Source organism: uncultured Clostridium sp. (assembly GCF_900547735.1).
Taxonomy (GTDB): domain Bacteria; phylum Bacillota; class Clostridia; order Lachnospirales; family Lachnospiraceae; genus Otoolea.
Genome location: NZ_URHZ01000051.1, coordinates 1 through 40613 on the forward strand (window position 1 = coordinate 1; position 40613 = coordinate 40613).

Genomic DNA, 40613 nt, shown 5'->3' on the forward strand with positions numbered 1-40613 from the left:
CTCCCAGGTTCCCTCCGGAATCTTTTTCTCCCTCCTTCCCCACAGGCAGGTTATGACCCGGGACTGAAGACGCCGAGGTTGCCGCATACCATTCCGGCCCGGCCTGCGGCGGCTGATTTGTTCTACTTCTTCAAATGGGAGGGGGATCGTCGCGGCCACTACATTTCCCTGATGCCGGGAATGTCCTCTTTTTGAGGCTTAGTGAGCTTCGTCTAAGACTGATGTGGGATATAGTATTGGACACTCCCCGGCATTTGCCGAAAGAAACAAACAGCCCCTGATGATGACGGACAGCGACTGAGCCTTTCGCGGTTTTCAGTCCTGTCTGCCATTTTTCAGAGGCATTTTTCTTCTTACCGTGTGTCTTCCGCAATAGGAAGGCGTACGGTAAATGTACTTCCTTTTCCGATTTCCGATTCCACCCGGACCGTGCCGTGGTAGAAATTTACGACGTGTTTGACAATGGCAAGTCCCAGGCCGGTGCCGCCCTGTTTTCTGCTGCGTCCTTTATCTACACGGTAGAAACGTTCGAATATCCGGTTCAGGCTTTCGCTGGGGATTCCTACGCCGCTGTCTTTTACGATCAGTACCATATCCGTATTTTCACGGCGCACTTCGACCCAGACTTCGCCGCCCGGATTGTTGTATTTCACCGCGTTGCCTATCAGGTTCATGCAAAGTTCCGTCATCTGTCTCAGATCCGCCCTGATGGTGAAGGAATTGAGGCGCTTGTGGATGAAAACATTCCGCTCCGCCGCCTGGGTGGTCAGCGAGGCGATTGTTTCTTCCAGAAGCTCCGCCGCCTGTATCTTTATAATGTCTGTTTTGGCTCCCCGCGACTCCAGCCTCGATATCATCAGGATGTCATCCACGAGGCTGGCCATTCTCATGGCCTCTTTCTTAATGCGTTTCATGAAATCCTGGGTAGTCTCCTCGTTCAGGGACATACCGCTCTCCAGAAGTTCCACATAGCCCCGGATCGATGTAATCGGCGTCTTTAGTTCATGGGAGGCATTGCTGAAAAATTCCTGGCGTATCTGTTTTTCCTGCTCCAGACGTTCCAGGTATTCCTTTACATTCCGTGACATTTTTGTCGTCGTGTCCGCAATCACATTGATCTCCTGATACGGGCATCTTTCAAAATGGAAGTCCGCATAGTCGCCGTCCACCTTGAGCATCTCTTTTGAGATATCCTTCAGCGGCTTGGTGATAGACTGGGAAAACCGTTCCGCCTCCATGGACGAGACGATAAAGGCAATGGCAAAGCTGAGCAGAACGGCAGGCAGGAGCATCAGCAGGTATTCCTGCATTCCGGAATAGGGAGAGGCCAGGCGCAGTATGTATTCGCCGTCCGCCGACATCCTGGCCACATAGAGCATCTGGGCTCCGAGTGTTTCCGATTTTCTGATGGAATGACCGCTTCCGTACCGGAGCGCCTCCTTTACTTCCTCGCGTTCCATGTGGTTTTCCATAGCCGCGGCATTGCTGATTTCGGTGTCCACCTCAACGCTGCCGTCCCGCTTTACAACGGTGAAACGGCTCCGGTTGGCATCGGCCACCGTTTTGAGCTTTTCCGTCTGCTGTGTCAGATCTTCGGAATAGTCAAAGAGATTATCCACCGTCTCCAGGGCGAACATCATATTGGAGCGCGTCTTTTTCAGGAGCACGCTGCTGGTTACCACATAAAAAATGAATGTGTTTAAAGCAAGAGCCACAAATAATAACTGGATGAATTTTATAAATATGGCTTTACGCATAATCCCTTTTCCTTCCTGTTCCGGCTGCCGTTACCCCAAACACGGTAACACGTTTCGCGGAATACGTCCCTGTATGCAGTAACCTGTCCCGGCCTATTCTTTCTCTTTCAGAAAACGGTATCCCACGCCCCTCACGGTCTTAATCTGCTGGCCGGCGGCCTTTAATTTCTGTCTCAGTGTTTTAATATGCATATCGAGCGTTCTCGTTTCACCGTCGTAATCATAGCCCCAGATATTGTCGAGAAGTTCATCCCGGGTCACTACGCGGTTCATATATTCCATCAGGTAGCTGAGCAGTTCAAATTCCTTTAATGTAAGTTCGGCCTTCTCTCCGCAGGCGACAACTTCCCTTGTCTCCTTATCGATCTTCACATCACCGGCCGCCATGCAGGCGCTCTCTTCCCGGAGAGAACCGGTACGTTTGAGCAGATTCCTGACACGGGCGGACAGTTCCAGGATTCCGAACGGTTTTGTCATGTAATCATCGGCCCCGTTATCAAGCCCTGTTACAATGTCCGTCTCCCGGTCCTTTGCGGTCAGCATCAGAATCTGTGTGCCCCTAAGCGGCTCCATCTCCCTCACCTTTTTAATTGCCGCCATTCCGTCCATTCCCGGCAGCATCCAGTCGAAAACAAACATGGACGGCAGTTCCCGGTATGCTTCTTTCCCGCGCTTTATGATACCGCCCAGACGGTCCAGAGCTTCCTCCGCCGTCTCAAATCCCTCCGGACGGTATCCGAAGTTCTTTAATGCCACACAAATCAAGTTCCTGATATTTTCATCATCTTCCACTACATAGATTAAATGCATCATTGTATCTCTTCCTTTACATATCCTGCTACGTTCATCGCGTGATCGGCAATTCTTTCATAGTTGGCAATGGCATCAAGGAAAATGACGCCGCTCTCCACCGTACATTCGCTGTTTGACAGACGATCCATATGGTTTTCGCGCAGCTCCTCCTCCAGGTTATCCACCGTCTCCTCCCACCTGGCGGTCTGGCGGATCTTCACCATCTCCTTCTCCTCCTTCGCTTCGATGGAGAACTCCACGGCCTTTATGGCCGCATCCGAGATTTCCCTTAACTCGTTCAGCCCCGTCTCCGTAAAGACGCAGTTGGTGTCCATTCTCTTTCTGGCCAGCTCGGCCAGGTTTTCCGAATGATCCCCGATCCGTTCCAGGTTTCCGATCGTGTAATACATATTTTTGACCAGCAGGTGCTGATCGTCGTTCAGGGAGAGATTGTTAATCTTCAGCAGATATTCCGTCAGGATTTTCTCCATCCGGTCAATTGTCTCCTCATTTTCAAAGACTTCCTTACAGAACGCCTCGTTCTTTTCCAGCAGGGCCGCCGTCGCTATTTTTACATTGGCTAATGCAATCCTGGCCATGTTGATAATCTCGTGGCCGGCATTTTCAATGGCAAAAGACGGGGATTCCAGGATTCTTTCGTCCAGATGGCGGAGCATATCCGTCTCCACCGTGGAGGCTGCCTTTTCCGTGCCCTTATCCCGCACCAGAATGTCGGATGCCTTAACAAGCAGTCCGGCGAACGGGAAGAGGATAATCGTATTGGAAACATTGAAAATCGTATGGAATACGGAGATGCCGACACTGTCCGCCGGGGCCGCCGCAAATACCGGGTTGGCAATAAATATAAAGAACAGGAGGAAACCGAAAATAATGGTTCCGAATACGTTGAACAGCAGATGAATCACAGCCGCCCTTTTTGCCGTACGGCTGGTGCCGATACAGGATAAAAGCGCAGTTACACACGTTCCGATATTCTGGCCGAGCGTGATGAAAATGGCCGACTGCCAGTTGACCATGCCGTTGATGGCAAGGGTCTGCAGAATTCCCACGGACGCCGAGCTGCTCTGGATAATGGCGGTAACGGCAAGACCGGTCAGAATGCCGAGAATCGGATTTCTGCCAAGTACCCTGAATGCCTCCGCAAAAATCGGAGCATCCTTGTACGGTTTGATGGAGCCGGACATGAAGGAAAGTCCGATAAAAAGAAGTGCAAAACCGATCAGGATTTCCGCTCCCTCTTTTTTCTTATGGCTTTTGGCAAAGAGTGTGATAAATGCGCCCACTCCAAAAAGAACCGGAGCGAAAAATTCCGGTTTTAACACCTCTCCCCATTCGCTCATCGAAACAATCCAGCTCGTTACCGTCGTACCGATATTAGCTCCCATAATGATTCCGGTCGCCTGGATCAGGTTGATTATTCCGGCATTGACGAAACCGACTACCATAACGGTGGTTGCGGAACTGCTCTGAATGATCGCGGTTACCCCGGCGCCCACCAGGACGCCGAGAAGCCGGTTCGTTGTAAGAATTCCAAGCAGTTTCTGCAGCCTGTTTCCGGCAAATTTCTGAAGTCCGTCGGCCATGGCCCCCATACCGTAGAGGAACATGCCAAGACCCCCGACAAACTGAAAAATCATTCCTAAATCTGTGATTGACATACTATTTTCTCCCATCATATCATCTTTTATCTTAATTAGTATGTCATCACTATATCAAATCTATGTAAAGTCAAAACCATGTGAATGTAAAATCAAAGTAAAATATTTATTTTCCCCATACATCACGGTAAAATCGGAGTACATTCCGGTAAAAAATCTTCTCCACCTCTTCCTGTGTAAAGCCTTCGCGGTAAAGCGCTTCCTCCAGCAGATGAAGCGCCGCCGGTGAATCGATTTCCAGCGTTCCGCCGATTCCGTCAAAATCGGAGCCCAGGCCGATGCACTCAATTCCGCCTACATTTCTGATGTATTTAATATGGCGTACCATGTCGCTTACGCGGCTCGTTCCCCCATCCTCATTGTCGTTTAAAAAGACCGGACAGTAATTGATGCCGAGCACGCCGCCCCGTTCCGCCATGGTCCGGATCATCTCATCGGTCAGGTTTCTCGTATGGCCTGCCACGGCTCTGGCATTGGAGTGGCTGGCGGCAAACGGCTTTTTCGTCATTTTGGCCACATCCCAGAAGCCCGCGTCACCGAGATGGGATACGTCAACCGCCATTCCCAGTTCTTCCATCAGTTCCACAAATTCTATTCCTTTTTTCTTAAGCCCGTGTTCCGTCTCCGGCACCGCCATACCCGTCTTCATATCGACTCTGTTCGGATACGCCAGGTCATTTTCAAAATTCCAGGTCAGCGTCATCATCCTGACGCCCTCACGGTAGAAATCGCGAAGCACGTCCGTGCTGCCGTTACAGATTCCGCCTTCTTCAATCGTCAGGACACCGGACATCCTCCCCTCACGGTCGTTCTGAAGAATCTCTTCCACCGTGGATGCCTGCCTGATTAAATCTTCATTCGCCGCCATCTCCTGCTTGAACAGGCTGCAGGCTCCCCTTGCGAAACCGTATGGATCCGGCTCCTCTTTCAGGATAGTAAAAAGGGCGAAATTCTGCGCAAGGCAGTCGCCCTTCTTAAGCCTGTCCAGATCAACGTGGCAGTTGTTTTCTCTTAATTTTTTCTCGTCCCCGCTCATTTTGTCAAGATAAATGGATGAGATTGTGTCACAGTGCATATCAATAAATTTCATAGCGTAACTCCTCCAACTTTTGTTTATAGGGTGATTTTAGCACGAAGGGAAGGGGTTGGCAAGAGGGGGAAAAATCAGGACGCGGGAGGGGATGAGATGGCGGTCGGGGAAAGGGAGGGAGCGGTGGGTCTTCAGTCCCGATTATAGGTGGCCGCAGGTGGGGAATCCGGGCCGAAAGCATTCCTCCGGAAACGGATCGGCGGGACTGAAGACAGGGCAGGTTTTGGCCCGACCGCCATCGTGGCTGCGGCTGTTTGTCGCTGATTTTTTCGGAAGGAAGGTATTGGTGCGGCGGCCGCCGGGACAGGCGGCGCAAAGCGGCGTTTTTTGCCGTTTCTGTGCGTTGCTGTTAAAAACAACTGCTTTCTGTGGTAGAATGCAGCTATATGGTTCGTTTCCATCCGATAAAAATAAAGGGGGAAATAGAAATGATTGATAATAACAGACATATCGTGATATCCGGTAAAGAATACCGTTTCTGTAACAAGCTGAATGATGAACCGGAACTTTTTGCTGATTTTAACCGGTTGGCCGAGGAAACCTTTGGCATCCGGTTTGACAAAGTCGGCGGGGAATATGAGCCGCATGTGCTGGCATCGGGAAATACCGTGTGCGCAAATGTTTCGGTAAACCGGATTCCATTTCTGGTTCACGGAAAAAGGAGATTCTTTATCCAGTTAGGTACCGTGATGACGAAAAAGGAGTACCGCGGACTTGGGCTGAGCCGCTTTCTTCTGGAGGCGGTTATTACGGAGTGGCGGGATCAGTGTGACGCCCTCTATCTGTTTGCCAATGACTCAGTATTGGATTTTTACCCTAAATTCGGCTTCAAAATCCATACCGAATTTGAATATCTTTATGAAAAGCCGGGACAAGCCGCCTTTTGCGGAAAGAAGCTGTTTTTGGCAAACCCGGAGGATGCAGAAGTAATTTTAGCAAAATACAGGGAAGGAAATCCGTTCTCAGATTTCACAATGATCGAAAATCAGGCAGTCTTTGATTTTTACGCAGGCGGAGTCTTCCGGGATAATATCTTCTTCTCTGAAAATGACGGCGTTATCATCTTCGCCTCCTCGGAACCGGGCCGGGTGTACTGTTACGATATCTTCGGAAAAACAGATACTCCGCTTGAAGAAATACTCAAGTCCCTCCGTAACCAGAAAACCGATACCGTCACCCTCGGCTTCACCCCGAAAGATAAAGAACCGTTCGTACGGATGGAGCACAAGGAAGATGACACTACTCTCTTCCTCCTTCACTCCGCAATGAATGACGGCTCTGTAGAAGCAGAAGAAATATCGGAAACCGATATGTTCCCGGAACTCTCCCACGCGTAACCGCCGGAAGACGCGGCCAAAAGTAAATGGCACACAGCGGTAATACAAAGCGGCCGCATCTATCACATAGCGGCCGCTGTTATCTATTTCCTCTATTCACTCCTCAACGCCTCAATCGGATTCAGCCGGGCCGCGCGGGCCGCGGGCATATAGCCAAACAGCAGTCCGATTCCCACCGACACGCTGAAAGAAATGAGAATCGACCCGGCCGTCGGTACCGCCGTCATCCCCATCAGTTTCCCGATGGCTCCCGTCAGCACGCAGCCCAGGATGATTCCTATAATTCCGCCGATGGAACTCGTCACGGCGGCCTCTATCACAAACTGCTGCATAATCGTTCTTCTTTTCGCTCCCAGGGATTTCCGGATTCCGATTTCCCTCGTTCTCTCCGTCACGGATACCAGCATGATATTCATTACGCCCACACCGGCCACCAGCAGGGAAATCCCCGCAATTCCGCCTAGCACCATGGACATCATTGCGATCATGGAGTTCAGGGAATCTAAAAGCTCACTCATGGCTGTGACCGTGTACAGATCCTCATTCTTGAAAATCGGGTAGAGAAATGCATCGAAAAGCGCTTTCACCGTCTCGGTATCTCCAACATCCTTTGTGGTAAAAATATAATTGTTGATCGTCCCGTTCCTGGACAATTTCATCGCGGCTGTATAGGGAATATAGATGAAATCATCGCTTCCTCCCTCGTCCACCGCGTCGCTCTCGCTGGTCTGGCGTTCCACGCTGCCCACGATCTCGTACGCCTCGCCGTTGACCTTAAGCGTCTGTCCGATGGCCTTGTCGGCCCCTCCATAGAGCTCCGTGGCGAGATAATATCCGATGACGCAGACCTTTTGCCTGGATAAAATATCGGAGTACTGGATAAATCGGCCCTGCTGAAGCTCCTGGCTTTTTAAATCCAGATATTCTTCGCTGACGCCGGTGATCGACGTGCTGGTCAGGGATTCATTTCCCGATTTTACCGTTCCGCTGACGCTGACATTCGGTGACATCTGGTCAAAATAGGACTCGTTTTCCTCATAGAATTCATACATCTGGTCGACGGACACCGAGCGGGTGCTCAGATTCACCAGATTGACCGAAATCTGGTTGGTGCCCATGCTGGAAAAGCTTTCCGTCATATACGACATCTGTCCATTGACAAGGCCAACCAGGATAATAACGGCCGCAACGCCGATGATGATTCCAAGCATCGTCAGGAACGAACGCATTTTATTGCTCCATATGCTTTTCAGGGCTAAACTAAATGACTGCCGCATACTCTTCCACATCCCCGTCGAAATTAATTTTACCGTCATGTATCCGGACGACTCTCCGGGCCTCCATTGCAATGGAGCTGTCATGGGTAATCATGACAATGGTATTGCCCTCCCGGTTGAGTTCCTTCATAAAATCCAGCACATCGCGGCTGGTTCTGGAATCCAGGGCTCCCGTAGGCTCGTCGGCGAGGATCAGGGACGGGCTTCCGGCCAGCGCCCTGGCAATGGAAACCCTCTGCTGTTGTCCGCCGGAAAGCTGTTTTGGTTTGCTGGCCCATTTATCCGCCAGCCCAACCTTTTCAAGTGATTTCATCGCCTTTTCCCTGCGTTCCGATTTGGAAAGCCCTGCATAGAGAAGGGGAAGTTCCACATTTTCCAGGAGATTATCTCTGGGCAGCAGGTTATACTGCTGAAAGATAAATCCAATCATCTTATTGCGTATCTCGGCCAACTGGTTGTCGCTCATATGGCTGACATCCTCCCCGCCCAGGTAATATTCCCCGTCGGTGGGCACATCCAGGGCGCCTATGATATTCATCAGCGTGGATTTCCCGCTGCCCGATTTACCGACAATCGCTACAAACTCGCCCCGCTCGATGCTCAGGTTAATCCCGTCGTTGGCCCTCACTTCCTCGGAACCCATCTGGTATGTCTTATGTATATCTTTCAACTCAATTAACGGCCTGTTTTCATCCATCTTTCCTCACTCCCTCTTACGGCCGGCCGCCGTTGTGGCTGCCGCCTCCCTGGCTGCCGCGGTTTCCGCTTCCCTGGTTTCCGCCTCCCTGGCCGCCTCCCGGCATATCCATCTGCATCGGCATCATCATCGCAGCGCCTTCGGAGCCTGCGCTCGATTCGGCCACATATACCACATCGCCCTCCTCCAAATCACCGGAGGTGATTTCTACATAATCGGAACTGATAAGTCCCGTCTCCACTTGCACTTCCCGGAAACCGGCCGGTACGCGTCCCTGTGCCTCCGTGACGGAATCATCCTTTACATAAACCTTATTGCCCCTCTGAAGCGCGTCCGCAGGCACCGCCAGGGCGTTTTCAGCGGAATCCACGATAATCGTTCCGTCCACATTCATACCCGGAAGCAGGCCTCCCACTTCGTCCAGAGTCACGGTAACCGGATAATAGGTCACGCCGTTGGAACTGGTTCCCTCCAGGCTGATGCCGGTTACCTTGCCGGTAAACTCCTGATTTTCAAACGCATCCGCCGATATCTGAACCGTCTGGCCGACTTTTACGCTGCTGATATCCAGCTCATCGATATTCATCTGGAAGGTGACGGAGGACATGTCGTAGATAACGGCCAGGGCCGAGGCGCTGGAACCGTTCTGGACCTTATCTCCCACCTTGTAGCTCTTCTTAATTACGGTTCCCGATATCGGAGCCGTAATCGTATAATCGTCGTATGTATCCTGGGTCGAATCGAGACTCGACTGGGCCTGTTCCAGACTCGACTGGGCGGAATCCATGGAATCCTTGTATGTCTTAATCAGTTTTTCCGCAGTGCTCGCCTTCATCCTGAAAATCGGACTGCCTGCATTTACAAAATCTCCCTCATTGACCAGGAGCTCTTCCACCTCTACATTGGTGGAGAGATCGGCCGCCATCACGGTATCCACGGTCGCCGTAAACGTCCCGTCCCCGCTTGAGACAAACTCTCCCACGGCTGCGGTGGCAGCCATATCTGCGGTGAGCCCTCCCGGATTCGCCACCTGGATGGTGACGTAACGCACCAGCCGCCCTCCCGTCATCGTCTCATCCATCGTGCTGACACTTGTCACAACACCCGTGAGCTGCTCCAGCGTATCGCTGAGGGTGAGTGTCGCGGCGCTGCCGGGAAGAATAGCCGCCGCCTCCATATTTAAAAATGGCACTTTGATTTTCATAATCTGGTCATTGTAAATATCGGCAATCTGGGTATTGGAGCTCACCTTGTCCCCGGCCTCTATATGAAGCTGCTTGATATAGCCCGATTTGGTGGACTTGTAGGTATTGCCGCTGTATTTGCCGACCGCTTCATTGTAATCACTGACCGCGGTACTGTAATTGCTCTCGGCCCTGCTCACGGAATTATTGGCGGAACTGAGCTTTGATTCCATCGAGGACGCGTCGATCCGGTAAAGGCTTTGTCCCACTTCCACCTGATCACCCTCTTCAAAGTCGGCCTCTATCACCTCGCCCTCCGCCATGGAGGTAATGCTGTATGTATCCTTGGGGGATATAGTGCCCGAGGAAGAAAGCGTGGATGTAATATCCTGCCTTACCACGGATGCCGTATTCACCTTCTGTCCCTGCGCGGCGGCCTCGCTGCTTTTCTTCTGTCTGTTTATAAAAAAAACGGCGGCCGCACACAGGATGATTATAATCACAACAAGGATGATTTTTTTCTTTTTACCGCCCTTTTGCGTTTTCTTTATGCCTTTTTCCCGCATCCGGCTGAACAGGCTGATCACTTTTTCATTCATTTCGTTCTTCTCCCCGACTACTCAATATAATCTATCAACTGATATTCCGGACTGTCGTTGTCGTCATCCGCAGATGCCGACTTGTCTTCCCAGATAACGATGATATCATCACCAATCTTCAGATCGCCGTAAACCGAAAAGGCAAACTGCATGTCGGAGGTGGTCAGTTCATACTCCGTGCCGCTGACGACGATGGAGGTGGGTATCATGACATCCGAAGATTTGTAGTAAATTGCGTCGAGTGTGCCTTCCGTGGCGCCGCGGCCGCCGTTTCCGCTCTCCGAATAGCCGTAAACCGCCCTTGAGGTCGTGTTGTAGTAGATAACGATTGCCTCGTCCTCCACTTCATCCGCCGTTGCCGACTCACCGTCCAGATAAAACGAGGCCTTGGATACGGAAAATGGAAGAATGCTGCTCATGCTCCTGTCTTTTACCGCAATCGGTCCCTTCAGCTTGCTTTCCAACGCCTCCAGCGGATTGATCTCCCCGTCGGATGTCAGCGTGAAATCGAGAACCGAGGCGTAAACGGTGGAGCTGGTGGCTTTCTTTCCCTCATTTTCCTTTGTATTGGTCTTCATCAGGTTGTAAAAAAGATTGACGCAGTCGAAACGGCTCAGAACCTCTGTGCCGGATTTGCCGATCTCATCATCCAGTTCCAGATAGGCCGCTTTCGCCAGCCTGTTCGCCGCCTGGTTATTTCCAAAATCCTCATTCGTATATCCCAGAAGGGTTAAAACTGCTTTTACCGCCTCCTGCATGGTTATATTCTCATCCGGTTTGAACTTGCCGCCGAGGTAGCCCGTCATCCATCCCTGCTCGACGGCAGTTCTTATGTAGGAGGCGTACTCATTATTCCGGTCTACATCCGCAAATATGGAAACATTGTTTTCAGCGCTGATGCTGCTGCGGTAGGTGGAGGCATTTACAAGCATTTTCGCAAACTGTGCTCTCGTCACCAGACTGCTGTCGTCGGACTGCGCCGTCATAATTCCCGCTGCCGTAATCACTTTCTTTCTCATGCTGTAGCTGGAAGAAGCCTCGGCCGTCATCGGAGCCGCCGCCGTGATTGCCATAACGGCTGCCAAAGAGGCTGCCAAGCGTTGTCTGTTCATAAAAAACTCCTCTCAATATTGCTCATATTTTCCATCGAATTACTTTGTTGCCACTATATCAATAAATTGTGTGCATTCTGTGTTCTAATTGTGAAAATACCGCGTATTTGTATGACGGCACACCCTTTTTCCCTGTAGCGGCAAAGGATCCCGGCGAGTGCGACAATGCGTTTTCACCCGTCTCGGAACATAAAAAAAGAAGGCGCGCCCGCCTGTTTCCGCCTGCAGACGCCGCCTTCTTTTTACTGTATCTTATTGTCTTCCCCGGGAGTAATCCCGAGATAATCCGTCAAAGCCGTCAGGCGGCTCTCCGCAATTCTGTTACCCTCCTCATAAAGTTCTTCCAGCTTTCTTACATCCTGCTCAAATCTTGAAACCCGGACCGGGAATTCGGGCCGGATGACGAAGATGCGCCCCTCCTTCTCCAGGTTTTCAATCGCCTCCTGCATCGTGTTATACCGTTCCGGCACCTCGTAGAGTGCGTTTAACAGATTGGGCAGGGGTGCAAAATAGCGCTCATACGCCCTTTTAGTAAGTCTGCCGACCGGTTTTTTCCGGTAACCGCTGTGGCGGGTTAAAACAAGGACCACCTTTTCATACCCCAGCTCAAAGGCCCTCTCATAGGCGATGGGGAGAGACACTCCGCCATCCAGGTAATTCTTATGATCCACCTTTACCATCCGTGAAAGCATCGGGATGCTGCTGGAGGCCCTGACCGCCTGCATCATCTCAGGACACGACGACTTATCGAAAAATTCCGGTTTTCCCGTTTTGCACCTCGTGGCCACCACCTCAAACTTCTGCGGCGAACTGTAGAAAGAATCGTAGTCAAAGGGAACCAGCTCATTGCTCAGTTCCCCGAATACGAAATCGAAGTTGAATATCAGCCTGCTTTTCACAAGACTTCCCAGTCCCATGTAGCGCTTATCGTGCAGATATTCTTTATTAATGCGGAGCATACGCCCCTTTTGCCCGCTGATGTAATTCATCCCCGCCATCGTTCCGGCGGAAACTCCGTTTACGTAGGAAAGCTGTATCCCATGTTCCAGCAGTGTATCCAGGACACCCGCCGTAAATACGCTGCGCAGGGAGCCGCCTTCCAGTACAAGTGCTCCTTCAGTCAATTTAAATCCGCCTCTCCTTTCTTCCCGGACAGGCCCGCTGCCTTCGCTCTGCAAAAGCCGGTTACAAAAAGCCCATCATCAGGTTTGCCTGGTGCATCCAAACCTCCATATTGCTGTATGCCAGCAGGAGGAAGGTGACCGAGGCAAAGATAACCGCCGGTTTTATGGCATTCCCCCGCTTCCAGGTACAGTAGAAAAGCCGGGAGAACGAGACAAACAGTACCGCCATAAACCAACTGGTAAATACCCTCTTAAAGGTAAAACCATATACACTAATATAAAGGCACATTTTGGAAAATGCAAGTATAATAAATCCCAGAGTCTCCACACTCAGCAGGGAAAGTATCCTTTTAACCATCCTGTTTTCACCGTCGGAAAACACCTTGATAAAGTAAAAAAGCATAAAATTGATAACCGCGATAAAGCACAGCTCAAAGAATCCCTGTCTGGCGTATTCACTGTATACAAAACTCTGTTGGTGAGAAAATGCCTTCGTAAGGATATCGGAGAATTTGACCAGGAAAAACAGGACATAGACTCCGCAGACAGCCGCCGAAAAGGACATCATAACCGTGAAAGGAATCCTTACCGCCGCACCGGCCCCACCCGTTAATTTCTTTGTTTTTGTCACTTTTGCATGAAAAGCGCCGTAAAAAAGGCCAAAGAAATAAAAGGTACCTAAAAATACCAGCAAATTTAACAAAAAGTCGCCAAATAACAGTGCCTCAAAAAACTTCTGCGTCAGGCTCAGGCAGAATTCCGAAATTCCCCCTGTAAAAGCCGAAAAACTCTCGTCGGCCGCCGCCAGCATCGGCAGGACAATGATGAGGACGGGAATACTCATGACGATTCCAAATAAAATCTGCCCCGCTTTATCCTTCTGCCTCTTCTTCGTCTCCTGATCGCCGCTCCTTAATTTTCTCACTCCGTGAACCGCCACCAGAAAGGCCTCATCAAAGTGGGAAAACGGAATAACAAAAAAACCTCTCAGCAAATCCCTGATACAGCTTTCATCCAGACTCCCTCTCAGTCTTGCCCCTCCTATCGTGAGCAGCCAGTAAACTCCCGCTCCGTGCAGAAACAGTGCAACATAGGGCATAATATCCTGCCGCTCCCAGTCCTGCTGCCCCGGAAGATATTTGACAAGAAACCATACTGCCGCTGCCGCCATGAAAACAAAGTAGAGTTTCCCCTCCCCATCCATCTTCCTGCCGGAGGATGTCAGATAAAAAATCCCGGCAAATGCAAACAGCGCCGTAAACAGCGGAAGCCAGGCGTCGGGGAATATTCCCGCCCCCCTCACATAGGCCCAGGAAGCAAACGCCGCGGTAAGAGCAAGGATGTAATCATTCCATCCATATTCCCTGCGCCGTGTCACGGTTTTATCCGCCGGAACACTTATGTCCACCGGAGCGCCTACGTCCACCGGTTCACCTGCGTCTACCGCAGATACCGGCCTATCTGCTCCTGTGCCGCATTCAGGCGGCTCCTGCTCTTTAAACATTCGTTCCTTGTCAGGCATTACGTTCTCTTCAGGCACTAATTTCTCTTCAGGCATCAAATCCTCTTCAGGCATTAAACTCTCTTCAGGCATTAATCCCTCTTCAGACACCAATTCTTCTTCAGCCGCCAACTTTTCTTTCGGCATTAATTCTTCATGATCCATAATCACTCCTCCTCAAACTCCAAAATATCTCCCGGCTGGCAGGAAAGTTCCCGGCAGATGGCTTCCAACGTGGAAAACCGTATGGCCTTCGCCTTGTTGTTTTTCAGTATCGACAGATTGGCCGGAGTGATGCCCACACGCTCCGCCAGTTCACCGGCGGACATCTTGCGCTTTGCCATCATCACATCCAGATTAACTATGATTCCCATTTAAGCCCCTTCCCTCTATACTGTATAGTCATTCTCTTCCTTAATTTCCCTGGCCCGTTCAAAGGCGTTCTTGATCACCCGGATTAACAGGCCCATAAAGGCCGCACAGGCCGCTATAATCAGAAAGAACACATAGTAAGCCGTGGAAACCAGGCAGACGGCGGCAACGGCAAAACACATCCAGCTAATCAGCCTTAAGCATCTCACATTCTCCTCGCTGAAGATCTGTTCCTCTCCAATCCGCCCGATCATCCTGTAAAGATTCCATAAAATAATTCCAAGAGGTACGGCGCTCACATAGATTGTCGCCGTGAACAGCAGGGCGTCCTTTCCGCGCGCCGAAAAGCTGTGGTTGACAAATTCCCTCGTCATCACCGGGCAGAACGCCACAACCAGCACATACGCAGCCGCAAATAAAATAATAAAAAACTTAGTCAGGCCTATCGACTTTTCATTATTCCAGTTCATAAATAAAGTACACCTCCGGGGGTAAATTCAGCTTGGTAAACGGACCTCGCTGTTACAGGAAGTATAGCATGGTAAAAATTGAAAATCAATATATTTTTATCGTTTTTCGATATATTAATGATGTTTTACGAAAAATGTAAGAAATGGCAGCTGACGTGAAAAGGAAGCCGTCATTCAGCGGCCCGAAGACCCTGCCTGACGGCTTCCCAAAGACAAAAGGAAACGAAAAGAAATTGCGTCACATCAAAGGCGCAAACAGTCTGAGCGCCTTGCCCGCAAAGCGTTTGAGAGGCGAATAGCGGCGGCATTCTTCGAGCGTTACCGGCCGGCACATTCCGAGGGTTGCCTGGAAATCCTCCTCCACCGTATAAACGGTGCTGTTTTTATACAGGTAAGCCGCGCATTCAAAATGCAGGTAAAGGCTCCTGTAGTCCAGGTTGATGGTCCCGACCACCGCTTTTTCATCATCGCTGATAAACATCTTAGCATGGACAAATCCCGGCGTGTACTCATAGATCTTCACCCCGGCCCGCAGAAGCTCCACATAATAGGATCTGGCCAGCAGGTAGGCATAGAGTTTATCGGGGATGTGCGGCATGATAATAATTGTCTCAACGCCCCGTTTTGCCGCGTATTTTAATGCGGTCAGGGTCACATCGTCCAGAATCAGGTAGGGTGTCATAATATGCACGTAACGCTTCGCATGGCCCAGAATGTCGAGATATACCTGTTCCCCGACATTTTCCCCGTCAAGCGGGCTGTCTGCATAAGGCATTACAAAACCGGAGCGGTCCATCCCTTCCGGAAAGCGGTAATCCTCCGGCAGGAGAAAACGGCCGTAGTCCTCCTTCTCCGGCTCCGTCACACCCCACAACTGGAGAAACATCATCGTAAAGCTGGTCACGGCATCGCCTTTCAACATCACGGCCGTATCTTTCCAGTGGCCGAACCGCTCTTTCCTGTTGATGTATTCATCCGCCAGGTTCACACCGCCGGTGAAACCGGTATGGCCGTCTATGACGCATATCTTCCTGTGATCCCGGTTGTTCTGGTAGCTGGAAAGGGCCGGTTTCACGGGTGAGAACATCTTGCATTTAATTCCTTTGGCCTGAAGTGTTTTGGGATAAGAATACGGGAGAAGCGCAAGGCAGCACATGCCGTCGTACATAAAACGGACCTCCACTCCCTCTTTCACCTTCTGTTCCAGCACCTCCAGGATCGAGTCCCACATGATTCCGCGCTCTACAATGAAGTACTCCATAAAAATGAACTTCTCCGCCCGCCTTAATTCCTCAAGCATTTTCGGATACATGTCGTCCCCCAGGGGAAAATATTCCACGCTGGTATTCTGGTATACCGGAAATTTGCCGTACTCATTCATGTAGCGGGCCAGGTTGCCCTCACTGGAACTGATATTATTAAACTCCCTCATCACCTCCGGATCCTGGATAAGGTAGGGCGCCACCTCTTTTTCGAGAGACTGGATCCGCCTGTTGATCAGCTTTACCCCCGGCTGAAGTTTCAGGAACAGATAAAAAAGCGTTCCGAACACGGGAAAAATCAGAATCGGCACTACCCAGGACAGCTTGATGCTGCAATTCTCATCATTGCTGATAATATAGATGAGCACAATGGCGCTCAGCAGGGAAGAACCGCCGTATAGATAAATCATATACTCCTTAAGCCAGTTAAACCCGGCCAGAAGTACGCCGAACTGAATCAGAAGGAACAGGACGAGAAAGGTCGTCCGGCCAAAAATAATTCTAAGCAATCCCCTTAATTTTTTCATTTGTATCTTTCACATCCTTTACTTGTTTTAAAACCATGCTTTTACTCCGCACGAAATGCATCCGAAGACGGTTACGGCGCATTTTGATAATCCATAAAGGAGATTATATCATTTTTGCGCAAAAAGCGATAGGGTAATTTCACCCTACCGCTTTTTATCAATCTATTGCCCTAACTCCGGCAACGTGTTCATGATGTAAATCAATTAGTTATCCTGCCTGCGTATTCTCCTGTTGCAAAGAAGTATAAATATTCCTCCCAGCATGATAAACACCAGCACTGTATAAGGTGCTGCTTTCTCTCCCATTTTGGGAAGAGCTGCCAGCGGCACTCCGCTTTCATCGATGGTAAACAAATATTCTCCCAGAGGTACTTCGTTTTCATCCATAACGGTAAGACTGTAATTACCGGACGGAAGTTCTCTGTCGATTGTCACGCCATTTTCGTATTTTTTGCGGAATACCTCCTCACCCCGGCCATTTTGAACGACAACGCGGTCAATGCGGTCATCCGGAATCTCTACATGGATTCCCCCGTCCGGGTCTTTTTCTATCACTGCGAGAGGCATTTCTCCCTGACCCGCCGGTGCTATCACTACCGGCGGTGCTGCAGGCGGCGCCGTATTTTCTTCCCCGGGATTTTCAGGGGACGGTGTTTCCTCCGTTTTCGTCCCGGCCCCCGGTCCGGTCGGGTTTTTGCTGCTCCCGCCTCCGGAAGTGTTCCCACCGCTGCCTCCGCCGTGACTCCCGCTGCTCTTTCTTCTGTCCCCAATTACAATCTCACTTATTTCCTCAGCTTCTGTCATATCTGAACCAGCCGTATTCTTTGTCAGTTCAATTCCCCGATTTTCCATATCGGAAGAAAGGGTGACGCGATAGGAAGTCGTAGTGTTCAGCTCATAACCGGACGGCGGGGTGATTTCAGCCACAAGGTATGTTCCGTATGGAATATCCTCGAAATTAAACATGCCGTCGCTGCCGCTCAGGACCGTTTTGCCCAGATAAGCGTTTTCTTTAGTAAAGTTTTCGGCATCTTCCTTAAAGATACCCATTAAAGCTCCCTCCAGGCCATTGGAATTTTCTGTCACAGGAGCTGTCACCTTCCTGCCGGTGATGGTTCCGCGTTTCAGGTAATTTGTAAACCTGGCTTCCCCTCCTCTGACAATTCCGTCTACGTTCTCAATCCTGCCGTTCCAGATGAACGGATCCAGAAGATAGGTCCCCTGTCCCGAAGTCCGGCTGCTCTCCACCTCTTTTACCTGATAGGAACCGGCTTTCACGTTCTTAATAAGAATCGTGCCGGCTTTCCCTGTTTCCAGATAAACTCCGTCCTCTTTTATTTCAACGATGGCAGCACCTTCTATATCTTCTTCCCTGATCCTTTCCTGAATCGGAGCTTCTCCCACATCACGGCCGGTCAGAAGGAATCTGAATCCCGAAATATCGGTTCCCTCCGTCCCGGCAAGAATGGTTCCGTCCTCCGCCTCGATCAGCTTCTGAATCAAAATTGCTTCTTCCAGGAATGAATTGACAAAACTGCTGCCATCCACATCATTCGATATCACGTAATCACCGTGGTCGGAACCGGTTCCGCCGAGAGCTTTACTCTTATCGACTTCATACACCTTTTCATCAGTCCGGTATCCGGCGGGAGCCATCTTTTCTGTGATCTGATAAGAAATATCTTTACCATAGTATAACCCCGGCTGCGCCGACGATGCATCCACCATTCCGGCCGTCTCTGTTACGCCGGAATAAGTAAAGTAATCCCAGATACTGCCGTCCTTCAGAAGAATCAATTCCGGGTTTTCAGCCGGATCCGGCAGACTGTGTTTTCCTTCTGCTGATTCCTTCAGTCTGCACAGCTCCGTCACCATACCGTTCTGATCTGCGGCCTGAAGTACAAATACCGCATTCTCCAGTGGACGTTTATCCGCATCCGTTTTGTTAATTCCGATTCGGAAGGTTTCGGCCTCGTTGTCAAATTCCAGCCTGTCGGCGGAACCGGACACCGTAGTGGCCGTCGTATGTTCCTGAACCTCCACAGCCATCTCCATGTCCGCCGTCCTGGTGACCGGTACATATCCGTCGGGCGCCTTCATTTCCCGAAGCCTGTATTGGCCAACCGGAACATTTTTAAACATTATGATGCCGTCTTCATCGGATTCAACCGTTGCATAAGGCTCGGCGGCATTCAGTTCAAAGAGGCCGAATAAGGCTCCTTTAAGCGGCTTCTTTTGTAAGGTTCCTCCATCCGAATACCACGCACCGTTCTTTACGGCTTTGACACTTCCTGTCGCCGACTGGATATTGTAATAAAGCAATGAGGTTTTCCCTGCGGCGCTCTCCATTTTTTTATCGCCGCTGCTCAGAACTTCCCCGGACTTTTTATCAAGGCCGACATAAACGGTTTGCTGATCCTGTGTAATTTTAAAAGGAATATAACCTCCATTATTTGCTGTGTCCAGTTCTGAATCTTTTACAAAATCTTCAGGACAGCCTGTCTCTTTCAGATAGTACTGTGTATTTAGCAGCAGCGTATTATAATCCGAAATGAAGGTTCCGTTTTCCTGTGTAGTGAGCACTTCAACCGGATTCAAAGGATCCGGAACACCGTTTTTATCACCGTATACCGTAAACACCGCACCGGCAAGACTCTTATCGGTTAAATAAATTTTACCGTCTAATTGTTCAGCCTGAACCTTGTTCACCTGCACATATCCGTAAGGAACATTGTTCTCTACCTTTAAGCTGGCAGGTGTCTTGGGCTGATAGATTATATTATCTCCATCACTTACCCCTTCTACCTCTTCCGAGCCAATCCATATATGCTGTACCGGATCCTGAGCCGTAATATTTTTGAAAGTTACGGTTCTGTCTGCGGTCTCGTCTGTATCTATTGTAACCTCTATTTTTTGAAGAACCTGATTTTCAGACAGAATACCGTTTACGTTCTCCGGTTGTTTCTCCGTAAACCGATAGGTTCCGTCATAAAAATTCTCTGCGTTAACGAAGCCGGCATTATCAAGGCTGACTTCCGGACAAGGCAGGTACTCCATAAATCCTTTGTCTCTTGTATCTTCCCTGCTGTTAATGTCTACAACAACCGGAGATTCTGATGGCTCTGTCTCATTTATAAATATCTGTCCGCCATCTCCAAGGCGGGAAACATGAAAGACCACCTTGAGATTCTCATTCGCCTTTAATATCTCCCCTGTCTGGGTATTTTTTGTGAACCTGACATTTGTTTTATATGGTACATTTATGACACTGTAGGATGCATCTTCTTCTGTCAGCAAGTCCCCGGTCACTTCCGGAGTCTGATAGTCTCCCGTCTCCGGATCCAAACTGATTGTAATTTGCTCCGTCCTGTTGTTAATCTCATATCCGGCTGCTGATTTTTCGCTGAGTATATAAACGCCCGGATCCAGATTTTCAAATACAACGTTTCCCTCCATGTCACTCACAGCTTCACGCGCGATAAAACCGCCGGAGGACTTGAGCGTGAATACGGCTCCTGAAATCAGTTCTCCTTTATCACCCTTTTTTACGAATTCCAGACGGTTGCCTGATGAACCTGAGTGTGGGGTATTATTAATAGACACCGTATCCAAGTATTCCTTACAAACCTGGACATCGGGTACCATTTTCCGGAACCGCGCTATCACTTCTTCATTCGAACTATATACAAAGTAGACCGGATCTGCCAGTTTCGTATAGCCCGAAGGCGCTTGTGTTTCCGTCAGACGGTATAGCCTGTCCCGCTTAAACCGCATAAACGTTGCTTTCCCATTCCCTTTTGTCGTTTTAACAACCGATTCGTTCGCGGGATCTTCCGTATTCTTATCTTCCATGAGTTTCAGTTCAAATTCCGCGCCGGGAAGCGTCACTTTTTTTATGTCTGAATTTGAACTGTATTTTTCAATCATCAGAGTATTAATACGATTTCCTGTAACAAATTGTTTCAAATTGAAATCATTCGCCGATTCTGCCAATGATTCCCTGCTTCCCTCCTCTTTTCCGGAACGTGTAACGGTAATATCATTCGTCATATTATTTTTAGCTGTATTATCTACCAGCCAGGTTGAAAATTCCACTACAAACGGCTGATTAGAAAGCTCGGACGGCGAAGCCGGGAGAGTAATGGTAAAACCGCTCTCATCTGCCTTAAGGTTCAGCAGATTGGATGCATCATTAACCGGTTCACCATTTTCGTAGCCTCCATCCTGTTTTACCGTGGCCTTATAATACTTAAACGAGTCCGTATCCAGATCAAGGGCGTCTATCAGATGATCCGCTATCACCACCTCCGACATATCCACAGCAGTTCTGTTTACGAGAAGACTCCAGTTAATCTTTCCCTCTTTGGCGATATACGTTCCGTCTTTAACCAGGTATGGACGTAATCCTTCATTCACAGCCCCGGCCCTGGCCGACACTGCCATTTCCTCGCCAATCGGCTTTCCTGATTCAGCATCGTAAGCAAAAACATAGCCGGTTAAGCATGCATTATTATTAAAAGTCACTTTATCCTGCAGCTTAAATTCGTCAATCCTGTACTTCTCGTCCACGTCTGTCAGAAACTCGATTGCATAGCTGTCATCCGACTGATACGATTCTTCCAAAAAACCTTCTTTCCTAAAAGTGAAAGTTACAATATTTCTGGAATATCCATTCTCAGTTACATTTTTCGCCTCCGCTGCTCTCATCATTACGGCGCTGCCATCCGTCTTTGTGATTCTAAACTCCGGCAATTCTCCCGGTGTAGCCGCCGGGACTTTCTCACCTGGGAATTCCCGGCCGGAACCGTCCTTTATCTTTACCGACGTCACTTCGGCCAGAGATACTTCTACCGGCAGCTCGTCTGTAATTTTTTGTCCTTTTATCAGCACATTGGATAGATTGGAGGTAACGCGCCATTTTATCTGATTTTTTTCATAATCATAGTTATTACCGCCGCTGACATTAATGCTCTCTTTTTTAAGAAGTACATTTGGTATCGTTCTTGAAGCGGATATTTCTTTCTCTTCTTTTAAGATTGGAAACCCGCCTGAATATATCTGATATACAGCCTGATTTGATACGGAACCTCCATTTGCGGTACTGAATATTTGGGGATCCACTACTTTGGTTACAATCTCAAAAATATAGAAGTCGTCCTGAGTGACTTTGCCAATATGTATTTCAAGCTCTTCTCCTGTTTTTTTACCTTCTTCATCCTTTATATCTGAGATTACATACCCTTTTGTCCCATCTGTCACTTCTGTTAAAAGAGGCAGTGCCAACGTTCCGTTTTCTTTTCCTGTATCCCTGTCATACTTTTTTAAGATCAATTCCTGATTGTCATTGAAAGTATCTGCAAGAATCTGCTGTTTCTCATCAATGAAACGGTCCCTTATCACGATGTCATCCAGATCATTCCCAAGCTTATTAATCTCAAACTGCCAGTGCATAATCTGTTTATTTGGTACATAGTTCCCGGCTTTCTTTTCAACCACGTTATACTCTACTTCCATCCGGCTGCTCATGTTATAATCAAAGTACCAGTCTCCGGAGCCTGTACCGCTGCCGCTTTCTGTTTTGTAAAAAAATCCGGCTGCATTACTCAGTTCAATTTTATCACTGAACTGACGATCCCCCGTTTTTTCAGACAATTTTGTCTTATATTTGATAGTGGCTTTTTTATTAAGGATATCCTTCACCGGAAGGATAAACGCAGAATAAACCGTGGCCGTCCCATCCGATGAACGGTATTTATAGGAAAACTTCTGTGCTGCACCGTTCTCATTTTGACTGTCATTTTCCAGTTTTTCCAGCGCGCTTGGGGATGCCTTTAAAAACTCAAGGGGATCCGGTTCTTCGGACTCAAAGTGTTTCCCTGAATCACACAGTTCCACACTGCCGTCGGCTTCATCCTCATCTATCGTAATTCCGTCGGACAGTATATAGTCCTGGGCTTCCGAATCCGTCCAGTCGATTATATAGGCAGATTCTATCCCTCCTCTCAAAACGCTCTGGAAATCTATCGTCCATTCCACAATGTTTCCGTTGTGGCCATGTAGTTTTCCTGCCTTTTCCAGTGTCCGTTTTAATTCCATTCTTGTACTGACAACGTTTGAGTCGACAATGTTATTAAGACCTTCACCGTTCTCTTCTTTCAGTGACGCCCTGTTCTCAAATTTCTTATTATAGACCCCATCTGTATAGTCAGGAATTCTTTCATACTCATCCTCTGTAAGGCGGGCCACCACCGTAATACCGGCTTCGACAATTTGACCACTGCCGCTTGTCTTCTGCCCCGGGTAACCAGAGGCATCGGAAGCGCTGGCGATCTGGTACTTCAACGTATAAATGCCGTCTTCTTCTATTATCCGGTACTCCGATGGGGTTGCCAGCAATTGCCCCCCGCTTTCTCTCTGTCCTGCCCAAACTTCTCTAATTTCAAGTCCTTTGGGTAATGTGTCTGTAATCCATTTTCCCGAAAGATCGGCTGTGCCCAAACTGTCTCCCGATTCCAGAGACAGGTACTCTCTCAACAGGCTTCTTTTTTTCTTTTTGCTCAATTGATCATACTTCTTTTCAAGGCGTTCGCGGCTGTCGGACCACTCCTCCAGTGACTGCTCTTCCTCTTCGGACATCTGATCTTCTGCTTCCATCATTTCAATATATTCTTCCAGTGTTATTTCATCTTTTAATTCACCGGCTGTGGCCATGGCTGAATCGGACGCCATGCGAAGCGTGGAACTGCTCGCTTTCGGCGGTTTTACCTTTGCTGTAATCGTATATTCAATTTCACTCCCATTCACTTCGGCCGGTCCTCTTTTTACCAGCTCATACTCACTGTCTTCCCCCGGCTCAGGGCTCTCTCCTCCGCCAATAAGGCTCAGTTCCACCTCTCCGTCCGGATTCACCTTAACTTCTACTTCATCCTCATCTTTGGCTCCGCTTGCAGAAAAATCAAAAGTCTTCATAAAGCTTACGTTCTCATATGCATAAGCATACTTTTTATCAATCGTAAAGCTTGTCTCCAGTCTCCCCTGTCCCTTGTTCGTAAACTTATAGGAACCAATAGGAGTTCCTTCTTCAATCTGGCTATTATTTTCAGCCACCAGAGTTCCTGTTGAATTGCCTGCAAACTTTATTTGATCACCACAGGTAAGTGTAAAACCAAACTTCACCTGAGGTAAAAATTGATCGCCGTCCCCAATGACCCAGTCTTCTAATTCGCCGGTACCATCGTTCGTTTCATACTGCTCTCCGGCATACTCTGTTAAATTGGCTGAATTTAACGATGCCTCTATGCTAAAACTGAATTTCCCGTCACTGTCCACATTACCCGCCGATATTTTAATCTCCTCAAATGCATCTGACGGTGAGGCCGACACACTTCCTGTAATATCCACCCACGATGAAGAAGCAAAAACGGGTAGGGCCTTACCTAATACCACAGTCTGAACCAGTATCACACAGATCAGCACCCAGGACAGCCTTTGCTTCCATTCCTTCCTCAGTCTTTTTAACCTTTCTTCCATACACAATTCCCTCTTTCGTATCATTCCTTCGAAACGGAATAATTATTAATTTATTCCGGCTTATTATAGCAAAATATTAACAATCATTCGGCTGCATTACCGTAAAACTGTTTTTTTTACCAAACTGGATTTTCCATTACGAGAGAGAATTTCTGCATGAAAAAGAGGAAACAGTTTTCGCTCTGTTTCCTCTTTTTGATACAAGTTATTGCCGCTATTATTACTCCAGCGCCTGTCTGATATCCTCAATGATATCATCCGCATTCTCAATACCGACGCTCAGTCTGATCAGGGACGGATCTACGCCTGCTTCCACGAGCTGTTCATCGGAAAGCTGACGGTGGGTATGGCTGGCCGGATGAAGCACGCAGGTGCGGGCATCGGCCACATGGGTAACAATGGCGGCCAGCTTCAGCTTATCCATAAACTCGGCAGCTCCGGCACGGCCTCCCTTTAATCCGAATGCGATAACGCCGCAGGTGCCGTTCGGCATATATTTCACAGCCAGATCGTGGTATTTGTCATCTTCCAGGCCGGGATAGTTGATCCAGGCCACTTCCTCATGGGCTTTCAGGAATTCGGCAACCTTCATCGCATTCTCACAGTGGCGGGGCATGCGCAGATGGAGCGTCTCAAGGCCGATATTTAAAAGGAACGCGTTCTGAGGCGCCTGGATGGAACCCAGGTCTCTCATTACCTGTGCCGTTGCCTTTGTGATATAAGCGCCTTTGCCGAACTTCTGTGTATAGATAATTCCGTGGTAAGAGTCGTCGGGAGTTGTAAGACCCGGGAATTTCTCCGCATTGGCCTCCCAGTCGAAGTTGCCGCTGTCCACGATACATCCGCCCACGCTCATTCCGTGGCCGTCCATATATTTAGTCGTGGAATGGGTTACAATGTCTGCGCCCCACTCAAACGGGCGGCAGTTAATCGGAGTTGCAAATGTATTATCTACGATAAAAGGAACTCCATGTTTATGTGCAAGGGCTGCAAACTTCTCAAAGTCCAGCACCACCATGGCCGGGTTGGCGAGTGATTCACCGAATACGCATTTCGTATTCGGACGGAACTCCTTCTCAATCTCTTCAGCCGGAGCATCCGGATCAACCAGTGTAACTTCAATACCCATCTTTTTCATCGTAACGACAAAGAGGTTGGATGTTCCGCCGTAAACAGTGGAGGAACAGATGAAATGATCGCCCGCATTGCAGATATTGAATACGGCATAAAAATTGGCGGCCTGGCCGGATGAGGTCAGCATTGCCGCTGCTCCGCCCTCCATCTCACGAATCTTGTCGGCCACAGCGTCATTGGTGGGATTGGCAAGTCTTGTATAGAAATAGCCGTTCTCCTCCAAATCGAAAAGACGTCCCATCTGCTCACTGGTGGAATATTTAAATGTTGTGCTCTGATAAATAGGAAGTATCCTCGGCTCGCCATTCTTCGGCTGCCAGCCGCCCTGGATACAGGTAGTCTCAATTGAACGCTCTTGGCTCATTGGTGTGTCCTCCTCTGAATATAAATCATTAAAATGTTGTAAAATTATTTTACAGTCTACCATAAAATTCCTGACAGTACAATATCACAGAGCGTATTTTCAAAATTTCTGTTACTGTCTGCCCTGAACATCCTGCCCCTCTGTCATATACTGCAGTTATCAACCGCCGTTTTCTGCATCTCTCAGAAAACTATGGTGCTGTCCGGCAATGGCTAATGGATAGGGGACTGTATCTATAACCATATCCAACCGTTTTTTCAGCAGAAATTCTCTCTGCCGCATCCGGCCTGTCTGATTCAGCGCCGTATCTTTTATCAATACATTCAGCCTGCATTCAGGCAATCTTCGCAAACACAGATATTATCAAAAATGAAAGAAAAACAGCAGAAGTTTCACCGCATTCTACAGTAGCATTCCTCCCCTCTTTGTGATATAATTTCAAAGAATTTATATCTGTCAAAATCATATATAAAAACATCAAGCACATAAAAAAACTCAGGGAGGTATCTATGACTGCTTCAAAAGTTTACTACACAAACTTAAGGGCTACATTTTCAGAAAATCTTCTTCAGAAACTGGCCCGTCTCGTGAAGAGAGCTGGTATGCTGGAACAGATTGATTTTAAAAACCAGTACACCGCCATCAAAATCCACTTCGGGGAGCCGGGTAACCTGGCTTATCTGCGCCCCAACTATTCCAAGGTCATTGTGGATTTGATCAAGGAACAGGGCGGCAAGGTCTTTCTCACCGACTGCAACACCCTCTATGTGGGAGGACGTAAAAATGCACTGGATCACCTGGATTCAGCCTACACGAACGGATACAATCCTTTTACCACCGGCTGTCATCTTCTGATTGCCGATGGTCTTAAAGGTACGGACGATGTCCTGGTACCAATCGACGGGGAATATGTAAAGGAAGCTAAAATTGGACGCGCCATCATGGATGCGGATATTTTTATCTCATTAAGCCATTTCAAGGGACATGAAGCCACCGGCTTCGGCGGAGCTTTGAAGAATATCGGCATGGGCTGCGGTTCCCGGGCCGGAAAGATGGAGATGCACAATGCCACCAGCCCCTTTGTCCTGACAAAACGCTGTATCGGCTGCGGAGCCTGCACACGCAATTGTGCCCATGATGCAATTACCATTACAGACAGAAAAGCATCGATTGATTCCGATAAATGTGTGGGATGCGGCCGCTGTATCGGTGTCTGTCCGGTGGATGCCGTTGCAAACCGCGGTGATGAGTCCAATGACATCTTAAATAAGAAAATTGCGGAATATTCCTATGCCGTATTAAAAGACAGACCTCATTTCCACATCAGCCTCGTGGTGGATGTATCGCCATACTGTGACTGCCATGCGGAAAACGATGCCGCTATTATCCCCAACGTGGGAATGTTTGCTTCCTTTGATCCGGTTGCCCTCGACATGGCCTGTGCCGATGCCGTAAACAGACAGCCTGCCATTCCGGGAACCATTCTGGATGAGCGTGAGCACTGCCACCATGACCATTTTACGGATATCCATCCCGAGACAAACTGGAAGGTGGCTCTGGAACATGCTGAGAAGCTGGGGATTGGGTCGATGGAGTATGAATTAATTGAGATTTGATGAAAAATGAGAACGCCGCCGGGACGGCCGGGGGGCGGAATGGTGAGGGGGAGGTTGTGAGTCTTCAGTCCCGGGCGTTAGGCTGTCGCGGGTGGGGAAGCCGGGCAGAAAAAGATTCCTCCGGGAAACGCTTGCGCTCTTCGAAGTGCATAACGGTACTAACCTCGAAAAAACCTCGGTAAGTGCCGATGAACTTCAGGTTCCCTGCGGAATCTTTTTCTCCCTTCTTCCCCACAGGAAGGTTATGGCCCGGGACTGAAGACGCCGAGTGTATCGCATACCACTCCGCTCCGGCCTGCGGCAGCTGGTTGTTCTGATTTTTCTTGGGGTGGAGGATCGGGGCGGGGCGGCGTTGTTTTCATTTTCCGCGTACGATTCAGGCTGCCGCGTTATATGGTTGGATTTTCTAAGAAACGGATTGTTTTGTTTTCGCAGTTGAGTTCCGCTTCTATTCCGTACGGAATTATGGCAATCGGTTTGGCGTGTCCGAAGTTTACATTGTAGAAGATTGGCAGTTCCGGCAGGTTTTCTTCGTTTTCTATGACTTCTTTTATTACCTTTTTGTATTCTTCGTAATAGACTTCTCCCTGGGGTTTGCCTACTATGATTCCGTTTAGGGTCTTGAGGATTCCCTGGGCGGACATGGCTCTCAGGGTTCGTTTGACGAATTCCGGAGAGGGCTTTTCTTCGCTTGTTTCGATGAACAGAATGGCCCCCTTCCACTCGTCCGGTGCGGGCCAGATTTTAGTGCCGTTTGCCATCATGAACACGTCGATACAGCCGCCCAGAAGGTGCCCCCTTACCGTCCCGGAACCGTTGATGATTTCATAGCCGTGGACATCCTCTTTCATCCTGTACATGGTATTTATACTGCTCTCCTGCCAGGGAATAAAGTCGTCGCTCCATTGGCGGCTTGGGTGAAGAGTATAGGATTCCCACTCTCCGAAAAGCAAATCACGAACGGCCTTTTTTGTATAACCGGCCATATCCACATAATCCCCAAACTCGCCCAGGATACTGGGACCATAGAATGAGACAAGACCGGCTTTATACATCATAAAATGATTGATGGTACTGTCGGAATAACCCATGAATATCTTGGGGTGATTGCGGATTACATCAAAGTCAATATACGGAAGAATGCGGATCGTATCATCGCCTCCAATGGCACAAAACACCGCCGAAACCGTATCATCCCCAAACGCCTCCATCAAATCCCCTGCCCGCAGTTCCGGATGGCGGTCAATAAACTCACTTCCCTTTAATGCATGCTCCATACAGACCACCTTCAGCCCAAATTCCTGTTCCAGCCTGTCCTTCGCAATAAAAAAGCGGTGAATCAGCTCCTCATCCCCCAAACCTCCCCAGGATAAACTCACAACCGCAACCGTATCTCCCCTCTTTAGCCTCTTCGGCTTTAACCTCTCCGACTTCATCATCCAGACATCCTCCCTTAAAAACAAAAAAAGCCTGCCCCTTAATCAAAAAAGAAACAAACTCTATCCATAAAACCCACTCATATTAGAGTTTCCGCCAAAAAAGCAGAAACAGCCACTCTCCCCTCCCCCAAAAAAGAGGCTGTCATCATCGCCAACAGCCCCAGGGACGGGGCGGACAGCAGCCCCGGCGTCTTCGGTCCCGGTCATAGCCTGCCCGGATTCCCCACCCGCGACACCCCCCCGGGACCGAAGACTCACTCACTCCTACTCACCGCCCCGTCCCTGTACTGTAGGCGGCAACCTCATTTTTCCATCACATCACCATATCAAACAACGAAAGCTGATTACTCTCCGGCAGCGATCCCAGCAGCCCCAGTTCGCCCATCAAATCGCAAACCGTCTTTGTCACCTTCGTACGGTTGATAAAGTCCTCTTTTGAAAGGAACGGTCCGTCCTCCGCGGCAAACACGATGGCGTCGGCCGCTTTCTCGCCCAGTCCGTCGATACTGCTTAAGGAAGGCATCAGTTTGTCGTCTACAATCTGGAAACTTCGGGCGCTGGCCTTAAAAATGTCAATCGGCGTAAACTCGTATCCTCTGGCATACATCTCCTGAACGATTCTCATGTCGCGGAGCGTATCCTGTTCTTTCTTTGAGAGGGTATCCGCTCTCTTTTTATAATCGGCGAGATGGTATTCCAGCTTCTCACGTCCCTGGCACATCAGGACGTAGGAAAAACCGCTGGCACGGATACTGAAGAATGCCGCGTAGTAAGCCAGTGGATAAAATACTTTACAGTAGGCAATACGCCAGGCCATCATAACATAGGCCGCCGCATGCGCTTTCGGGAACATGTATTTAATCTTTTTACACGACCAGACATACCAGTCCGGTACGCCGTGGTCGGTCATCTCTTTAATCCATTCGTCTTTCAGGCCTTTTCCTTTACGCACGCTCTCCATGATGGTGAATGCCAGGCCCTCCTCCAGGCCCATGCTGATCAGGTAGACCATGATATCGTCTCGCGTACAGATGGCGGTCTGAATCGTTGCCTTTCCCTCCTGGATCAGGGTCTGGGCATTGCCCAGCCACACGTCAGTACCGTGAGACAGACCGGAAATACGCACCAAATCCGAGAAATACTTCGGCTGGGCGTCGATTAACATCTGCATGGCAAAGTCGGTACCGAACTCCGGGATTCCGAGGGCGCCCAGTTTACAGCCGCCGATATCCTCCGGCTCGATTCCGAGGGCCGACGTATTCTGGAACAGGCTCATAACCTCTTTGGAATCCAGCGGGAAATCCGTCAGAGGATCTTTTCCCGTCAAATCCTGGAGCATTCGGATCATGGTCGGATCATCGTGTCCCAGTATATCGAGTTTCAAAAGGTTGTGGTCAATTGAATGGTAATCGAAATGGGTCGTGACCGTCTTAGTCGTCATATCGTCGGCCGGGTGCTGGACCGGGGTAAAGGAATAGATCTCCTCCCCATGGGGAAGTACGATGATACCTCCCGGATGCTGTCCCGTCGTCCTTCTGACTCCGACGCAGCCGCCGACAATCCTGTCTATCTCACAGCGGCGTTTTCTCTGGCCTCTGTCCTCATAATATCCCTTCACATAGCCGTACGCCGTTTTATCGGCCAGCGTGCCGATTGTCCCGGCGCGGAAGGTCTGCCCTTTGCCGAAGATAACCTCCGTGTAAGTATGGGCCCGGCTCTGGTACTCTCCCGAGAAGTTAAGGTCGATATCAGGCTCCTTATCTCCCTTGAATCCAAGGAATGTCTCGAACGGGATATCGAATCCGTCCTTTGTCAAAGGTTCCCCGCAGACAGGGCATTTCTTGTCCGGCATATCACAGCCGGCCATACCCGAAAACTTCTTTACCTCAGCCGAGTCAAAATCATAATAGTGGCATTTTGTACAGTAATAATGAGGACTCAGCGGATTTACCTCCGTGATACCCGACATCGTAGCCACCAGGGACGAACCTACGGAACCCCTCGAGCCTACCAGATAGCCGTCCTCATTGGACTTCCAAACCAGTTTCTGCGCAATGATATACATAACGGCAAAACCGTTGGAAATAATGGAGTTCAGCTCTCTTTCCAGACGGGCCACCACAATCTGCGGAAGGTCTTCGCCATACATTTCATGAGCTCTGTTATAACAGATGTTTCTCAGCGTCTCATCCGAGTTCGGGATGACCGGAGCACATTTATCCGGCCGGACAGGCTCAATCCGCTCGCACATTGCGGCAATCTTCCTCGTATTGGTGATTACCACCTCCTCGGCTTTGTCGCTACCCAGGTATTCAAATTCTTTCAGCATCTCCTCCGTCGTACGGAGGTAAAGAGGCGCCTGATCGTCGGCATCCTTAAATCCCTTACTGGACATGATAATCCTCCGGTAGACCTCGTCCTCCGGATCCAGAAAATGCACATCGCAGGTCGCGCAGACCGGTTTGTTAAACTGCACTCCCAGGTCCACAATCTTGCGGTTAATGTCTTTTAAGTCTTCCTCGGAGCTTATCGGGCTCTTTTCATCCCTGAGCATAAATGCGTTGTTGCCCAGGGGCTGTATCTCCAGATAGTCGTAGAAATCCACAATCTTATGTATCTCGGTATCCGGCACTCCGCGAAGCAGCGCCTGATAAAGCTCCCCGGCCTCACAGGCGGAACCGATGATGAGTCCCTCCCTGTACTGGGTCAGCAGGCTTCTCGGAATTCTCGGCCTTCTAGCAAAATAGGTCAGGTTGGACTCCGAGACGAGGCGGTACAGGTTAATACGGCCCACATCATTCTTCGCCAGCAGGATAATATGGTAGGTGGGCATCTTTCGGATCATCTCCACCGTCATTTTGCTGAGCGCATTAAGCTGCGTGAGGTCAAAAATATCGCGTTCCTTAAGCATCTTGATAAAACGGACAAAGATTTCGGCCGTAGCCCCGGCATCGTCCACCGCCCTGTGATGGTTTGCCAGTGAAATCTTAAGTTCCTTGGCAACCGTATCCAGCTTAAACCGGTTCAGGTTCGGCAGAAGCACGCGGGCCAGTGAAACCGTATCCAATACGGTCGGGTTGAATTCCAGGCCCTGCTGCCCCGCATTTTCCTTTATAAAACTGATGTCAAAACCAGCATTATGGGCAACCATAACCGCGCCCTCACAGAATTCCAGAAATTCCGGCAGGACCTTCTCTATTTTGGGCGCATCCAAAACCATGTTGTCATTGATTCCGGTCAGCTTTTCAATCTCAAATGGGATGGGCACGTCGGGATTGACGAAACTGCTGAATCTGCCGACAATCTTTCCTTCCTCCACCCTGACCGCGCCGATTTCAATAATCTTGTTTTTGACGGGACTGAAGCCCGTAGTCTCGATATCGAAAACGACACAGGTATGATCCAGAGTCTGTCCGGCGCCGTTCTCAACCAGGTCTTTCATATCATCGACCAGATATCCCTCCACGCCGTAGAGGACCTTGAAATTATCTCCCCTCTCCACCGAATGGTTGGCGTCCGGGAATGACTGGGCGCAGCCGTGGTCCGTGACCGCCATGGCATCCATTCCCCACTGCTTGGCCCTTTTAATCAGGTCCTTGACCTCGGACACGCCGTCCATATCGCTCATCTTTGTATGGCAGTGGAGTTCCACTCTTTTAACCGGGGCATTGTCCATGCGCTTCGTCGTAAAGTCCTCGCACTTCTTGATTCCCACAACAGAACCGATGGTAAGTTCACCGTCAAAACGGTCGATGTTGGCCACGCCCTTCAGTCTGACAAACTGCCCCGCCTTCGTCGCGTTCTTCAGATCTTCCAGAGAATCCTCACGGGCAAATATTTTGACGCTGATCGTATCGGTAAAGTCACTGATACTGAAAATAAAGAGGGAATTTCCGCTCCGGAGTTCCCTGACATCCGTGGCAAAAATCTTTCCGCGGATGACAACCTCGCCGATCTCGCCCTCTATCTTCTCGATCTCCGTAGATTCCTCATCGAAATCACGGCCGTAAAGGACATCGGGATTGTCCGATTTCTTGCCGTAGCCCGAACGGCGGTACTCCTTCTTGCCGTCCCTGCCGCCAAAATCTCCTTTTCCCTTTTTCCCGTTCTGATCGCCACCCTGTTTTCCCTGGGCGGCTCTTCCGCCCGCTTCGGGGGAAGCTTTCTGTTTCTTCTCCGCCTGGAAATTGAGATCTCCAACCGGTTTCAGCACCGTGCTGCCCTCGTCAAAGGGCAGATCCGCCGCCGGAGCGGAGGAATCTCCCTGCATCTGCGGCTCTGATCCGCCGCCGTAAGACGCCTGGGCGCCATCCTGATTCATATAAATGACGGCCGGTTCGTCCTCCACCCTCTTTCTCACCTGTGCAGGACGGTATGTAAGCTTTACTTCCATCGGAATATTACAGCGTTCCGTAAAAATCTTCTCCAGAATCCGCACCAGCTCCGGCGCTTTGTCCTTCGTGATCATCGTATCTTCCAGCTCCATCGTCAGAAGATCCTTTTCATCAAAGGCAAGCTCGGCCTTGCGGAACATGTTGTACAGGAGAATGCTGTAGTTTTTAAGCTCCATCAGGATACTGTCGCGGTATACGTCCATCAGTTTCCTTGGCGTATACTGGCCGGACAGATGGTATTTCTCCAGAATTTTGATTGTAACCGCTTTTCCGGGGAAGAGCTGGGATTTAATGCCCTCCTCCAGCTTATAGATATTCTGTTTGTGAATCAGTCTGGGACTGTCGATATAAATGCGGATAGAGCTTCTATCCCTGGTCGTGGCCACCTTCTCCACTTTAACCAGCTCAAAAAGCTCTCTCACATTATCTGCAATATGTAAATCAGGAAATACTTCCAAAAACGCTTTCATTCCATCACCTTATTTTTCATTCCCGCAATCTAAGCGCCTTTCTTCGCGGCTCTTATCCTGTATTATTACAGTTTTCCGGCCAGCCTGTCAAGTTCTTCTTTGAGAGCAGGCAAAAGTTGTTCTTCCGGCACCTTTTTAAGTACCTCGCCCCTTTTAATCAGCAGTCCTTCCCCGATTCCGCCGGCAATTCCAAGATCGGCTTCCCTGGCCTCCCCGGGTCCATTTACCACGCAGCCCATGACGGCCACCTTGATATCCAGATCATATTCCTGAACCATGGTTTCCACCTTGTTTGCGAGTCCAATCAGATCGATGCTGGTTCTTCCGCAGGTCGGACAGGAAACGACCTCGATGCCGCCCTTTCTGAGACCCAAAGTGCGCAGAATCAGCTTCGCGGACTTCACTTCCTCCACCGGGCTCCCCGTCAGCGAAACGCGGATGGTATCGCCGATTCCCTGATTTAAAATAAGGCCCAGGCCGACGGCCGACTTGATGTTGCCGGAAAGCAGGGTCCCCGCCTCCGTGATGCCCACATGAAGCGGGTATCTCGTCTTCTTTGCAATCAGTTCATGCGCTTTTACGCACATCAATACATCGGAGGACTTAATGCTGATTACGAGGTTGTCATATCCCATCCTCTCAATCAGCGCCACCTTTTCAAGGGCGCTCCGGGTAATTCCCTCCGCCGTCACGCCTCCGTATTCTTCTATCAGGTGTTTTTCCAGGGAACCGCTGTTGACGCCCACCCGGATCGGAATGCCATACTCCTTCGCCTTATCCACAACGGCCTGGACGCGCTCCTCAGCCCCAATATTGCCCGGGTTAATCCGGATCTTGTCGGCCCCGCACTCGATGGAGGCGATTGCCAGACGGTAATCAAAATGGATATCCGCCACCAGCGGAATCCGGATCGCCCTCTTGATCTCCGTCAGGGCCATGGCCGCTTCCATCGTCGGAACCGCCACACGGATGATGTCACAGCCCGCATTCTGCAGTTCCAGAATCTGGGCGACCGTTGCTTTTACATCCTCTGTCTTCGTATTGCACATCGACTGGATCAGAATCGGATTTCCGCCTCCAATAACCTTTTTTCCAATCTGAACCGTCTTCGTTTCATCTCTGTACGCCATCTTAAACCTCCCGTGTACCCGGCACCGCGCCGTATAAACCATCCACAGTTCAATCTCTGTTCATGATGCAATACGGTGCTGCCGTTACAGCATATTCCTGATATCGTTAAACAGGATAAATACCATCAGCACCATCAGCACAGCCATGCCGGCCATGTGGATCATGCCCTCTTTTTCCCTGTCGATCGGCCTGCCTCTCAACGCTTCCAGTATGATAAATACCAGACGTCCTCCATCCAGCGCCGGGATCGGAAGCAGGTTCATGATACCCAGGTTGGCGCTCAAAAGCACACACATATTGGCCAGATTAACAAGCACCACCATGAGTCCGTATTCACTGCTCTCCTTCACCGTGGAATCAATCATGGAAACAATACGGACCGGTCCCGCAATATCATCCGTCGTCACCTGCCGTTTTACAATCATCTCAAGACTCTTGAAGGTCAGGTTGATCCAGTACCTAAGCTCGTAGGCGCTGTACTTCGCCGTCACGAAAACGGATTCCGGCCGGTTGTAGACGCCTCCGCTGATTCCCATCATGTATGACTTATTTTCCTCGGAGTATTTCGGTTCGAGCACCGCCTGATACAGCTTCTCTCCCCGCCTGTACTCGATATTCAGGGTTTCACCCTGGTGAAAACTCGTATAAGCCAGCACATCACGGTATATTTTAATGTTTTTTCCATTTATCTTTGTAATTACGTCCCCGGGTTCCAGTCCCGCCTCCGCCGCCGGATAGCCGTCAACCACATCGTAAACCTGCGCCGGATCGTATCCCACATAACTGATTACGAAAAAGGCGCAGACAAATGCCAGGATAAAGTTGAAAATGGGTCCCGCCGCAATGACGAGGAAACGCGTCCACACCGATGTCTCATTGAATGAAACGCCCGTGGCACCCGGCGCCAGCTCGATTCCCGCATAACTCCGCGTTTTTTCCGCATTCGTTCCGTCGTGGGCGTCCTCTGTACTTTTAAACTCATCTTCCCCGTAAGCTGCTTTACCGGCTATATCTGTTCTGGCCTTCTCATCCCTGTCTTCGTCTGATGAATCATCGTCCTCCCCCAGCATCATGCAGGAGCCCCCGAAAGGGAACAGTTTGAGTGAATATCTGGTACCGCCCTTTACCGTGCTTAAAAGTCTCGGCCCCATTCCCAAGGAAAATTCCACCACGCAGATTCCGCCGCGTTTTGCCAGCAGAAAATGCCCAAATTCATGAAACAGTATGATTAAACCAAATACAAGAATTGCCGCAAGTAAACTTAACAATCTACCACCTGCTCTCTATAAAGTCATAAGTTTCCTGCTCCGCGGAAAGAATCTCATCCACCGACGGATTCTCCACCACGTGATGCTGCTCCATCGCAGCTTCGATCATATCGGTTATCGCAAGGTATCCCGCTTTCCTGTCTAAAAATTTCCGGACCGCCAGCTCGTTGGCCGCGTTGAAAACGGTCGGCAGCGTTCCGCCGCGCTTTCCCGCCCTGTAGGCCAGGGAAAGTCCGTGGAAATTATCAAAATCAGGAGCTTCAAAGGTAATCTGCCCAAGTTTGGCAAAATCTAACCGCGCGCCGGGCAAAAACTTCCGTTCCGGATAATAGAGCGCATACTGAATCGGAAGCTTCATATCCGGTGTCCCAAGCTGGGCAATCACGGCGCCGTCATCGAACTCAACCATGGAATGAATCACACTCTGCGGCTGAACCACAACCTGGACCTGATCCATTGTAACGCCGAAAAGCCACCTGGCTTCCATTACTTCCAGTCCCTTATTCACCATTGTGGAGCTGTCGATGGTAATCTTCCTGCCCATCGTCCAGTTCGGATGTTTCAGCGCATCCTCCACCCGAATCTCTTTCATCTCTTCTCTCGTTCTTCCCCGGAAAGGACCGCCTGACGCAGTCAGAAGAATTTTATGTATCCGGTTCATCCTCTCGCCGTTTAAACTCTGGAAAATGGCGCTGTGCTCACTGTCGACAGGCAGAATTTTCACATTTTTTTCCTGTGCCAGAGGCATAATAATATGGCCGGCCGTCACCAGTGTCTCCTTGTTGGCAAGGGCAATATCTTTCCCGGCCTCCATCGCCGCGATCGTCGGTCTGATTCCTATCATTCCGACAATGGCCGTCACCAGTATCTCCGAGGACGGTTCGGTGGAAATCTCCAAAAGGCCTTCCATGCCGCTCACGATCTTCACATCCAGATCGCGGACGCGGTCTTTCAGTTCTGCCGCCTTTTGCTCATCCCAGACTGCGGCCAGTTTGGGACCAAACTCGCGGATCTGTTCTTCCAGAAGCGTGATATTGCTTCCGGCAGCTAAAGCAGTCACTTCTATATCTTTATTCGTCCTGACCACGTCCAATGTCTGTGTTCCGATTGAACCGGTAGAACCCAGTATTGCTATTTTTTTCATCGTATCCTGTCTGCCTTTCTTCCGTACGCATCTACCGCTCCGATCATTCTATGCAGAGCGTGCTTACCGCGTACCTGATCGCTATCCTAAAAAAGTAAGCGCAAAGAATATGGCCGGCGCAGTAAATATCATACTGTCAAACCGGTCTAGGACACCTCCGTGCCCCGGGATCAGATGCCCGTAATCCTTCACGTCATGGTTTCTCTTGATGGCTGAGGCCGCCAGATCTCCAATCTGGGAAATGACCGCCGCAATTCCGCAGGCAGCCGCACAAGCCGCCTGAGGGTTCGTAATCTCCGCCATACTGCCTCCGAACACGGACGCATAGGCAAAACCCAGTACGGCGGCTCCAATCACTCCGCCGACGGCTCCCTCAATCGTTTTCTTCGGGCTTAAAACCGGCGCCAGCTTGTGTTTTCCAAATAAAATTCCGCTGCAGTAAGCACATGTGTCACAGCCCCAGGAACTCAGGAAAATAAGCCATACCAGATATCTTCCGTCCGCCATCGCCCGCACCTGATAGAGATAGGAAAGCATGACCGCAAGATAAAAGATGCCGAAGAAAGCAACCGTGACCTGTTCCGTACCATAGTGTGGAAAAGTAAATACATAAATTGTCATGAGCAGCATCAGAGCCGCAATCGCCATCAAAGTAACGTATTTCTGCCCGTCGAACCACAACAGGCCGTAGTAGGAAATACCGGCAATATAACCGATAAGTCCCAGACTCTTCTTTTCAATACCCATTACGCGGTATAATTCAAACATCCCGATCAGGGAGATCGCCGCAGTCACGCCGTACAGAAGTCCTCCTCCCGTACTTACCACAATTACAGCCAGAATTACAAGTATAATACCGCTTGTCAGCCTTGTTTTGAACATGGCTTCATCCTCCCTCAACTCGCCTGCAGACTGCACAGGTTTTATAAGACCCCAAAGCCGCTTTGAATCACAATATCCCTTATTTCACTCCGCCAAATCTTCTGTCTCTTTTATTATACTGGGCAATTGCCTTTAAAAGTTCTTCTTTGTTAAAATCAGGCCACAGACAGTCTGTGACAATAATCTCGCTGTATGCAAGCTGCCATAAAAGATAATTGGAAAGGCGGATTTCGCCGCTCGTGCGGATCAGGAGATCCGGATCCGGAATCCCCGCCGTATCCAGGTAAGAGGAAACCACCTGCTCCGTAACGGAATCCGCTTCCAGTCTTCCTTCCCTGCAGTCCTCCATCATCTTCTTCACCGCCCTGGTGATCTCGTCTCTGCCGCCGTAATTTACGGCAATGACAAACGTCATTCCCAAATTGTCTTTCGTCTCTCGCTCCAGTGTGTCGATTCCCTCAATAATATCTCTATCGAAACGGGTTCTGTCCCCGATCATTTTCACTCTGACATTGTTTGCTTTTGCTATTTTTAAAAGTCGTTTCAAATAGTAGCGGAAAAGCTGCATCAGTGCTCCCACCTCTTCCGTCGAACGTTTCCAGTTCTCCGTTGAAAAACCATATACGGTCAGATACTTAATTCCCAGCCTCGCGGCGTTTTCCACCGTCTGTTCCACCGTCACGCAGCCCTGCTTGTGGCCCGCGGTTCTCGGAAGTCCTCTTTTCTTTGCCCAGCGGCCGTTGCCGTCCAGAATCAGGGCAACATGTTCAGGAATGTTAAGGTCCGACTGTTCTAAATTGTTCTTATCCGTATTTTCCATAATTTCCTCCGATGTGTGTATCTGTGTTTACCCGTAAGTATTTCTGTATTTACCGATGCCTACACAAAATCAGGGGCAGATTACCTGCCCCCTGTTATGCGGTTCAAACTTTGTGCTTTTCAGCCTAAAAGGATTAAACGGTCATGATTTCTTTGGTCTTTGCCTCTACCGCTTTGTCAATCCTCTCGATCATCTTGTCCGTCATCTTCTGGATCTTGTCCTCGCCCTCAGCTAATTCATCTTCTGAGATATCGCCGGATTTCTCCATCTTTTTGATCGCGTCGTTTGCATCACGGCGGATGTTGCGGACAGCGACCTTGGTGTTCTCGCCTTTTTTCTTGACGTCTTTCGCCAGTTCTTTTCTTCGTTCCTCGGTAAGCTCCGGGAAAACAAGGCGGATGGAGCTGCCGTCGTTATTCGGGTTGATTCCCAGATCGGAAGTGAGAATGACTTTCTCAATATCCTTGATCAGTTTTCGCTCCCACGGCTGAATCAGGATCATTCTGGGTTCCGGTACGGAAATGTTAGCCACCTGCTGAAACGGTGTAGGGGTGCCGTAATAATCAACTTTCAATTTGTCGAGCACATGCGGGTTGGCTCTTCCGGCGCGGATGGATGCGTATTCATCCAGCAGAACCTCGTAGGATTTTTCCATCTTATCTTCGTAAAGTTTAATTTTCTCCTGCATATAAACCTCCTGTTATGCGGTAACTACCGTACCATTTATTTTTCCCTGCATCGCATTTACGATGCCGTCTTTTTCATTAAGGCTGAACACTGCCATCGGCACATGGTTTTCCATACACATGATGGATGCCGTTAAATCAACCACCGCCAGTTTTTTATCAATTACTTCCTGGATGGAAATCGTGTCGTACTTCTTAGCCGCCGGATTCAGCTTCGGATCGCTGTCGTAAACGCCGTCTATCGCCTTCGCTAAGAGAATGCAGTCCGCATCCATCTCAATTGCCCGGAGGGCAACGCCTGTGTCAGTGGAGAAATACGGGTGGCCGGTGCCTCCTGCGAAAAACACTACTATTCCCTTTTCAAAATACTTGTTGGCTCTGTCTTTGGAAAAAAGCTTCGTCATAGCGCCGCACTCAAATGGAGTCAGAATCTGTGTCTTCATTCCGCTGCTTCTGAAGATCTCGGATACATAGATACAGTTCATCACTGTGGCCAGCATACCGATCTGATCCGCCTTGGTTCTGTCGATCGCATTACTCTCACGGCCTCTCCAGAAATTACCTCCACCGATGACAACTCCCACTTCCATGCCGTTGTCAACTGCTGTTTTAACCTGTCTGGCAACCTCTTTCACCGTCTCTTCATCAAAGCCCGTCTTCTTGTCGCCTGCCAGAGCCTCACCACTCAGTTTAAGCAATACTCGTTTCATTTCCATAATAGGTCTTTCTCCCTGTGTATTTAGTTATGGGTGGCATATCTGCCTCCTGTCCACTCCGTGGCCGGGAAACATATTTTTCCGTGCCATACTTTAACATTGTTATTTTACCACAAAAGAATGAATTGTGCGATAAAAATTTCATAAAATAGAATTTAATTGAGAAATGAGGACGCCTCTGTATGACGGCGGACGGGGGAGTGGGAGGGTGGATATGAGTCTTCAGTCCCGGTTTGTAG

26 protein-coding genes are annotated in these 40613 nt (G+C 49.5%); 2 read left to right on the forward strand and 24 right to left on the reverse strand.

The features are described 5' to 3' along the window. Positions 1 to 353: 353 nt before the first annotated feature. From QZT18_RS15465 to QZT18_RS15480, 4 genes are all read right to left on the reverse strand, one after another. A complete protein-coding gene (locus QZT18_RS15465) occupies positions 354 to 1757 on the reverse strand; it encodes a cell wall metabolism sensor histidine kinase WalK (protein WP_294149038.1) in 1404 nt (467 codons plus the stop codon). 93 nt (positions 1758 to 1850) lie between these two features. Beyond that, on the reverse strand, positions 1851 to 2570 hold the full coding sequence (locus QZT18_RS15470) for a response regulator transcription factor (RefSeq protein WP_366925899.1): 720 nt from the start codon (positions 2568 to 2570) through the stop codon (positions 1851 to 1853). Next, positions 2567 to 4228, reverse strand: a complete 1662-nt coding sequence (locus tag QZT18_RS15475) for a Na/Pi cotransporter family protein (RefSeq protein ID WP_294149039.1) — start codon at positions 4226 to 4228, stop codon at positions 2567 to 2569. Before QZT18_RS15475 ends, QZT18_RS15470 begins: the two co-directional genes overlap by 4 nt. A gap of 106 nt (positions 4229 to 4334) precedes the next feature. Continuing rightward, positions 4335 to 5318: a dipeptidase gene (locus QZT18_RS15480; RefSeq protein ID WP_294149041.1), complete on the reverse strand. Its 984-nt coding sequence runs from the start codon at positions 5316 to 5318 to the stop codon at positions 4335 to 4337. 428 nt (positions 5319 to 5746) lie between these two features. On the opposite strand from QZT18_RS15480, the gene QZT18_RS15485 reads away from it, so the two are divergent. Further along, positions 5747 to 6655, forward strand: a complete 909-nt coding sequence (locus QZT18_RS15485) for a GNAT family N-acetyltransferase (RefSeq protein WP_294149043.1) — start codon at positions 5747 to 5749, stop codon at positions 6653 to 6655. Between the two features lie 92 nt (positions 6656 to 6747). On the opposite strand, the gene QZT18_RS15490 is transcribed toward QZT18_RS15485, so the two are convergent. From QZT18_RS15490 to QZT18_RS15540, 11 genes are all read right to left on the reverse strand, one after another. Then, positions 6748 to 7884, reverse strand: a complete 1137-nt coding sequence (locus QZT18_RS15490) for an ABC transporter permease (RefSeq protein ID WP_366925900.1) — start codon at positions 7882 to 7884, stop codon at positions 6748 to 6750. Between the two features lie 31 nt (positions 7885 to 7915). Next, positions 7916 to 8629 (reverse strand): ABC transporter ATP-binding protein, encoded by a 714-nt coding sequence (locus tag QZT18_RS15495; protein WP_294149047.1) that lies wholly within the window; start codon positions 8627 to 8629, stop codon positions 7916 to 7918. A 16-nt stretch (positions 8630 to 8645) separates the two neighbouring features. Further along, positions 8646 to 10412: an efflux RND transporter periplasmic adaptor subunit gene (locus QZT18_RS15500; RefSeq protein ID WP_294149049.1), complete on the reverse strand. Its 1767-nt coding sequence runs from the start codon at positions 10410 to 10412 to the stop codon at positions 8646 to 8648. 17 nt (positions 10413 to 10429) lie between these two features. Then, positions 10430 to 11524 (reverse strand): S-layer homology domain-containing protein, encoded by a 1095-nt coding sequence (locus QZT18_RS15505; RefSeq protein ID WP_294149051.1) that lies wholly within the window; start codon positions 11522 to 11524, stop codon positions 10430 to 10432. A 242-nt stretch (positions 11525 to 11766) separates the two neighbouring features. Then, positions 11767 to 12648 (reverse strand): patatin family protein, encoded by an 882-nt coding sequence (locus QZT18_RS15510; protein ID WP_294149053.1) that lies wholly within the window; start codon positions 12646 to 12648, stop codon positions 11767 to 11769. 61 nt (positions 12649 to 12709) lie between these two features. Then, positions 12710 to 14314: a DUF4153 domain-containing protein gene (locus QZT18_RS15515; RefSeq protein ID WP_294149056.1), complete on the reverse strand. Its 1605-nt coding sequence runs from the start codon at positions 14312 to 14314 to the stop codon at positions 12710 to 12712. 2 nt (positions 14315 to 14316) lie between these two features. Continuing rightward, positions 14317 to 14523, reverse strand: a complete 207-nt coding sequence (locus tag QZT18_RS15520) for a helix-turn-helix transcriptional regulator (RefSeq protein WP_125140478.1) — start codon at positions 14521 to 14523, stop codon at positions 14317 to 14319. Between the two features lie 15 nt (positions 14524 to 14538). Then, a complete protein-coding gene (locus QZT18_RS15525) occupies positions 14539 to 14991 on the reverse strand; it encodes a DUF2975 domain-containing protein (protein WP_294149058.1) in 453 nt (150 codons plus the stop codon). A 238-nt stretch (positions 14992 to 15229) separates the two neighbouring features. Next, entirely contained in the window at positions 15230 to 16780 is a 1551-nt protein-coding gene (gene cls, locus QZT18_RS15530; protein ID WP_294149060.1) for a cardiolipin synthase, read from the reverse strand. 204 nt (positions 16781 to 16984) lie between these two features. After that, entirely contained in the window at positions 16985 to 24310 is a 7326-nt protein-coding gene (locus QZT18_RS15535) for a SpaA isopeptide-forming pilin-related protein (RefSeq protein WP_294149062.1), read from the reverse strand. A gap of 220 nt (positions 24311 to 24530) precedes the next feature. Beyond that, positions 24531 to 25808 carry an O-acetylhomoserine aminocarboxypropyltransferase/cysteine synthase family protein gene (locus QZT18_RS15540; RefSeq protein WP_294149064.1) on the reverse strand — a complete coding sequence of 426 codons (1278 nt, stop codon included), beginning with the start codon at positions 25806 to 25808 and terminating at the stop codon, positions 24531 to 24533. A 509-nt stretch (positions 25809 to 26317) separates the two neighbouring features. Here QZT18_RS15540 and QZT18_RS15545 point away from each other — a divergent pair. Then, positions 26318 to 27424 (forward strand): DUF362 domain-containing protein, encoded by a 1107-nt coding sequence (locus QZT18_RS15545; RefSeq protein ID WP_294149066.1) that lies wholly within the window; start codon positions 26318 to 26320, stop codon positions 27422 to 27424. Between the two features lie 389 nt (positions 27425 to 27813). On the opposite strand, the gene QZT18_RS15550 is transcribed toward QZT18_RS15545, so the two are convergent. From QZT18_RS15550 to pyrH, 9 genes are all read right to left on the reverse strand, one after another. After that, the gene (locus QZT18_RS15550; protein ID WP_294149068.1) at positions 27814 to 28863 is read right to left on the reverse strand and encodes a S66 peptidase family protein; all 1050 of its coding nucleotides are present in this window, start codon (positions 28861 to 28863) and stop codon (positions 27814 to 27816) included. Positions 28864 to 29176: 313 nt separating this feature from the next. Beyond that, on the reverse strand, positions 29177 to 33727 hold the full coding sequence (locus QZT18_RS15555) for a PolC-type DNA polymerase III (protein ID WP_294149069.1): 4551 nt from the start codon (positions 33725 to 33727) through the stop codon (positions 29177 to 29179). A gap of 65 nt (positions 33728 to 33792) precedes the next feature. Beyond that, positions 33793 to 34857 carry a flavodoxin-dependent (E)-4-hydroxy-3-methylbut-2-enyl-diphosphate synthase gene (gene ispG / locus QZT18_RS15560; protein ID WP_294149071.1) on the reverse strand — a complete coding sequence of 355 codons (1065 nt, stop codon included), beginning with the start codon at positions 34855 to 34857 and terminating at the stop codon, positions 33793 to 33795. A gap of 84 nt (positions 34858 to 34941) precedes the next feature. After that, positions 34942 to 36126 (reverse strand): RIP metalloprotease RseP, encoded by a 1185-nt coding sequence (gene rseP / locus QZT18_RS15565; RefSeq protein WP_294149073.1) that lies wholly within the window; start codon positions 36124 to 36126, stop codon positions 34942 to 34944. Between the two features lies 1 nt (position 36127). Further along, entirely contained in the window at positions 36128 to 37270 is a 1143-nt protein-coding gene (locus QZT18_RS15570; RefSeq protein ID WP_294149075.1) for a 1-deoxy-D-xylulose-5-phosphate reductoisomerase, read from the reverse strand. An 81-nt stretch (positions 37271 to 37351) separates the two neighbouring features. After that, positions 37352 to 38152 (reverse strand): phosphatidate cytidylyltransferase, encoded by an 801-nt coding sequence (locus QZT18_RS15575; protein WP_294149077.1) that lies wholly within the window; start codon positions 38150 to 38152, stop codon positions 37352 to 37354. Between the two features lie 79 nt (positions 38153 to 38231). Beyond that, on the reverse strand, positions 38232 to 38972 hold the full coding sequence (locus tag QZT18_RS15580; protein ID WP_294149079.1) for an isoprenyl transferase: 741 nt from the start codon (positions 38970 to 38972) through the stop codon (positions 38232 to 38234). Between the two features lie 133 nt (positions 38973 to 39105). Next, entirely contained in the window at positions 39106 to 39660 is a 555-nt protein-coding gene (frr, locus tag QZT18_RS15585; protein ID WP_294149081.1) for a ribosome recycling factor, read from the reverse strand. A 12-nt stretch (positions 39661 to 39672) separates the two neighbouring features. After that, positions 39673 to 40374, reverse strand: a complete 702-nt coding sequence (gene pyrH / locus QZT18_RS15590) for a UMP kinase (RefSeq protein WP_294149083.1) — start codon at positions 40372 to 40374, stop codon at positions 39673 to 39675. Between the last annotated feature and the right edge of the window lie 239 nt (positions 40375 to 40613).

What these genes read in the sequence shown, in the direction of transcription:
- QZT18_RS15465 (WP_294149038.1), bottom strand. Translation starts at nt 1,757, where the DNA reads ATGCGTAAAGCCATATTTATAAAATTCATCCAGTTATTATTTGTGGCT.
- QZT18_RS15470 (WP_366925899.1), bottom strand. Translation starts at nt 2,570, where the DNA reads ATGATGCATTTAATCTATGTAGTGGAAGATGATGAAAATATCAGGAAC.
- QZT18_RS15475 (WP_294149039.1), bottom strand. Translation starts at nt 4,228, where the DNA reads ATGTCAATCACAGATTTAGGAATGATTTTTCAGTTTGTCGGGGGTCTT.
- QZT18_RS15480 (WP_294149041.1), bottom strand. Translation starts at nt 5,318, where the DNA reads ATGAAATTTATTGATATGCACTGTGACACAATCTCATCCATTTATCTT.
- QZT18_RS15485 (WP_294149043.1), top strand. Translation starts at nt 5,747, where the DNA reads ATGATTGATAATAACAGACATATCGTGATATCCGGTAAAGAATACCGT.
- QZT18_RS15490 (WP_366925900.1), bottom strand. Translation starts at nt 7,884, where the DNA reads ATGCGTTCGTTCCTGACGATGCTTGGAATCATCATCGGCGTTGCGGCC.
- QZT18_RS15495 (WP_294149047.1), bottom strand. Translation starts at nt 8,629, where the DNA reads ATGGATGAAAACAGGCCGTTAATTGAGTTGAAAGATATACATAAGACA.
- QZT18_RS15500 (WP_294149049.1), bottom strand. Translation starts at nt 10,412, where the DNA reads ATGAATGAAAAAGTGATCAGCCTGTTCAGCCGGATGCGGGAAAAAGGC.
- QZT18_RS15505 (WP_294149051.1), bottom strand. Translation starts at nt 11,524, where the DNA reads ATGAACAGACAACGCTTGGCAGCCTCTTTGGCAGCCGTTATGGCAATC.
- QZT18_RS15515 (WP_294149056.1), bottom strand. Translation starts at nt 14,314, where the DNA reads ATGGATCATGAAGAATTAATGCCGAAAGAAAAGTTGGCGGCTGAAGAA.
- QZT18_RS15520 (WP_125140478.1), bottom strand. Translation starts at nt 14,523, where the DNA reads ATGGGAATCATAGTTAATCTGGATGTGATGATGGCAAAGCGCAAGATG.
- QZT18_RS15525 (WP_294149058.1), bottom strand. Translation starts at nt 14,991, where the DNA reads ATGAACTGGAATAATGAAAAGTCGATAGGCCTGACTAAGTTTTTTATT.
- cls (WP_294149060.1), bottom strand. Translation starts at nt 16,780, where the DNA reads ATGAAAAAATTAAGGGGATTGCTTAGAATTATTTTTGGCCGGACGACC.
- QZT18_RS15535 (WP_294149062.1), bottom strand. Translation starts at nt 24,310, where the DNA reads ATGGAAGAAAGGTTAAAAAGACTGAGGAAGGAATGGAAGCAAAGGCTG.
- QZT18_RS15540 (WP_294149064.1), bottom strand. Translation starts at nt 25,808, where the DNA reads ATGAGCCAAGAGCGTTCAATTGAGACTACCTGTATCCAGGGCGGCTGG.
- QZT18_RS15545 (WP_294149066.1), top strand. Translation starts at nt 26,318, where the DNA reads ATGACTGCTTCAAAAGTTTACTACACAAACTTAAGGGCTACATTTTCA.
- QZT18_RS15550 (WP_294149068.1), bottom strand. Translation starts at nt 28,863, where the DNA reads ATGATGAAGTCGGAGAGGTTAAAGCCGAAGAGGCTAAAGAGGGGAGAT.
- QZT18_RS15555 (WP_294149069.1), bottom strand. Translation starts at nt 33,727, where the DNA reads ATGAAAGCGTTTTTGGAAGTATTTCCTGATTTACATATTGCAGATAAT.
- ispG (WP_294149071.1), bottom strand. Translation starts at nt 34,857, where the DNA reads ATGGCGTACAGAGATGAAACGAAGACGGTTCAGATTGGAAAAAAGGTT.
- QZT18_RS15570 (WP_294149075.1), bottom strand. Translation starts at nt 37,270, where the DNA reads ATGAAAAAAATAGCAATACTGGGTTCTACCGGTTCAATCGGAACACAG.
- QZT18_RS15575 (WP_294149077.1), bottom strand. Translation starts at nt 38,152, where the DNA reads ATGTTCAAAACAAGGCTGACAAGCGGTATTATACTTGTAATTCTGGCT.
- QZT18_RS15580 (WP_294149079.1), bottom strand. Translation starts at nt 38,972, where the DNA reads ATGGAAAATACGGATAAGAACAATTTAGAACAGTCGGACCTTAACATT.
- frr (WP_294149081.1), bottom strand. Translation starts at nt 39,660, where the DNA reads ATGCAGGAGAAAATTAAACTTTACGAAGATAAGATGGAAAAATCCTAC.
- pyrH (WP_294149083.1), bottom strand. Translation starts at nt 40,374, where the DNA reads ATGGAAATGAAACGAGTATTGCTTAAACTGAGTGGTGAGGCTCTGGCA.